We start from the raw sequence: 52049 nt of genomic DNA, 5'->3' as shown, positions 1-52049 counted from the left end.
CTACTTCACCGCCGATTTTAACCATCGCTTTGCTAAGCCCGCTCAATACCCAAAAGACATGCATCGTCCGGTTCGAGAGTCCAAGCAAGAACTCGACGATATTTTCAGTTGGCAAGAAACCCGCAAGAGTCAACTAGAACACTTCCCAGGCTCTAAGCCATTTAGTCCAAACAAAAAGGTTACGTTGTATCTTATTTTCAACTAACCTACTTTAGTTCGCTATTGCTTAACTGCAAAATAAACCACTTAAACCGGTCACTATTTCGTGTTTAAATTTTGATCTATCAAACAGTTGTGCCAATAAATTTGGTGATTGAGCAATCAAATGCTATGCATTCGGGTATGAGTTATGAATTAAAGTGTTAACATCAAGCAATGTTGTAAACTAGGTGTTTGATATGTTGCCTAAACTTTATAAGTTCAGATCTCTCCACGACAGAAACATACAATCTATTGCCGAATGTTCGTTATGGTTTGATTACGCTAAGACCTTTAATAACCCATTTGAGTCTAACCATCTGCTCGACAAAGAACTTCAGAACGATTTCAAGGTTGTGTGTTTTTCTCAGTCGAGTGACCACCCAATACTATGGTCTCAGTATGGCGACAACTTTAAAGGCATGTGCATCGAGTATGATCTCAATTGTTATAATGGTGAGGCCAAGCTCAATTGCTTTGAAGTCCAGTATAAAGACGACCCAAACATGTTCCACTTAGAATCGTTGAATGAATTCCAAACATCTGAATTGGAAGCAGAAATATTTAAGATCAAGCATTCTAATTGGCGTTACGAAAAGGAATATCGCTGGGTGTTGCCTAATCAGGAGATGCTCGGCAATAAGCTGTACCTTAATAGAGAATGCCTAAGTTCTGTGATCCTCTCTGAACACGCTCCTGCCGACAGGAAGCTTAAAGTTCTGATGACTTGCCAACGCCTTGGTATTCCCGTTAAACACGCAACAGCCAAACAAGAGTCGTTTACATTCGAAGTGGTCAGTTAAAATAACACACCAACTGATCCAGTAACCGCCCAAAGGTTACTGCGTAACAAAAAGGGAGCCACATTTAATGTAGCTCCCTTTTTATTTACATATTCGTCGTCAGTTGTCCAGGCACTCTACCCTGCATTTGTTCAATTGTCGTTATAGACATTTGAACTGTGGAAAACCAATAAGGACGATGCTTAACGTTAAACAATTCGCTGTTATCCAACGCTTCGAAAATAGAAAACTTTCGACCTTGGGCGAGAGCCGCGCCATAAACTGTTCGCTCAAGCACGGGGATATCATTCACTTCCTCTAGAAGCGCCCTCTTGATGAATAGATTACTTGGGCTCCAATCTACAAATTCAACGAGATTTTTTAGTAGCTTAAGCTCCAATTTCTCTACCATTACTTCGAGAAACTGTGTGTTTGGTATCACCTCTGTACAAGCATAATATTCATCATGCTTGTCACTTGCCTCACGATAGCCAAGCATCGTTTTTACCAATGCATCTTCAAAAACTGAAGAAAAGTGGTTACAAATCAAGAACAAAGGTAGAACTCTCAAAACACCAAGTAGAATACCGACGTTAGGATCTTTTACCGACGTTTCTTGAAGTCGAATTCGAGTCGCATTTGAAGTCACTACCAGATGCTGCCAAACCTTAGGCGAGATGTGCTTGATGTTGCCATCACTCCATTTAATAAGCTGCTGGCTCATCAGTAATGGAAACAACAAACGACAGTTCTCGATACCGATTTGGCGCGCTGCAACTTTAGGATCGAGAATTACCTTGGACTTTTTACCGTACTTTTCAGTGAACTCACGATTGGAAACAAACTCGATTAAGCTTGAACTCAATGCACTACTTTTGGCTGATATTTCATGAAGCTTAGAAAAGTTTAAGGATGGCGAATAGCCAACATTAGCGAACTGGTTGTAGTCTGGTAGCTCTGAAAACAATGTGCTTATTAAGGTCCCTTGAAGCTTCTCAAGCATAAGCTCCGAGGCTGCATTACTTACATCATCGACCACGTAACGCAATGTTTGTTGCTTCGCGACGACTTTCTCACGATGAGCGTGAACTCTATCTTGTTCACAACGCAATAAAATACGTTGATTGTGAGATATGCGGTCAGATTCATCAAATATAACGCTATCACAGTATCTATTTTCCAAGCTCAGTAATGTATCGACCGTAGATTGCTCGAGTTTATACTCCGGAGAGATCAGCCACCGATTAAAGCGAGCCTCAACATTTATAGAGACTTTTCTCGATATCTCAATCACTTCAGGGGGGTAATTTTTATGTGCTAACAACAACCGTGACTTTCCTTTGCCCTAAAAGCTCTTTTCCGGCATATCCTGCCTTTATAATAAAACTAATATTAATAGAAATTAGAGATTGGTTCACGTAATTGTTTCAATAAAATTAAGGTTATTTAGTTATAGTGCATTAGATCGGCTTATTATGTGATATGGAGGCGGATGTACTTTTCAGGAAAGCTGTATTTGAACTTTTTCTTCCTCGGTAAGTGCTTTTTAGCTTGTTTGCATGCTTTGCTATCGCCAGATGTCCTAACCTTTTTAATTCTTGCATAACCTTTAGAGTGCTTCATTTCTATCATCAGGTCGCAATAACCATCAAAATCAATATTATTCTTGTTGAGCCCTTTCAGCACTGTGGCTTTGATTTTTTTGGCTACGGGGTTAACCAATGCATCGTCGGCAAAAACAAATGGGGATAAAAAAAACGACAAGAATATTAGATATCTCATACTGCTCTCTCTTTATTGGGGGTGAGAACAGTATGCTTACAGTTAAGGGGGATGAAGAATTAACTAAGTATGACGTTTTACTAGATAACGCGTAATTCTCGACAATTACGCTTTCTTTGAACCTTTGGATTTAAATCCATTATGCGGAAATACGTTACGAATACGTTGTTGAACGCTTTTAGGTACATCTTTAGTAAATTTGAGATTGTAACCAGAGCGCTTCGCATACACTTTCAACTCACCCTTGAAGGAATTATTGTGGCCAATTTCTTGAAGGTTGTGCTTAAAGCTCGGTGGAAGATGACCTTTAACTTGTTCGATCGCCCCGTCACTAAATTTGATTTTCAATACCGGCCGATCAACTGCGACTAACCAAAAAACCAACGCTGCACCAATTAAGATTACATACATCATAATGTCACCACTACTGTTGACGGTTATTTATCGTCAGAAAGGAGCTTACTCAAATCTTCTTTAAGGCTAGTAACTGTCTTGCTGGCCTGCTCACTTCGAGACGCTTCGCTAACCAAATACTCTATCGCATCAGATAACGTACAACCGAGTTCGTTTGCTCGTTGAGATAACTTCTCCCAGACTCGATAATCAAGATCAATAGACTTCTTTTTAGTATGAACTTGCTCAGCGTTGAAATGGCGCTTACGTTTGGCTCTGATCGCTTGCTTGAGTTTGTTATCGAGCTCAGGCGACATGTTATTTGAGATCCACTCAAGAACCCCTGTAGGTTGGTGTTCTAGCTCCAACAAAGCTTTCACAGCAACATCAGCTTCACTTGAATCAATGTGGCAAGTGATCGAATCACCTTCTTTCCATTTTTTTACCAAGTAGTTCCATTTCCAACCACATTCTAAATTTTCAAGCTGCTGATATTTCATGTCTAATCTCGAGAGTTAATCTAGTGACAGCGTAACCCAAAATAGGTCACTTAACAATTATTGTCTTGAAAGAATAGACCAAGATCATACTTATATTAGCTTAGTGTTTAGTAACTACAACATAGACCTATATGAGTCCTCGGTTTTTCTATATACTCCCTACCTTATTATCATAATCAGACATTTAAATGACTCAAGTAGATTGGCGACATGTAACGCCTCAGTACGATGAATATAGCGCTCAACTAGAGCAATTCCCTGACATCTCTCCTTTCACATTCTCAGATATTCAACATCGATTTAGAGATGCGCTAACCCGTTTTGTACGCCTATCCAATCTTTCACGAGTTCTACTTGTTAATGCGCCTGACAACTCAATCTATCGTCAACTTATCGTTGAATCTTTGACGACAGAGTTAAAAGACGATGCTCAGCCTGTTATAAAAACCGAATCTTTAAATGCTGCCACTTTATTTGACCAAGTTCAGTCTAAAAATGGTGAAATTGTTGCAACAAAGCCAGGTCTACTTTCTAGAGCGAACAATGGCTACCTCGTTGTCTCAGCGAATCTGATCCTTGCAAATCCAGGAAGTTGGTTGTTATTGAAATCCGCACTTCTCGGTGAAGCAGTCGAACCAATTAGCAGTTTTCCAGAGCATCTAAATCAAACGCCTATCGCTGCACTGACATACAACATTAAGTTGATTGTTGTCGGAGACCGCGCTCAACTTGGTGATCTGGATTATCTAGATGGCGATATTCAAACAGGGTTTTGTCTATTCAGTGAAATAGAACAAGATATTAAGCTTTCACACGATACTTTGACCCAATATCTTGGGTATCTAAGATGGCTTCAGCAACGTTATAACCTCCCATACATTACGCAACAGGCACTAATTGGGATTCTTACCGCTGGCGCGCGTGAGACTGAAGATCAGAGCTATATCCCTTTATGCCCTATTTGGCACAATGCGCTATTGAGCGAAGCTTTAGTTGAAGCGGACAATGGTGACATTGACATTCAGCATATCCAACAAGCTCAACTGCACAAGTACAACCGAGAGTCGTACCTGCCAGAGCGCGCCCTTGATGATATTCGAGATGGCCAAGTCATTATCGAAACTGAGGGTGAACAAGTAGGTCAAGTTAATGGTCTGACTGTTATCGATGTACCGGGGCACCCGATATCGTATGGTGAACCTGCACGAATTTCATGTGTTATTCACTTTGGTGATGGTGATATTGCAGATGTTGAGCGAAAAGCCGAACTTGGGGGTAATCTTCATGCGAAAGGCATGATGATCATGCAAGCATTTTTAAGTAGCTCGCTAAACTTAGAAGATCCGTTGCCATATGCTGCTTCTGTTGTGTTTGAGCAATCATACTGCGAAGTTGATGGCGATAGCGCTTCCCTTGCTGAGCTTTGCTCTCTGGTAAGTGCTTTGTCAGAATACCCAATCAATCAACAAATAGCGGTAACAGGTGCAGTTGACCAATTCGGCCGTGTACAAGCCGTTGGTGGGCTAAACGAGAAAATCGAAGGTTTCTACCATGTGTGTAAACACAACGAGCTAACTGGCGAACAAGGTGTGATCCTTCCAAGATCTAACTTAAGACACCTTGCTCTGAAGCCAGACCTAATTGAAAGCATCAAAAACAAAGAGTTCCATATCTGGTCTGTGTCTAATGTAGATGAAGCAATTCCTCTTATTATGAACGCACCATTTAGGGACGAAGAACAAGAAAGCGTTCTGAGTAAAATCGCGGAACGTATTGAAAACTTTGAAAGACATGAGCACTCTATTGGAATCGTTGGACGCATTAAAAACTGGTTTGTCTAGTACTGATCGGACTTGTTTAGCGTACACCTGTTCACTAATATGCACCTATCAAAAATCGGAGTAATTGATAATGCAAAACAAACGTGATTCTTACACTCGCGAAGATCTTCTAGCATCAAGCCAAGGCGAGCTATGGCCAGAAGGTCCTCAACTACCAGCACCGAACATGTTGATGATGGATCGCATCACTAAAATGTCTGAGACTGAAGGTGATTTCGGTAAAGGTTTGATTCTTGCTGAACTGGATATTACTCCTGACCTATGGTTCTTCGACTGTCACTTCCCTGGCGACCCAGTAATGCCTGGTTGTCTAGGCCTTGATGCAATGTGGCAGCTTGTTGGCTTCTACCTTGGTTGGGTTGGCGGCAAAGGCAAAGGCCGTGCTCTAGGTGTTGGTGAAGTTAAGTTCACTGGCCAAATCTTACCTACGGCTAAAAAAGTAACTTACGAAATTCACATGAAGCGTGTTGTTAACCGTCGCCTAGTAATGGGCCTTGCAGACGGTCGCGTTCTTGTTGATGGTAAAGAGATCTATGTTGCTAAAGATTTGAAAGTTGGTCTTTTCCAAGACACATCAGCATTCTAGTCTAATAGTTAGATTTTTAATAAAGCAGCCAATGGTTGCTTTATTTTCATTCCAACGCATTTAGTTATAGTGCACTAAGATGTGACTAAATAACTCTCATCAATTATATGTCCACCAGCAAAACAACCTTAAATCACTTTCTAATCAGCAAGTTCTCGGTTTATAAGGCCTTGTATGGTTCTCAGAAACTAACAAGGCTCCAGCTGTTATACAACATGGAGCCTTGACCTTTGAATATGTTCGCCCTATCTACTTATAGAGACCTGAATGCTTATCATCTTTGGCATCACGCCAACCACCTAACCAATACGATTTAGAATCCATTTGGCTATATGGGCAAGCTTCTTGTGACCTGCCGTTTAAACCAGCTTTGTAACCTTGAGATTGTGCTCGTTCTAGGCGATCACGCTTTTGTCTCTTCATAGTGCAGTCCTCATACGGGTGTTCGTTTACTAACATACAATGATTACAACTTCGTGGAGTTTTGTTGACTCCAACTTTAAGAATCGACCACTTTTGCACTTTTCTCAAGACGAAAAAAAGCCCGAGTTCAGAATTGTGAACTCGGGCTCAAGAGATAAAATTATTTGAATTTTCTACGGAACCCTAACAGGCCAAGCACAGTCAAACCTAACCAACCTAGGCTACCGCCTTGACGATCAACTTTCTCCGTATCAGCGCTACGAGTTTGAATATCAGCTTTAGTAGCTCCGGCAATTGGAATCAGCTTAACAGCTACTACTTCTTCTACCGCGTTAGATGCAGCGCCGCCACAATACGAGTTATGTGACGTTGTATCATATGCTTGTGTTGCTCCACCAACGGTACACTTGATAGCGGTGGCTGAGATCACACCCGCATCATTGATATCTGAAGCATCAATAATTCGGAACTTGTTGTTTTCTCCAGAAGCGTTACCATCATTTGTTAGATCATCTAACCACCAAGCTTTGCTCTCAAACAGCGCAATTCTTGATGCGTCAGTACCGGTCGCTTGATACGGGTAAATAAAACCTCTGTGTCTACGCTCACTACCATCTACTTCACGAGTCGTCTCAGCGTCAATTTGGCCGACAAACTCATTGAAGTTGTTGACGGCTTTAGCTTCGCCGCTCGAACCACCAAAGAAGATGCCACCAGACAAGTATGTCGCAGTCGGAGTTGACGCAGATGCATCAGATACAACGAAAATCTTGTTACCTGCACTACCACTTTCTGGCACATAACCGTTACGCTTAGAATAACCGACAGCGAACAAGTTATCGTTAATATCGGTCGCTACAGAGTTACTGTAAATCGCATCGTCATTAGATGATCCAGATTTAACCTCTGCACCACTAATTACTTTAGTAGTCCAAGTCGCCCCAGAAATATCCAGTGAATTACTCACAAAGACACTTGCATTCATGTCTTGTAAATCACCATTACCATCTACAGTATTATAGCCTACGCCATAAAAAATTGAATTTGACTCATCGATTGCAATTGATCGCATGCTACCTTGAGCAAAATAATCACCTTGTTGGGCGTTGCCACCTCTGACCCAGTCAATTTCTTTTGTTGTAGTACCATCCCAGATAGCCGCTTTTGAACTAAATGCCTTATCAGGTTCAGAAGTATCTGTCGGAACTTGCTCTACAGATACACTACCTACATTATAAACAGTACCGTTTGCAGTTATCGCTTTCCATGCTCGAGTTTCTGAAGTACCAGTAGGCGCAGCTGTCGTCGTAAACAACGCATTATTACGGATACCACCTTCAGATTTAACGCCAACAGGTTTAGCATCGTCATCTAGAGAATTGATTACCGTATTACGGCTTTCAAATGTCTCCCCACCTTCAACGAATGCTCTCGCATTGACGTACGTAAGGTCATTCCTTTCCTTACTCCATGTATCGTTCCAACGATTTTGCGCCCAGCTTTCACAAGTAGAATATCTTAGCTCACGGTAACAATAATTTTCGAAATCATCGAATTCTTGAATATATTGAAACGGAGCATCCATTGCGAACGGTACTTCTTCACGATAACTTACAGCTTCCAGAGTATCGCGAGTTTCACCAGCCAATTTAAAGCTATCACATGCAATTCCACCAACCGTACCGGTCGTAAAACAACTTTCAGTTCCCGAAACCGTTGCAGGCTGAATCGCAACACCAAAGATTTCAGACGCACCAGTAATCGAAGTTTTGACTTCAACCACGTCATAAAGTGCTGCATTCGCATTAGTTGCAGCCAAAACTAGGGCTGCAACTGTTGTTAATTTAAATTTAGTACAAGTCATTATTACTTCTTAACTTTCCTGTTGTAGTGCCTCGAGCTCTTCCCAGCGCTCAAAAGCAACTTCAAGCTCCTGCTCTGCTGCAGATAGCTTATCTAATACTGGTTGTGTCTGCTCTACAGATTTTGAAAAGAAGCTTGGATCGTTGACTTCTTCCTGAAGAGTTTCAATTTGAGTTTCCAATTCTTCTAAACGCATTGGTAGCGCTTCAAGTTCTCGTTGTAGCTTATACGATAACTTCTTAGGTTTAGCTTTAACTGGCGCAGTTTTGGGAGTTTCCTCAACAACTTTTTCAGTCTTTGCTGGCTTTTCAACCTGACGATACTCAAGTGCTTGTGCTCTTTGCTTCTGAGCATCATGGTAACCACCAACAAACTCTTCAACTACACCGTTACCTTCAAATATCCAACTCGTCATTACCGTATTATCAACGAACTGACGATCGTGGCTCACGAGAAGCAACGTACCCTCATAGTTGGCAAGCAAATCTTCTAAAAGTTCCAATGTTTCGATATCTAAATCATTGGTAGGTTCATCGAGAATCAACAAGTTATTCGATTTAAGGAAAATACGAGCTAATAACAATCGGTTTTTCTCGCCACCAGACAGTGCTTTAACAGGGGTACGAGCACGTTTAGGAGAGAACAAGAAATCTTGTAAGTAGCTCAGTGCATGACGCTCACGTCCGCCTACGGTTACTTCTTGCTTACCATCAGCCAGGTTATCAATCACCGACTTCTCAGGGTCTAGAATTTCACGGTATTGGTCGAAGTAAGCCACTTCCAGCTTAGTACCACAATGCAAGCGACCCGAATCAGGTTTAAGTTGATCAAGAAGCAGTTTAAGAACCGTACTCTTACCACAACCATTTGGCCCGATAAGTGCGATACGATCGCCGCGCATGATGTTGAAGCTAAAGTCTGTAACGATCTCTTTGCCTTCAAATGCAAAGTTAAGGTTCTCTGCTTCAAATACGATTTTACCTGAACGTGCAGACGTATCGATTTGGATATTCGCTTTACCTTGTACTTCACGACGATCTTGACGCTCTTCACGAAGCTTTTTAAGAGCACGAACACGGCCTTCATTACGCGTACGACGCGCTTTGATGCCTTGACGAATCCAAACTTCTTCTTGCGCTAGCTTTTTGTCAAATTCAGCGTTTTGCATCTCTTCAACACGTAGTGCTTCTTCTTTCTCTAACAAGTAGTTGTCATAGTCACCAGGGAAAGAACTTAGCTTACCACGGTCAAGATCAACAATGCGTGTTGCCATTGATTTGATGAAAGCACGGTCATGCGAGATAAAGATGATTGAACCACGGAAGTCTTTTAGGAAAGCTTCTAACCATTCGATCGTTGCTACATCTAAGTGGTTGGTAGGCTCATCAAGCAGTAATACGTCAGGGTCACATACAAGCGCACGTGCAAGTGCGGCTTTACGTTGCCAACCACCTGACAGTTCCGTCAGTTTAGTATTTGCTGTTAGTTTAAGTGCAGCAAGAACATTACTTACGCGATCTTCAAAACGCCAAGCATTTGCATGATCCAATTTTTCTTGAACGCGAGTAAGACGGTTTAAATTCTTTTCGCTAGGATCTTCTGCAATCACATCAAGTAAGTTGTGGTATTCCTTAAGCAACTCACCTACCTCAGCCAAACCGCCAGATACGTATTCGTAAACAGATCCCTGTTCATTACGCGGAGGATCTTGCTCTAGACGAGATACAACCACATCTTGTGTGATCTGCATCTTTCCATCGTCCATGATGATGTTGCCAGACAAAATCTTCATCAACGTTGATTTACCTGCACCATTACGGCCAACCAAACACACACGTTCGTTTTCTTGCAGTGCGAAATCCGCACCATCTAATAATGGGTGATCGCCAAACGCTAATTGCCCATTATGAATTGTAAGTAATGCCATTCTTCTTTAACCAATCGTTAAGTTCTAACAAGCCAAAAGGCCAGTTAAGCTCTGAGTGTTTAGACAAGTCAGAGCTTTCAAATTTGAGCACAGGAATAGTGACCCCGTAACGGGAAAAGAGCTCATCATCCAATGCGATATCCACCACATTGATCTGATGACTTATATTCAGCTGTTCCGCGAGTTTGAATGCCATCTCACATAGATGGCATCCTTCTGTACTGTAGAGAGTCAGCACTATATATCCTTATACAGTCTCTTAATTACTTATGAGTAATCAACCAGCAGTTATGAATGTGCTTGTTGCGAGAGAAATCCAGAGGTAATGTCTTAGACGAGATATTCTGAGCTTTAAGACCCAGCTCTTCCAGACCTTCCATATCCATCTTGAAATGACGCTTATTGTTAGAGAACACAATCGTGCCTTCTTCTCTTAGAAGACGCTTTAAGTCTTCCATTAACTGGATGTGGTCACGTTGAACGTCAAAAGATTGATCCATACGCTTAGAGTTCGAGAACGTTGGCGGATCAATAAAGATCAAGTCGTAAGATCCTTGCTCTTTCGCCAACCATTGCAAGCAGTCAGCTTGAACGAATTGGTGTTGACGGCCAACACGGCCGTTCAGTTCCATGTTCTCTTTTGCCCACTCAAGATACGTGTTCGACATATCCACAGTCGTTGTAGAGCGAGCGCCACCTACTGCAGCATGAACAGAAGCACTGCCAGTGTAAGCAAACAGGTTCAGGAAGTCTTTACCACCAGCCATCTCACCGATACGACGACGAGTGATCTTATGATCTAAGAACAAACCCGTATCTAGGTAGTCATGAAGGTTAACAATCAGCTTAACGCCGTATTCGTTTACTTCTAGGTTCGAAGAGTCTTGAGCCATCTTCTGGTATTGAGAACGGCCCTTCTGCTTCTGACGAACCTTAAGCACTACGTTGTTCGCTTCAACGCCAGTCACTTGAATAGAAGCACGGATGATATCGGTTAAGCGACGCTTAGCTTTGTCTTCCGGTACATCTTTAGGTGCGGCGTATTCTTGAATCACAAGGTGACCCGGATATACGTCAATCGCTACATTGTATTCTGGTAAGTCAGCATCGTAGATACGGTAGCAATCTAGTTGCTCTTTCTTCGCCCACTTACCGATTTTGCCGATGTTCTTTTTAAGACGGTTCGCGAAATCAGGAGCAATCAACTGTTCTTGCTCGCCAGTTGGACGCTCAGACATAGGACGGTCTGAAATTGAGTAGTTCTTCTGGTGACACGGTAACGCACCGTTATTCAGTTTGAACTGTTTGTCTGCACGCATACGCAAGCAGCTAAGTAATTCATCAGAACTTGAGAAGATAGAAGCGTTGCAACCGCCAAACTCAGCCTTCAGTTGAGCACCAAATGCTGTGTAGAGTGCAATCAAGCCAGGCTCTGTACCTAGACGCTCACCATAAGGCGGGTTTGACACAATCACACCATCATTGAACTCTGCAGGGCGTTTAAGCTTTGCTGCGTCACCTACTTCGAATTCAATCAACTCTTCAACGCCAGCACGACGTGCATTATCACGCGCCGTTTTGATCATGCGTTCGTCGTTGTCATAACCGAAGAACTTACATTCTACTTTCTTAACGCCACGACGGCCTTGAACGTTCGCTTCTGCTTTCACTTCAGCCCAAAGCTCTGGTTCGAAATCTTCTAGTGATTCAAAACACCATTTCTGACGTTTCACACCTGGAGCCATGTTTGCAGCCATCATCGCCGCTTCAATCACTAACGTACCTGAACCACACATAGGGTCTAAGAAAGGTTTCGTTGCATCCCAACCACTACGAAGAAGAATCGCTGCAGCAAGAGTTTCACGCAGGGGTGCGCGACCTGATTCTGGACGGTAGCCACGTTGATGAAGGCCACTACCTACCATATCCACACCAAGAATCGCTTTGTCGCGATGTAGACGAACGTGAATACGAATATCTGGATTTTCTTTGCTAATAGATGGGCGCGGTAAAGACTTCTTCTCGAAGCAATCTACAACGGCATCTTTTACTTTCATCGCACCGTATTGGCTATTACGGATTTCGTTGTTCGTACCATTGAAGTCAACAACGAAACGCTTGGTGCTATGGAATTGATTTACCCAGTTAACCGCAGTGGTCGATAGGTAAAGATCCATGTCATCCATACAAGTGAATTCTGAAAGGACACGTACAAATCGAGAAGCCAAACGGCTCCACAAACAACAACGATAAATTTGCTCATTGGTGGCTTTGAATTTAACACCTGCTTGAACAGGTTTTGCGTTTGTAATCCCTAGTTGGGTTAGTTCTTCAACTAATAAATTCTCAAGGCCATTTGAGGTAACCGCTAGATATTGATTCATAGTGTTCTTTTATTGATAAAAATGAGCTCGATTATACCTGAATTTGCTATTAGAGCATCACACTAAACTCGTCTTTTCATTGAATCTTTCTACTAACTGCTTAGCAAATGGTCAGTCATGAAGCGATCGCTTACTCGCATCCCCTTACAACACAACAACTCTCAATCTCACAGAAATAACACTCATCGATAGGCTTAAATCATTAAGTGCATTTATATTCACCCTAAAACTGGTATATACCAAATGTAAATTTAAGTTGAAATTTAGCAACAAAAGACCCCAAACAGGGAATAAACAGAGGCAACCCACCATCGATAATAAGAGAATCGGTCGAAATTGAGGTTAAAAAAGATACGTTTTTTACAAATTAAATAAGTGAACAACGTCATTCAAATGAATGAACTACGTCGTATTTATTGAGATAGGCTTTTTTAGGCACAAAAAAATCGGCTATTAAGCCGATTATGGGGAAGGTATTACAGGTTTATTCGTAGCGATGGTTGGGTGAAATAATGCTCTAGGTTAGAGATTAGAGATTAGAGATTAGAGATTAGAGATTAGAGATTAGAGATTAGAGATTAACCCACCATCGCAATATGCGTTTGATGAAGGATGGCATTTGCGTCAGTCATTCTATCGTGCATGACTTTAATCGAGTCTCCAAAGCGTAACCCTTTTGAAGGCGTTAACAGGAACTCTTCTAAGTCTACAAATGCACATAAGCTCGCACACTCTCCTACTTCTAATACAATGAAGTAACCAAGACTATGCTCGTTATTCATTTGTACAATATCCCCTTCTTGAGGATATTCATGGCCAGCGCCTTGTGAGTCGAAGAACCAGCTTTTAGGCTGCACAGGCTTATGGAAACGCTTTGCAGCCACACAATAAAGTGCAAGCTCAGCTTGTCGTGGCTCAGACAGTTCTAAGCCAGAAATTTGTTCTTTGAAGGTTTGGTAGGAAGATGCATCATCAACAGTGAATTCATTATCTTTAAAAGCGCAGTCCACCAGCTTATTGCGGACCAGATTCGTTTTAAAAATCATATCCTCTCCGAGGTTTAGCATCAATGAACATTGCTGCTCATCGTAATACCAACTCCATGTATCGCTAGGTTTAAGCATCATTTCGTCTCACACTGTTGAACCATTCCATTAGGTAAAACGCAAAATTACCTTCAATTACAGTAATTTTACTGTGCGATAGGCAAAAAAAAAGAGGAAATGAATTCCTCTTTCTTATTGCTTTTCTCTACAACTCAGTGAGTTACAGTGTCTCTTTTATTAAGACGATGCCGGATTGTAGTCTTTGGACTAAGATCGTTTTTACGAACTATAGATTTTTGACGATGTCGCCTACAAGGCCTGGACCTTTGTAGATGAAACCAGAGTAAACTTGTACAAGCTTCGCGCCCGCCATCATTTTCTCTTTTGCAGCAACGTAAGAGTCAACGCCACCTACCCCGATGATCGGTAATTGGTCACCCAGCTCTTCGTGAAGTTTACGAACAACTTCAGTACTGCGAGATTGAACCGGACGTCCACTAAGGCCACCCGCTTCATCGCAATGCTTCATGCCTTCAACAATGCTGCGATCTAATGTTGTGTTTGTTGCGATCACACCGTCGATCTTATTTTTGATCAATGATTCGCAAATCTGACTGATTTCGTCATCACTTAGATCTGGCGCGATCTTAAGAGCAAGCGGGACATATTTGCCATGCTTCGCTTCTAATTCAGATTGCTTGGTTTTGAGTTCAGACAACAGATCATCAAGTGCTTCGCCATATTGTAGCGAACGAAGTCCTGGAGTATTTGGTGAAGAGATATTTACCGCAATGTAACCCGCGTATTGGTAAACCTTCTCCATACAGATAATGTAATCTTCTGCGCCCTTTTCAATTGGCGTGTCTTTGTTCTTACCAATATTGATACCTAAGATGCCGTCATAGTTCGACTTCTTAACATTCTCAATTAGGTTATCTACGCCTAGGTTGTTAAAACCCATACGATTGATAATACCTTCGGCTTCAACAAGACGGAACAAACGTGGTTTATCATTACCTGCTTGTGGACGAGGAGTAACAGTCCCTACTTCTACAAAACCAAAACCCATTGCGCCAAATGCATCAATACATTCGCCGTTTTTGTCTAGGCCGGCAGCAAGGCCAACTGGGTTTTTAAAAGTAAGACCCATGCACTCTACAGGTCGGTGAGGTAATTGTTGGCGATACAAAAGATCAATAGGTGTGCCAGTGAAGCGTTTGAAATTTTGAATTGCAAGATCATGAGCCTTTTCGGCATCAAGTTGGAAAAAGCCAGTTCTGGCTAGACGGTAAAGCATTGTGCCTCCGATAGAAAAAAGCGCCGTGTAAACGGGGCGATATTATTTACTTATTTACCCAACTATTCAATCTATTACTGTCTGTAAGGGTAAGATAATCGAGTTTGCTAACGAATGAGGTTTATTATTAAGCAAACGTTACCGTATCCTCCGGCGAATAGTCCATTTGACTATCATTCGTGTAACGAGCATAGATTAACTCGACCTGGGATAAGCTAACTTGACCAAGCATAAGTGACTCAATGAAATAATCGGACACGTCATTCACTATTCAGCCAAATAGCACTGTTCTGTCAAATAACATTGTTCGGCCAAACGAAAAAGGCAGACCTAATGGCCTGCCCTTGTTTATTTTCGTTTTTATCTAATCGCTAGTCTGTCGACATGCAGTTTAGATTCAATAGCATCAATTCACGTAGTGCTACTGAGAACTTAGCAAACTCATGAACCGAACCTACTTTGAATTCGTTCAAGATGCTTTCCCAACGATGTAGAGAAACCGAATTGCTTTCCATCCAATCATCAAGCGCTTTAATCACATCAATATCGGAAGCACAACCGCAGTTAAGTACTTGGCCAGTTAGCTGACGTTGCTGCCAATCCAGATCTTCTCTGAATGCTGCACGTGCCAGCGCTTGCCAGTTGTTGTCTACTGCTTGACCATTGATTTGCTTCAAGAACCAGTGCAAAGACAAGCGATCACCAAGATTGAAGTAAAGCTTAGACGCTTGTTGTACTGTTTTACCTGTTTCACGAGCTACTGTGGATATATCCAGTGCTGAGTACAAGCTAGACAAACGCGCGACTGAATTAGCCAACTCAGCGTTTACACCTTGGTCAATCCATAGCTGTGCCATTGCGTTATGCTCTTCTACTTCAGAAGCCACTAGGTTTTCATCCAGTTTCTCTGTGATAGTAAGAACATCGCCTTGGTAAAGTTCAATCAATGCTTTCACTGACTGTTTACCAGTACGGTTTCTTAGCAACCAACGAGCCAAACGACGAAGTGTACGACGAACATGGTAAATCAATTCATACTGAGCTTCAGAACTTGAAACATTGTCCAGTTCACGGATGCTCTTCAGAACATGACCAAGACCGTAGATTTCACGTGATGCCGCGTAAGCATTGGCAATATCAACTATATTTGCGCCCGTCTCTTCTTGCAGACGAGTAACGAAGTTACAACCCATTTCGTTAACCATTTGGTTAGCCAGTGCCGTCGCAATGATTTCAGAACGTAGTGGATGGTTATCCATATGCTGAGAATAGTTACGACGTAACGCAGTTGGGAAGTATTGCATAAGCTGTTGAGCATGGAATTCATCATTAGCGATATCATCACTAACAAGATCTTCTTTAAGTACCATTTTACCGTAAGCGACAAGTACAGAAAGCTCTGGTCTTGTTAGACCTTGGCCCTGCTTTTCACGCTCAAGCAGTGTTTCGTCATCTGGGATGTATTCCAAACCACGATCCAAGTACCCTGCTTTTTCCATAGTATGGATGAAGCGGATTTGCTCTTTGACTAAGCCAACACCTTGATGCTCAGTAACCGAAATAGACTCAGCTTGGCAATATGCGTCGTCTAGTACGATTTCGCCAACTTCATCTTCCATCGATTCAAGCACTTGGTTACGTTGCTTAACGGTTAGATCACCATTAGATACCAAGCCATTCAAGAAGATCTTAATGTTTACTTCATTATCTGAACAGTCAACACCGCCAACGTTATCAACAAAGTCGGTATTAACTCGGCCACCCGTAAGCGCGTATTCAATACGACCCAATTGAGTCATACCCAAGTTACCGCCTTCACCAACAACCTTAGCTTTCAGGTCACGGCCATCGATACGAAGCACGTCATTTGCACGGTCACCAACATCAGTATGAGTCTCGTTTGAAGACTTAACGTATGTACCGATACCGCCATTCCAAAGAAGATCAACCTGCATAGACAAGATCGCTTTGATCAAGTCATTCGGTGCCATTGATGCTTTCTTGGTACCCAGCATTTTCTGAATTTCAGGCGTCAAAGGAATCGACTTCGCTCTACGAGAGAAGATGCCACCACCTTGAGAGATAAGGTCTTTGTTGTAATCTTCCCAGCTTGAGCGAGGTAGATTAAACAAGCGCTCACGCTCTACCCAGCTAGAGGCAGATTCTGGATTCGGATCGATGAAGATATGCATGTGGTTAAACGCAGCTTGCATACGAATATGCTTAGACAACAGCATGCCGTTACCAAACACATCGCCCGCCATATCACCTACACCGATAGCGGTGAAGTCTGTTGTTTGACAGTTGATGCCCATTTCACGGAAGTGACGCTTAACAGATTCCCAACCACCTTTCGCGGTGATACCCATCGCTTTATGGTCGTAACCGTTAGAACCACCAGAGGCAAACGCATCGCCTAACCAGAAGTTGTATTCATCAGATACTGAGTTTGCGAGATCTGAGAACGTTGCTGTTCCTTTATCGGCAGCAACAACCAAGTACGGATCATCTTCATCGTGACGAACAACACTCTTAGGTGGGATAACCTCGCCTTCAATAATGTTGTCTGATACGTCTAGTAGTGCACGGATGAAGCGCTTGTAACAACGTTGACCTTCAGCGAAGATCTCATCACGGCCAGACATCATGTGCTGACGCTTACAAACGAAACCACCTTTTGCACCAACCGGTACAATTACTGTGTTCTTAACTTGTTGTGCTTTAACTAGGCCTAGAATCTCAGTACGGAAATCCTCTTGACGGTCTGACCAACGTAAACCACCACGAGCGACTTTACCGCCACGTAGATGCACACCTTCAATGTCTGGTGCGTAAACGAAGATCTCAAACGCAGGAACCGGCGCTGGGATATCTGGAATCTCGCTTGGTCTCATTTTTAGAGCCAACCAAGGTTTAGACTGTTTGTTGTCGTCTAACTGGTAGTAGTTAGTGCGAAGCGTTGCTGTGATCATTTCCATGTAGCGACGAATGATACGATCATCATCCAAGCTTTCTACATGATCCAACTGTTCAGTGATCTTCTTGATAAGATCTTGTTGGCCTTTCGCGCTGCCCTTTAATTTAGGATCAAAACGCTTGCCGAATAAGCTCACCAACCCTTTCGCTAGATCTGGGTAATGAGACAATGTGTCTTCAATGTATTGTTGACTGAATGGGAAACCAACTTGGCGCATGTAACGCGCATACGCACGTAAGATTGAGATTTCACGGCCAGAAAGACCAGCACCCAATACCAGACGGTTGAAACCATCGCTGTCTAACTCACCCGCCCAAATTGCCGCAAAGGCTTGTTGGAAAAGATCGCGAGCTTCACGAAGATCAATCGTCTTATCACTCTTATGCAGCATAGAGAAGTCAAGGATCCAATAAGTCACCCCGTTGGTCTTACGCACTTCATAAGGTGATTCACCAATAACGCGCAGGCCAAAGTTTTCAAGCATTGGCATAACATCAGACAGGTGAATCGGCTCATCACTGTGGTAGAACAGTTTCAAACGAACGGCTTTAGAGTCTGCCGCCTCTTCTTGAGGACGGTAGAAAAGCATGCCAAGTTTGTTATCTTCACTCAGTGCTTCTAGACGCTCGATGTCTGCAACAGCAGAACCAGGCATCATGTCTTCTTTGTACGAACGTGGGAATGCACGCATGTATTCTTTCGATAATGGAAGACCTTTGCTCTCACCGAAGTTAGCAACGATTGATTCAGACAGGCGGTCATCCCACGTAGACGATACTTCCATTAAATTTTGCTCAATTGTTTTCACGTCCACATCCATGTTGTTGTTATCAACACGAACAATATAGTGCGTTCTTGCCAGTGGGCTTTCAGAGAAGTATGTCGTGAATTCGACTTCTTCTTCGCAACCGAAGTATTGCTTTAAAATGCGTTGGGTTTGACGACGAAGTTCGGTGTTGTAACGATCTTTTGTTACGTAAACCATACAGCTGAAGAAACGGCCAAACGGGTCTTTACGAACAAACAAACGTAGAAGATCGCGGTCTTGCATTTGTACAACGCCCGTACCCACTTCAAGTAGCTCTTCTTCTCGAGCTTGAAGCAGTTCATCACGCGGGTAGTTTTCTAGAATATTGTGCAGTGCTTTGAAAGAGTATGAACCCTGACGGTAACCACTTGCATCTAAGATACGCTCAACTTTCTCGCGAACTAGAGGAATGCTTTCAACAGTTTGGTTATAAACAGCAGAAGTGTAAAGACCCGTAAAGCGGTGCTCACCAATAACCTTGCCGTTTTTATCAAACTTCTTGATACCGATGTAATCATTGTAAGCTGGGCGGTGAATGCGTGAAGCCGTGTTGCCCTTGGTTACGATCAATACATACGGTTTTTTTGCTTCTAAGCGTGCCGAGTCAGAAAACTCAGACAGCTTAACGTTGCGTACACGATCTGAATTTGCGAACAAACCAAGGCCTTGCTCCTTGGTAGGTTGTAGTTCCGTGTCGCCATTTACAGAAACAAGGTCATATTCCTTGTAGCCCATAAACGTAAAGTTGTGCTCGCCTAACCAACGAAGGAACGCCAGAGTTTCATCAAAACGCTGGCTATCAACTGGGATCGTCTCTTTTTGCTGTTCAACTTGATTGGTTACTTCTTCAAGTCTTTCTACCATTTGTAGCCAGTCATTAACAACAAGGCCAGTATCGGTAAAGATATCCAGCAGCTCGGTTTTAAGCGCTGTCATTTCAGCTTTGCTACTAAGACGGTCAACCTCAATATGGAAAAGCGATTGGAATGCACCTTCATTGTTACTGACACCAACAACACTTCCCTTATCAGAACGGGAGATTTGTGTTGGGTTGTGAAGCATAAGGTGAGAAGAGAGGTCGAGGCGAGTTAATGCCATTTTTACAGAATCAACGAGGAATGGGCTATCTGGTACCACTATCTCGACGATAGTGTGAGTAGATTGCCAGCCTTGGCGACTTACTGTCGGGTTAAAAACACGGACAGAGATTTCGTCGGCTTTCTTTTCATTGATGTGATGCCATAAACTAACTACAGCACCGTATAAATCGGATTCGTTTCTCTGAGTCAGGTCGTCGTGAGAAACGTTACTAAACAAGTGTTGAGCAAGTTGAGTTACGAGAGGTCGATGAGCAAGGTCAAGTTTGTCTTGAATCAGTTTGTACACTTTTTCAAGTAAAACTGGAACCACAGTTTCACGTGCGGTCATAGTCACACTCCACAATTAGAATTATATTTTATTATTAGGGGGCTTACTTAAGCTAGTGTTTGAATTGAGCCGTTGAGCTCTTTCCTACTAACGAGTTAAGCAAAGGTAATGCATTCATTTATTGTAAAAGCATTATTGATAAATAGTTAATTGTTTTGGAGGTGGTAAGAGGTGAAATGTTTGATTATGTGATTAAGATTCCTTTTAACTCACTAGGCACGCCAAGGTTTACAGAGCTTCCAACTTAATAAACTTATTTTTTTGGTCAGTTGTCAGTCTAAACTGCCCTCTAACCCCTATTTGTGTAAGAAAAGGTCTGAACCGAGTTGCAGGTAACTGTAGACGTAATCCAGTGGTTGTTATCACTTGAACTTTACTTGCGGCACCAGAATAGCTGGCCAAAAACTGCTGATATGAGATGTTAAGTTGGAAAATATAGCGATTCATACAATACCTGTGTAAATATACAGTGCTGGTGTTTTTTGGCACTTAACGATGCCTGACGGTACAACTGAGCTTGAAAACTTCTCTAGCTTATCGAAAATTCAATGAACCAGAAACAAAAAATCAGCGGCAGAGATTCTCTACCACTGATGACTTTTCGTTATTAATAAACAGGTTCTAGCAAACTGCTTATTAACAAACAGTTACGTGAATGAGCGCGAGCTTAAGCCTCTAGTGCTTTCGTCACTTTCTCAAATAAGTCTTTTGCTAGGTTGTCCATGTTCTTTAACGTCTCAAGTTCTTTTTTGATCAGAGCTTGACGGGCATCGTCGTACTTACGGAACTTAAGCAAAGGATCAATCAAACGTGATGCTACCTGTGGGTTGCTGCTGTTAAGCTCACGCAAGATTTCACCTGCAAACTCGTAGCCCTGACCTGACTTGTCATGGAACTGAACTGGGTTCATGTTTAAGAATGAACCGACCAAGTTACGAGTACGGTTCGGGTTTTTTAAACTAAACGCTTGGTGTGACATAGACGCCTTGATCACTTCAAGTGCGTTTGAACTTGGGTTCGTCCCTTGAAGAGCAAACCACTTGTCCATGACAAGACCATCGTGTTTCCACTTGTCGCTGTAATCCGCCATTAAAGTTTCACGACATGGGAGTTGTGCACTGTTCGCCGCGCCCATTGCTGCCATTGTGTCTGTCATGTTGTTTGCTTGCTGGTACATATCAACAACCAAGTCATTACCCTTTTCAGTATGCGCTAAGTAACTTAGGCACACTTTACGCAACGTACGCTTGCCAATCGAATCATGGTCAATCGTGTACTCTGCTAATGCATTGCTGTGGTAAACCGCAGCAAGTTCATCTTCAAGCTCTTTTGCTAAGGTCACTTTCATTGAATGAAGTACTGACGCAACCGCATCGATGTCGACACGCTCGTACCAACCCGACACTTCGTTATGGCTTGGTAGTGAAAGCATTTCAGCAATAAATGCAGGCTCCAATGAATCGCTAAGCAATACACCACGGAATGCATCAACGACTTCAGAAGAAAGTGCAAACTTTTGACCTTGCTGAACGTTATCTACGTTGCTACGGATGTATTTCGCTAGCAGCATTTGCCCTGCATCCCAACGAGAGAATTCGTTACGAGCATTCACCATCAAGAAGATCAGCTCTTCGTCTGAATAATTGTATTCAAGTTTCACTGGCGCAGAAAACTCACGCAGCAGAGATGGAACTGGTTGCTCTGAAACGTTTTCAAACACGAACGTTTGTTCCGCTTCTTTCACGTCTAATACATTGTGAACTGGCTGACCGTTACATTGTAACTCAATCACTTCACCTGACGCTGTGTATAGCTCGATATCTAGAGGAATATGCAGAGCCTGCTTTTCAGTTTGCTCATGAGTTGGCGCTGTTACTTGGCGAGTCGTTAACGTGTACTCTTCTTTCTCTGCATCGTAATGGCTTTCAACAGAAAGCGTCGGCGTACCAGATTGGCTGTACCATAAACGGAACTGAGACAGGTCAACGCCTGATGCATCTTCCATTGCCGCTACGAAGTCTTCACATGTTGCAGCCGTGCCATCGTGACGTTCAAAGTACAGCTTCATGCCTTTTTGGAAACCTTCCTCACCCAACAGTGTGTGGATCATTCTGATCACTTCACTGCCCTTTTCGTATACTGTCAACGTGTAGAAGTTGTTCATTTCTATCACTTTTTCAGGGCGAATTGGGTGAGACATTGGGCTCGCATCTTCAGCGAATTGTGGCCCGCGGATAATGCGAACATTGTTGATACGGTTAACTGCGCGAGAGCCAAGATCAGAAGAGAACTCTTGGTCACGGAATACCGTTAAACCTTCTTTCAAGCTTAACTGGAACCAATCGCGACACGTCACTCGGTTACCGGTCCAGTTATGGAAGTATTCGTGACCAATAACCGCTTCGATACCTAGGTAGTCAGTATCTGTTGCTGTTTGGTCGTTCGCTAAAACGAACTTAGAGTTGAATACGTTCAGGCCTTTGTTTTCCATCGCACCCATGTTGAAGAAATCAACGGCTACGATCATGTAGATGTCTAAGTCATACTCAAGATTGAAACGCTCTTCGTCCCACTTCATTGAGTTAATCAAAGAAACCATCGCGTGGTTTGCGCGGTCGAGGTTGCCTTTGTCGACAAAGATTTCTAGATCAACATTGCGACCAGATTGTGTGGTGTATACGTCACGAAGTACATCGAAGTCACCCGCAACTAAAGCAAACAGGTACGCTGGTTTTGGATGTGGGTCTTGCCATTTCACCCAGTGACGACCGTTTTCAGCTTCGCCTTCATCTACACGGTTACCATTACTTAATAAGAATGGGTTTTCAGCTTTGTCTGCGATGACTGTTGTCGTGAATTTCGCCAACACATCTGGGCGATCCATGTAGTAAGTAATTCGGCGGAAACCTTCAGCTTCACATTGAGTACAGAACGCACCACCCGATTTGTACAGACCTTCAAGTGCGCTGTTCCCTTCAGGGTCAACTTCCGTAACGATCGTTAATGTAAAATCTTTCGGAAGATCATTCAAAGTAAGTAGAGTTTCAGACTGTTCGAACTGCGCCCACTCCTTACCTTCAACCAAAACAGACACCAACTTCAAGCCTTCACCATCAAGTACTAATGTCGAGCTTTCTTTCTCCTGCTTAACACTAGAAACAGCGGTAATGATGGATGCTGAATCGTACAAATCGAAAGTAAGATCGATTTCAGAAATAGTGTGAGATGGTGATTGATAATCTTTACGATACTTGGCTTGAGGTGTATGTGCCATGACGGGTTCCTTTTGATCGTTATACGTAATTATTTTTTAACTGTATATATCTAAAGGTTGAGCGCCAATAAAACAAGGGGAATATTAAAAAAAGGAGGCATTGTAGGAAAATGCCTCCATGTTTTGCTATTTTATCAATCAAATCAGACAGGAACGGCTAAGAAATGAACTGTGAACCATATTATCAACGAGCCCGACTTTACAGCGAGATATAGTGCTTAACGAATGCGATTGAGCACCGCAAACATGTCTCCTTCTTCACCTTGAAGCGTCAACACATCACTGTTCAGTGTGTAACGAGTACCGTGTTCGCCATTTTCATACAGCAGTACTAACTGGTCGCCTTCGGTGTAATACACTCCGCGACGAATGACTTCCCCCCCTTCTTCATCGGACACTCGGAACATGAAGATAAAGTCAGGCTGAAGCACTAAATCCATTTTTTGAATGTTACTGGCACGCAAATCGCTCCCGGACAGTTCGGCACTTGACCATATTCCTGCCAGGGCGTTGGGCAAGGCTTTGGTGAACATAACACCGTTAAGATTCAACATATTGTGATTACTGCTGTAAGCGTAAACCTGAGGCTCAGAAGTATTTAATCCCAAAATAATCGTGTCTTCATTGGCGTTATACAAACCTTCCCAATGGTCGACACTGTAGTCTTTCTTCTGAATATCAATAGAGAAAGAGTAGTTTGAATCGAGAGTCAGTTTGATTGCTCTAAAATTTTCAGTGCCTTGTTCAGGATCTGGGTTCATCAAATACCAATCACCAAGCAACAGAGGAAGGTCAAAATGAGATAGATTGCTATCACTTTTTGATTGTTGATCGCTCGAAGCAGCTACCTCACTCCCAAAAGCAACAAAACTTAAACAAGATAAAAATAGTAGAATCCATTTCATACGCGCCCCCTCGTTTTCTTTAAGCTTAGGCACGTAATGAATAGAAAGCGAAAAAATATGATCCAAGTCACTAAATTTTAAGTGCAAAGTAACTTAAATGTCATTATTCGATGCAAAATAGAGCTAAATGACCCTGAGTATTGAGTGTTCTTTGCGACAATCTCAACGGTTACAATCAGGTATTCCTGTCAAATCATAGACACAAAAAAAGCGAGCCTAGGCTCGCTTTTTAAATTGTGCATCTTTAAACAATCACCTTTAACAGGTATTTGCTCTATTTCTTGATCATATCCAGCATGATAGCAACAGACTCATCAAGATAAGCATCCGGGGCTTCATAGTCTTTAGGAATATCATCTAACGTTTTAAATGCCTCTAATTTAGCGGCCTTTTGACGTTGGTTAATACGATCTAGACGAAGCGTATCCGCATCATCGCTCTCTTGCTGACGTACCTTTTCATTCAAAGAAAGGTCGTTATCGTCTTTATCTGCCTTATATTTTTCAATATCTTGCGCAATAAAGCCGAATTCCATGTCAGTAGCAATGCGAGCTTGATGTTGGGCAGTCAAAGCAATTATTTCTTCATCGTTACGCTGTAACACTGAATAATTTGCTTTATCAATACTGTCCCAAGGCAGAGCATTATCTTCAACACTTTCACCAGTATCAGCAGGATCAATTGGCGTTGGGTAAGCAATATCAGGCACTACACCTTTGTTTTGCGTACTGCCACCATTGATTCGATAGAATTTCTGGATTGTGTATTGAACATAGCCCAACTCTTTATCGAATAAATCATAGATATGATTCAAAGAGCGATGTTGTTGTACCGTTCCTTTACCGAAAGAGTTTTCGCCAAGAATGATTGCACGACCGTAATCTTGCATCGCTGCCGCAAAGATCTCAGAAGCTGAAGCACTGTAGCGATTGACCAATACCGTTAGTGGGCCTTGGTAACTAATTTCGCCATCAGTATCACTGTTCACTTTGACACGACCGTAGCTATCACGCACCTGAACAACGGGTCCCTCTTTGATAAACAAACCAGAGAGTTCAGTTGCTTCAGTGAGTGCACCACCACCGTTGTTTCTCAGATCAACAATAATGCCTTCAACACCTTGCCCTTTAAGCTCAGTGATCAGTTTGTCTGTATCTTTAGAAAGACCAACATAGAAGCTGGGTACTTCTAGTACACCAATCTTCTTGCCATCTTTCTCGATAACTTCTGATTTAACAGCGCGGTCTTCTAAACGAATCTTATCGCGTACAATTGTGACAACGTGACTTTTTGCATCTTTACCATCTGGCAGGATCTGTAGCTTAACTTTGGTCCCTTTCGGTCCTTTGATTAATTGCACTACATCGTCTAAACGCCAGCCGATAACATCAACAATCTCTTCGCCATCTTGACCAACACCAACAATACGATCGCCGTCGCTCAATTGCTTGCTGTTTGACGCAGGGCCACCAGCAACGAGAGATCGAATAACGGTGTAGTCGTCAGTCATCTGAAGTACAGCACCAATACCTTCTAGAGATAGATTCATCTCTGATTGGAATTGCTCTGCATTTCTTGGAGAAAGGTAACTGGTGTGAGGATCAACTTCACGCGCAAATGCGTTCATATAAATTTGGAAAGCATCTTCATTATGCGACTGCGTGATACGCTTCATCGCATTGTTGTAACGCTTTTCCAAAACTTCTTGAATCTCTGGCCATTCTTTACCAGTAAGTTTTAGGTTCAACGCATCGTATTTAACACGCTTCCTCCAAAGCTCATTCACTTCGGCTATATCTTTCGGCCATTCCGCTTCATTGCGATTGAGCTCAATACTTTCATCGGTATCAAACTTAATCTCAGTGTCTAGCAAAGACAGCGCATACTGAAAACGTTCAAAACGCTTCTGCATAGAAAGATTATAAACATCGAAAGCAATCTGGTTATTACCCGCTTTTAGCTGATCATCAATTTGAACAGATGATGAGGAGAAAGAGTCAATATCAGCTTGAGTGAAGATATTACGATTATAATCCAGCATCTCTAAATAACGATTAAAGATAGCTTGAGAGAAATCATCGTTGAGATTGAAGTGTTTATAGTGAGAACGAGTAAATCGAGAAGTAACACGTTTACTAGCAGTTTCGTGTTGGGCCTCAGGAACGAGTAAAGGTAAATCGTCCTGATCTAATTTGGCTTCAAGAGCCTGAGCTGAAGCTGCTAGACAAAAGCTAGCAGCAATCAGTGTCAATTTTGAACGGCATTTCATGCGTAGGAGTATCTCCTTTAAGCGCGCAAGTGCTCCGCTTTAACAACCATTTGTAGGCCGTTTGCTAACTGAACACGCACATCTTCCTTATTGATTTCAACAATGGTCGCAGCCATGTTTCCTGTACCCATGTTCACATTTACTTCTTTGCCAGCGATGAATTCGTCAGCGTTCAAAGCGCGTGTTTCTACAGGCTTTTCTACTTTCGGTGCTTTAGGCGCTTGACGACGAGGCTGTTGAGCTTTCTTCGCCTTAGCTTTCGCTTTGCCTTCTTCACGAGCTTTCTGTGCTTGTTCTTTACGACGAGCCTGAACTTTCGCTTTGCTTTCTGCAAGTGTAGCCTTAGCGTGCTCAACGTGCTCTTCTTCTAATGTGCCACACGCGTTGCCGTCTAGGTCAACACGATCTGCACCAGCTTTTACGCCGTGCAGGTAACGCCATGATGATGTGTACTGTCTTAACGCTGCACGAAGCTGAGTCTTACTTACTTTTTCGTCTTCATTTAGACGTTCAGCAAGATCTTGAAAAATACCAATTTTAAGTGGTTTTGCTTCACCTTCTAGAGTAAAGCATTTAGGGAAACATTCAGCAATATATGCGATAACTTCTTTGCTGTTTTTTAACTTTTCAGTGTTTTCCATGTGGGTTCCTGGTTTTTGCGGTTTTCCGCGAGCATTAAGAAAATATTTTTACGTATTATAGAGAGATGCTTGGGAAAAACCACAGTAAGAGAATAATTTATGCCTTGTTCGCGTGCGAATTAAGCACCTTTTCCACTTCAGCCATAAAAAATGTCAATCCGTCTTCATCAATTTGAGAAAAACGACCAATATTTGGACTATCGATATCAAGAACACCCACAACTTTGCCATCGATAGAGAATGGAATAACGATTTCTGAGTTACTTGCAGCGTCACAAGCGATGTGACCTTCGAACTCATGCACATCATGAATACGCTGAACTGTATTTGTCGCAACCGCAGTTCCACACACACCACGCCCTACCGGAATTCGAACACAAGCAGGTTGACCTTGGAATGGACCCAGAACTAGTTCGTCTTTTTCCTTAGCTAGGTCTTGCTTGATTAAATAGAAACCCGCCCAATTCAGTTCATCCAATTCCATGAATAATAATGAACTAATGTTTGCAAGATTTGCAATTAGATCGGTTTCAGATTCAATTAATGCAACGGCTTGTTTGGTTAAGCGTTGGTAATGTTCTATTTTCATATTAACTTCCAATTAAATTGAGACTTCCATTATCAAGAGAACGCAGTAAAATGCGGCCATCAAACTAAATAGGACTTATTCTCATTACAATGAACAATTCAGAAGACACTATTAGCCGTTCTTGGTTGATAACTCAAGTAAAAAAACACAAGTCCAAATTACTGTTTGCTAACTTTGTTGCCATTATTGCAACCCTAATTAGCGTCCCTATCCCTCTACTTATGCCACTCATGGTCGATGAAGTTTTGCTTGATAAGCCAGCTTCAGGGTTAGAGATGATGAATCAGCTACTTCCAGTCTCATTGCAAACGCCGACTGGTTATATTGCGCTTACTCTCTTGTTGGTTATCTTAATGCGCTCAGCCAGCCAAGCGCTGAATATTCTACAAGGTCGCCAATTTACTTTGGTTTCCAAAACGATCACCTACCAGATGCGTAGCAAGATGATCGATAAACTTGGTCGTATTAGCATCCGACAATATGAGACCAAGGGCAGCGGCGGTATTAATGCCCACCTAATTACAGACATAGAGACCATTGATAAGTTCATTGGCTCGACCCTTTCTAAATTTATCATCAGTTTCTTGACGGTATTCGGAACCGCTATCGTCTTACTATGGTTAGAGTGGCGACTTGGGCTATTCATCTTACTGGTCAATCCTGTTGTTATTTATTTTTCTCGTAAGCTCGGCAGCCGAGTTAAACACCTCAAAAAATATGAGAACCAGTCTTTTGAGCGTTTTCAGAATCGCTTAGTGGAAACCTTGGATGGCATCTATCAACTCCGTGCCGCTAATAAAGAGCGTATCTTTCTTGATGAACTTAAAGTTCAAGCAAACCAAGTGAGAATCGATGCTGATAAATACGCTTGGCAATCGGAAGCTGCCGGCCGTGTTTCGTTTCTACTGTTCTTATTAGGTTTCGAACTGTTCCGAGCCGTAGCCATGCTAATGGTGTTGTTCAGTGACTTGACGATAGGTCAGATTTTTGCGGTATTCGGCTATTTATGGTTCATGCTAGGCCCTGTCCAAGAATTGCTAGGGATTCAATTCTCTTGGTATAGCGCGAAAGCAGCGCTGCAACGCATTAACGACCTACTGCAACTAGAAGAAGAACATCGCCCTGTTAGCAAGGTAAACCCTTTTGATGACCATAAAGAAGTGACAGTCGACATTGAAGACGTTACATTCTCTTACACATTAGAAAACACTGTTTTAAACAGGCTATCGCTACACATTCCAGCAGGGAAAAAAGTCGCCCTAGTGGGTGCTAGCGGTGGTGGTAAATCAACGTTGATCCAGTTGTTAATTGGGGTTTATCAAGCCGACTCTGGTTGTATACGCTTTAATGGTGAAACAACGGACGACATCAGCTTTGACATAATACGTAGTCAAATTGCCGTTGTTTTACAACAACCTATACTCTTTAACGATACATTAAGGCATAATCTGACCCTTGGTGCTGAATACGATGAAATGTCGTTGTGGCGGGCGCTTGAAGTCTCTCAAATGCAAGATGTTATCAAACAGCTGAGTAATGGCTTGGATACGCAAATTGGTAGGAATGGCGTTCGACTGTCTGGCGGTCAACGACAACGCTTAGCGATCGCCCGCATGGTGCTGAGTAATCCTAAGTTTGTTATTCTTGACGAAGCAACATCTGCACTGGATACAGCAACAGAGTCAGCACTGCATAAAGCACTAAGCGAGTTTTTGAAAGATCGCACAACTTTGATAGTGGCTCATCGATTATCAGCGGTGAAACAGGCCGATCTAATCTATGTTTTAGAAGATGGGCAAGTCACACAGACGGGAACGCATGGTGAATTGGTTGAACAACAAGGACTATATCAAACACTCTATGGCAGTGTGCAATCGCACGCCTGATGTTTATTGTTCTAGGGATTTAAGTCCGTGTAGTTCTAGGCATTTAAATCAGGTTTTCAGCTTAATTAGTGTTTCAACTTGGGAGGTCGCGTGACCTCCCCATCCGAAACCAACTCTTTATCGACTCAGCACCAGTTGTCAACTGAGTCTCCGTTAGCAACTAAGTCTCCGTTAAGAACCGAGCACCGGTGCGACAGCAGCTCTGTGCGTCTGTGTCAGGGCTGTGAACTCCCCGTTGATAAAATGGATATCCCTCTGGGGAAATCCGCATATTGTCCAAGGTGTGGCACTCAGCTTTACCGAGGCGGTACACCTAGCCTGTCTGGAAACCTAGCAATCGCGATTACCTGCTTATTGCTATTTATCCCCTCACACTTTTTTGAATTTATCAGTATTCGTCTGATTGGCGTCATGATACCTGCGACGTTACCATCAGGTGTCTTTACTTTAATGGGTGAAGGCTTCCCTCTACTAGGCCTACTCATCCTATTCTGTAGTTCGATCGCCCCGTTACTCGTTTGCACCTCTGTACTCGTCACTCATGCAGCACTGCGCTTTAATATTTTCACGCCATTTAGGTATGCGTTATCCATCATCCAGACATTAAAGCATTGGATGATGTTGGATGTATTTCTGGTAAGTTTGGCTGTCTCATGCTTCAAACTGCAGGATTATTCCGATATTTTTGTCGGCCCGGGTTTAGTTGGATTGATTTTACTGCAGCTTTTCAGTGTATTACTGGTAAGCCGTATCAGTGTGCGTCGCTATTGGGAAGCTTGGGCTCAAGAGTCTGATTACTCTTTTGTAGAAAGTAAGAACGTACACTGCCACAACTGCCACCTTTCTCAACCTGACGGTCATACTTGCGTACGTTGTCACCATGACTTATATCACCGTAAGCCCTACTCTATACAGAAGACATGGGCTCTGTTGTTTGCTGCGTCAGTGGCTATCATACCAGCCAACGTTATTCCTATTTCTATCCTTATTACAAACGGACAAAGGCTAGAAGACACGATAATTTCTGGTGTCGCTTCGCTGATCAATAGCGACATGTATGGCATCGCAGCGATCATTTTTATTGCCAGTATCGTCGTGCCTGTTGCGAAAATACTTGGCCTAACGTACATCTTAATTTGTATCAAGATGAAGCGCGCGGTTTACCACAGGCAGCGCATGACCATCTATTTCATTGTGAAGTGGGTGGGAAAATGGTCGGTGATGGATCTGTTCGTTATTTCGATCATGATGACCTTGGTCGACCGTGGACAGATTTTAAACTTTACACCAGGTTATGGTGCAGTCGCTTTTGGTGTCGTTGTTGTTCTCACGATGCTGGCAGCGGAAAGCTTAGATCCTAGGCTAATTTGGGATAACTACACCTCTAAAGATGAGTCAGTGAATGAACAACGATAACCAATCACAAACGTCATATTCACCAGAAGTAAGAAAAAACAAAGGCATCTCACCTTTGTGGATTCTGCCGATATTAACCGTCGTGTTAGCCGGTTGGTTGGTCATGAAATCGATACACGATGCAGGGCAACGTGTGCAGATATACTTCTCAGATGCCGCAGGTTTAGTCGCAGGTCGAACAACGATTCGTTACCAAGGCTTAGAGGTGGGTATGGTGCGCGACATCACCTTGTCCAAAGATTTATCGAGCATCTATGTCGACGCTGACATCTACCCAGAAGCGAAGAAGCTACTTTCAAAGGGCACACGTTTCTGGCTCGTAAAACCAACAGCGAGTTTGTCTGGTATCTCAGGGTTAGACGCGCTTGTTTCGGGTAACTACATTGCTATTCATCCTAGCGAAACCAAAGAAGAACCAGAAACCGTTTTCCAAGCTCTAGAATCCTCCCCTTCTGATTTACTCGCTTCTGAAGGTTTGAACATTTCACTGACGACCAAAGATCTGGGCGGTGTGTCTGTTGGCTCTCAAATCGTTTATCGTAAAATTCCAATTGGTGAGGTTTACAACTACCAGTTAAACGACAACGCCAAGTCCGTTACGATCCAAGCGTCGATTAAAGATGAATACAGCCATATCATTACCGACCAAAGCCGTTTTTGGAATGTCAGTGGTTTAGGTGCCAGTATTGGATTTTCAGGCGTCGATGTGCGCTTAGAAAGCCTAAGCGCGCTGCTTGGTGGTTCAATTGCGGTTGACTCTCCCGGAGAAGGTCAGCCCGTCGAGATGAACACCAAGTTCAAGCTCTACCCAGATTTGAAAACCGCCGGTCGTGGCATCTCTATCAAGATCGCCGTGCCAGATGACAACAAGATCAGCGCAACAGGCGCTCCGATCATGTATCGAGGCATTGAAATCGGTCAGATCACTGATTTATCTTTAAGCGAAGGTCGCGAAAACGTGGTCGCATCTGCGGCTATCCAACCGGCATTCAGTGACTTTTTGAATAGCGGCAGTAAATTCGTTTTAGAAGAAGCTGAACTGTCACTCACTGGTATGAAAAACATTGCCAACTTAGTGACAGGTAACTTTTTAACCTTGGTACCGGGCGAAGGTGAAAAGGCGCGTCGATTTACTGCGATTCGTAAAAACGAGTTCAGTCAGGAACAAGAAAAGTCAGTCGCGATTCGCTTAACATCGAACAATTCATTCGGATTGGATGTCGGTACACAACTGCTCTACAAAGGCATTGCCGTTGGCTCTATCATTCAAGTTGGCTTAGTTGATGGTGTTGGCACTGGCTCTGACAAGCACGAAGTGTTTATGGATGCGCTTATCGATAACGAATATGCGCACCTAATCAAAAGCCACAACCGTTTCTTTGTGACAGGCAGTGCGACCGCAGAGCTGACCGAATCAGGTCTAAGTGTTACTGTTCCACCGGCAAAACAGCTTCTTACTGGCTCGATCAGCTTTGTGAGTGAAGGTAAACCTGAAGCTAGAACTGACTACCAGCTTTTCCAAAGCAAGTCGTTAGCAGAAATCGCTAAGTTTAATCAGTCAGGCTCAAAGACGCTTTCGTTATTTGCTAGTGAGTTACCTTCAATTTCTAAAGGCAGCCCACTACTCTACCGTAACCTACAAGTGGGTAGTATTTCGGATTTTCAGCTTGCTGATGGTGGTGTAAGAATCAAAGTCACGATCGAAAATCGTTACACGCACTTACTCAATAAACATACCGTTTTTTGGAACCGCTCAGGCGTTGAGATTGATGCTTCGCTATCGGGTATTAGTATTAAAGCGGCACCCGTTAAAACGCTAATTCAGGGTGGTATTGCTTTTGATTCGCTTCCCGGTATAGACAATAAGCTTGGCGATGTGTGGAAGCTGTACAAAGATTCTAAATCCGCTCGAAAATTTGGCCGCGCGATTACGATTACCTCTTCTGGCGATCAAGAAGTCAGCAAGGGTATGGCGATCAAATACCAAGGTGTCACTGTAGGTGAGGTCACTTTGGTGATCCCTAACTTCAATAAAGGCGGCATTGAAATTACCGCGCGAATCTTACCTGAGTACGTTGACAAGATTGCCGTGGCGAACAGTCACTTCTGGTTGGCAGAACCTGAGATCGGCCTTAATGGCATCAAAAACGTCTCTGCGCTTCTCTCTAAGCACATCAACGTAGATCCGGGCAATGGTGACAGAAGTACGAAGTTTAAGCTTAGCAAAGGACCAGTGCAGCCTGAAGGCAAGATATTCCAGCTACAAAGCGAAACGCGAGGCTCGGTGTCTGAAGGCACACCTATCCTATTCCGTGAGCTAGAAATCGGTAGTGTTATCGATGTTCAACTAGGCGAGTTTGCTGATCGCATCATCTCTACGATTCAAATAGAACCTGACTACGCGTATCTGATCCGCGCAAACACTGTGTTCTGGAACGTGTCGGGTGTCGATGTCTCTATCGGTCTCTCTGGTGCAAACATCAAAGCCGGAACGGTAGACAGTTTATTAAGAGGCGGAATTACCTTCTCAACGCCTCCGACGAGTGAACTTCAGCCTGTGGCAAGCGAAGATCAGTCTTTCTACCTATATCCACAAGCAGAAGATGAGTGGAAGTCATGGAGAACAGCGATTCCTCGCCCATAGAGTGAATCCTCAGAAGCCCCATGCAAATTAATACAGCTTAACGAAGATTAATTCTTCATCAAAATGCAGCCATTCGGCTGCATTTTTGTTGTTTGCCGTAAATATGGTTTAGGACGACCTCATTTTGCTTTAAACTCCCCGCATTAATGCAATAATTCGAGATACTCTTTTGCACGCTAACGTATATATTCCTGAAGAATTCCTAACGCACATCAAAGCGATCATGCCTAGTCACCTAGATATGGCTTCTTTTGTTGCCTCATGCCAAAAACCACTTCGTAAAAGTATTCGAGTCAACACACTGAAAATCAGTGTTGAAGACTTCCTAGTACGAGCAAAAGAGAAAGGCTGGGAACTGGAACCTGTACCTTGGTGTGAAACAGGTTTTTGGATTACAGCCGATGAAAGTGAAGCGCCCCTAGGTAATACGGCAGAACACATGTCTGGTCTTTTCTACATCCAAGAAGCCAGTTCTATGATGCCACCTTCTGCACTTTTCCAAGGCGAAGCTGATTACCAAGCCGTGCTAGATACTGCTGCTGCACCCGGTTCTAAAACAACGCAAATCGCTGCGCTAATGAATAATCGCGGCGTGTTGGTTGCCAATGAATACGCTGCAAGCCGCGTGAAAGTACTTCACGCCAACATCGAACGTTGTGGCGTTCGTAATGCCGCACTCAGTAACTTCGATGGTCGAGTTTTCGGTGGTTGGTTGCCAGAACAGTTTGATGCTGTCTTGCTGGATGCACCCTGCTCTGGCGAAGGTACTATTCGTAAAGACGCTGATGCGATGAAGAACTGGACGTATCAATCTGTAGTCGATATTGCCGACACGCAAAAAGACCTGATTGAAAGTGCATTCCATGCTCTTAAACCTAATGGTGTTTTGGTTTACTCAACATGTACGTTAAGCACTGAAGAGAACCAACAAGTGTGCCATCACCTAAAAGAAACCTTTGGTGATGCGGTTGAGTTTGAATCTCTTGAATCACTGTTCGACAACGCAAAAGCAACGACGACTGAAGAAGGCTTTCTTCACATCTTCCCTCAGGTGTATGACTCTGAAGGTTTCTTTGTTGCACGTATCCGTAAACTAGCGTCTGTGACTCCACCAGAAGTTAAAAAACGCATGGGTAAATTCCCATTTGAAAAAGCGTCAAAGAAAGCTCAACAAGAAGTCGCTGAACAACTGGTTAGTGTTCTCGATATCGAACTACCAAGTGATACTCAAGTTTGGGTCCGAGATAAAGACGTTTGGCTATTCCCTGAGGCGCTTGAACCTATGATCGGTGCATTCCGTTTCTCTCGCATGGGCATCAAGATCGCTGAAACCCATAAAAAAGGTTACCGATGGCAACACCAAGTCGCGACAACACTCGCGACAGGTAATGAAGCTAACATTGTCGACCTCAGCATCGAAGATGCTCGAGAATGGTTCATGGGCCGAGACGTTCGCCCAGAAGGCTTGTCAGGCAAAGGCGAAGTGCTAGTAAAATACAACGGCGCAATCATCGGCCTTGGTAAATGGGTAGGTAACCGAGTGAAGAACGGCTTACCAAGAGAGCTAGTACGCGACAAAAACCTGTTCTAGTCGTTCGATTAAAGCTCTCACTGTACTGAGAAAAACAAAAAGCCCAAACAACCTTCATTGTTTGGGCTTTTTCTATTCTTGTCGGCTAGCTCATTTCAAGGGAAGCACTGAAAAATCAACACTTAATTATACAAATATCAATTCAAGTCGCTATTTCCAATAACAAAAATCGCTTATTAGGGAATTTAAACTAGACTTCAGTCTAACAGTCAAAGAATTAAAACGATTAGCGTAGGCTCTTCGGAGCCCTTTCCCCTAAGCCCAAACAGGAAGGTTTGGGCTTTTTTTTGACCGACAAGCTCGCTTATTTAACTAGGCTGATGCCTTCTTTGTCGATAGTGATCTTGCCAGACTTGTACAAACCACCAATTGTCTTCTTGAACGTACCTTTGCTGGTTCTGAAAGCAGAGAAAATAACTTCCGGAGAAGATTTATCATTCAAAGGTAAGTAACCACCTTTCTTCTCAAGCAGATCGAGAACCTTAGTGCTTAGGTCATCCATTTTAGCCACACCAATTTTCTGAAGAGACAAGTCAATCTTACCGTCTTCTTCACGAACGTTTTTAATGTAGCCTTTTAGCGCTTTACCTATGAACAGCTTACCGATGATGTCTGATGGGAAAATCATGCCCCAATGCTCACCGTTCACGATCGCTTTGTAACCTAACTGGCTGCGCTCAGCGATAATGAGATCCACTTGCTCGTTTTGCTTATAAGTCGCAGGCGTGTTGTCTAACCACTTGTTGAACTTTGTTGTACCTACAATGCGGCTAGATGCTTTATCAATATACACATATACTAAGATTGACTGACCTTCGTTTAAACGGCCACGTTGCTCGCTGAAAGGAACAAGAAGGTCTTTACCTTTCACGCCCCAGCTCATGAATGCACCGGTGCTGTTTACGCCTTCAACCGTCATCAAGCCAAACTGCCCCACTTGAGCAATTGGTTTTTCAGTCGTTGCAGCGATCTGGTTGTCAGAATCAATGTATAAGAAAACATCCAGTTTTTGACCAATTTCAACACCTTCAGGAGTAAATCGTTTTGGCAGCAACACGGTTCCATAGTCGCTAGCGTCAAGGAATACACCGAAGTCGGCTTGCTTTACTACTTCTAAGTTGTTTATTTGACCAATATTAATCATCAAGATTTTCTCTACTTTAAATTTGGCGGTGATTATACGTGATCTCTGATATGCTTTCGCTAGTTTCATTCATATTTTTACATTCTAGGAGACATCGTTGATCACCGTTGATAAACAAGATGCGATAACACTCAAAATTAACCATGCAATGGCGAAGACCAAAAAGCTCGACATGGACGTTTATCTATTCATCCCCGGTGAACTCGGACTCACTCCCGAAGTACTTTCTGAAAGTGCCTTTTTCTACAGCTCAATTACTCAAAAGCGCGCCTACTACAGTGACAAGACACTGTTACCTTTGGTACACAGTCGCTTGGCAAAACGTGGACGCTTATCAACGACACAGTATCGTGTGAGCTTGAGTTTGTTCGCATATCAATATGTTATTGCTTTAGATAAAGCCGTGAGCAGTTTAAATAAGACTGATAGTGACGACGTAACAGCGGATGAGGTTGATGAAGTCATTGAGCTCGCGTTAGACATCTTGAAGAAGCTTCGCCGAAGTATTCCTTATGAAGAAAACCTCAAACGCTACTACGCAAACATTGATAACTATCTTTCTTGGTACACAGAGCAAAAGTTCTTATCTCTGGTCTCTCATATGCCACGTGGCAGTGAGTACTCGACGATAAAAGAGCGACTCTTGACGCTGTGTGACAAAGAGACAGCCCATCGTAAACTTAATCGCTATAACTCAGCCAAAGTTCGTGAAGACGTAACACGCCTGAGTAACAAGATGCGACTGCTGCGACGTTTGATAGAGCACCCTATCGTACTCAAGGAGAAGACCACCTCCATGGGTAAAAACGTTAAGCGTGCCGTTAAAGGTATTGCGACAGGCTTAGTCATGGTGGTGGTGACGACAACCGTCATATTGGCTCGTGATTTTCTAGGAGAGATTACCGCTTCTTTCATCGTGTCGATGTCATTTATCTACGCACTGCGTGAAATATTTAAAGATGACTTGAGAGACATCCTTTGGCGTTGGCTTCGTAAAGGCAAACCCAAGTGGAAGCGTCGCTACTTTGACCCAACAACCAATAAATCTGTCGGCCACAAGCTTGAATGGTTGGACTATGCGAACTTTTCCAAGTTAGCTGACCGTATTCAATCAATACGCAAGAAACGAGTCGTTCAGCGTGAAGAGCAAGTCTTGCACTATCGTTCACATACCGAGATGTCGACGTCAACATTCATGAGTGGTTACGAAGAGACTCGTGAAACGTTATCGATCAGCCTGAGAGCGCTGACACGCTTGATGGACAAGGGGTCAAATAACGTATATCGCCTGAATGAAGGGCAAGTAAGCCGCGAGTCTGTCGAAAAGCGTCACCTACTCAACCTGATCATTAAAGAGAACAATCACGATACTGAACCGACCTATTACCGTTGGAAAATCGTAATGAACCGTTCAAAGATCGTTGATATCGAGCAAATCACTCAAGAGTCATAGCGTTGTTACGGTATGTGGATACTAGATTCACATACCGCCCTTCCACTCATTCAACGATTGCCCTCTGTTGAACTATGATCTTCAGATTCAAATTCCGACCAACCTTATATTTCCGAGCTAGTTTCTAGAAGGAACTTTCTTAATCGAAAGCGTTAGCGTGAACTCCGCCATTGGTTCGTCGCCATGCAAAGACGGGCAAGTCGCGATTATGGTCACGGGTTGATTCACACGCTCGCCAGTAGACATAGTTTCAGCCAGCATAGTGTTGATCAGCTCACCATCGTTACAAGTGAAGTGTACGTCACCTTCCGGGCGCTTCAAGAAGTTACCTGTCACCTCTTTAAATGCCAACGAGATCTTTTCGCCTTGCTGCTGGGATTTACTCATTGCAAGAAAGCCCCCCGCCACATCAGCACCTACTGCTAACACACCAAAGTACATGCTATTGAGGTGGTTCTTAGTTCGTCTTTTGAGAGGAATTTTCACTTCAACATGTTGATTATCCAGCGCGAGCAGTTTTGGTCGGCATAGCCAGATCAGAGGCACTTTGAAAAAACCAAACATGCTCAAGTAGAAATTTGCTTTTTGTAGAGGGGTCAACATTCGAGTTACCTAGTCAAATAAGTCATCAGACCAGTTAATCGATTAGCGCTAGAGATGTCAAAAAAATGTTACAAAAAAGAGATATCATCGCATAATGATATCTCTTTCATTCTCAAAGCTTTATTGCTTTAAATAAACTCATACAGCAAGTTGATTTATTTAGACAATAAGCTGGTCTATGCAGTCACGACTGTCTCTACACCGTCAAGATCAGCGATGAAGCCTTGTAGACGCGGGTAGTCCACCAAGCCTTGAGTCACAAGCAGGACGGGCTTCTTCGCGTTCAGCGTTGCTTTAACAATCATACTCAACAAGGTAATAACTGCCTCGTTTTGTGGATCAAAAGCGTGTTGCTGAGCTTCATTGTGCTTGTCCACGCCTAAAGTGAAAGACGCTAAGCTATCAACGTTCACTACAACACCATCAAAGTAATGCAGCAATCTTTCGCTCAGTAGCACTGCAGACGGCACATCGCACGAGAACAGTACTTTCAAACCATTAAGGCCTCGCGGTAAGCCTTGCTCTGCAAGCAAATCAATAATCTTAGCGGCATCGCTTAATGCTCGTACATACGGTACAACCACTTCAACGTTAATACCCTGCTCTCGCAACGCTTTAATTACCTGACACTCTAAAGCGAATGCTTTGCTGTACTCTGATGTTGCATAACGAGCAACCCCACGAACACCTAGTGCCGGGTTTATCTCTTCGGCTTCACAGCTACCACCAAGTAGCGAACGGAAGCCATAGCTGTCAGCACTACTTAACGCGATACGAACAGAAGTATGATTTGGCTGAACGGCAGCTTGGATGGCAATCACTAAGGTCGAAACAAAATGCTCATCGACTGTTTTATCGCCAAGGATCGCATCTAAAGAGGTTTTTTCGATATCAGTCAGTGTATCTAAGTGACTTTCAATACTTGGGTGATAGAAGATACGATCCATAACCAATTCAGATAATGAAACGTATAAGTGGTTAGAATTATTATTATCGTTGTAAGAAGGCAGCACATCACCTAAGACTAGTTCTGGGTGCAAAGTGCTTTGATTTTCTTGAGTCATTGCTGCTCCAGCATTTTTATGTTGTGTTCAAACGAAAATACCGATAGCTGCCTGTTAATACAAGTGAAAATCCCTTATTTGACGCTGGCCTGCTGATAAAAATAAGAATATTAGCAATAACAGAGATAACTTTGACTTAAGAGAGTTTATTCCTCTGTTCAATTCCGTTATCTTAACCACTTCGCAATAGAATAAAAAAGCCATCACATGCCATTAAAAACTGATGAGTTGAGAACCCAAGCTCTGGGTCCTATGCCAACTCCTGCCGAACTAGGCAATGCACATCCTATTACTGACGACGTTGCTGAGCGCATTAAAAATTCTCGCCGCCAAATCGAAGATATTCTAACGGGTCGTGATAACCGCCTATTAGTTATCGTAGGCCCTTGCTCTGTTCACGATACAGAAGCGGCACTTGATTACGCTGAGCGTCTAAGTCAGATTCAAGACCAGTACAAAGATGAACTGTTCGTTGTAATGAGAACCTACTTCGAGAAACCTCGTACTGTTGTAGGTTGGAAGGGTTTGATTACCGATCCTAACCTTGATGGGTCATACGCACTTGAAACAGGCTTGAACAAAGCTCGTAAACTTCTACTAGATATCAACAAGCTTGGCCTAGCTACCGCGACTGAATTCCTTGATATGATCACCGGTCAGTACATTGCAGACCTTATCACTTGGGGCGCAATTGGCGCTCGTACGACTGAATCTCAGATTCACCGTGAAATGGCTTCTGCACTGTCTTGCCCAGTTGGTTTCAAGAACGCAACTAACGGCAACATCAAAATTGCTATTGATGCGATTCGTGCTGCGCATGCATCACACTACTTCTACTCTCCAGATAAGAACGGCCGTATGACGGTTTACCGTACTTCTGGCAACCCATACGGTCACGTAATTCTACGTGGTGGTGATAAAGGCCCGAATTTCGATGCTGAATCTGTAGATAACGCATGTAAGCAACTGGCTGAATTCGATCTACCTCAACGTTTGGTTGTAGACTTTAGCCACGCTAACTGTCAGAAACAACACCGTAAACAGTTAGAAGTTGCACAAGACATTTGTGAGCAAATCAAATCTAACAAGAATCAAATTGCAGGCATCATGGCAGAAAGCTTCATTGTTGAAGGTAACCAGCCAATGACAGATATCAATAACCTAGAATACGGCAAGTCTATTACTGACCCATGCCTAAGCTGGGAAGATACTGCAACAATGCTAGATATGCTTGCAACAGCAATTAAAGATAGAAACTTAGCTTAAGGAAATAACACAATGCCATCATTTGACATTATCTCTGAAGTAGAAGCAGTAGAACTGCGTAACGCGGTAGACAACGCAAACCGTGAACTGTCGACTCGTTTCGATTTTCGCGGCGTTGAAGCAAGCTTTGATTACAAAGATGAATCAGTAAAATTGACTGCTCAAGACGATTTTCAACTGAAGCAAATGCGCGATATCCTTCGTAGCAACCTAACAAAGCGTAATGTTGATCCTAACGCGATGGAAGCGAAAGCGGCAGACCAAACAGGTCGCACTTGGCACCAAACGGTTATCTTTAAGCAAGGCATCGAAACGGATGTCGCTAAGAAAATCGTTAAGCTAATCAAAGACAACAAAGTTAAAGTTCAAGCTTCTATCCAAGGCGACAAAGTTCGTGTAACTGGTAAGAAGCGTGATGACCTACAAGCTGTTATGGCTCTAGTTCGCAGCGGTGAACTTGGTCAACCTTTCCAGTTTGACAACTTCCGCGACTAATTTTTGAGTTTGAGCGATTTCTGATTTAGGTTGCTCATTCATCAGCACAATGTCGTGTTCGAAATAGCAAAAAGCCACTTCTTTGGGAAGTGGCTTTTTATTTATCGGGTCAGTCTTATTCAGCGTCTCTAGCCGATTTCAAACAACTAGAAAGCGCTCACTTCAACTAAAATCTATCAACTCAACTGAGCACTTTGGCAACAGACAGTTTAAGGTCTTTGCCGGCCAGTAAATTGAACTCAACACTCGCTGGTGGAATAAAGACACACACTCGCAATTTCTCGGCTCTCGCTTGCTCAAGCTTGGTCGACAGCTCTCCACTGTCAGCATAACCTTCTCTTTCTGCGTCTCGGCGGCACAGGTCGACAAATTCAAATGGACAATCGCTCGGTGAAAGCACTAACTCTGCTTCTTGCATCAAACGTAGGGCCTTCATAGGCAATAACTCAACGTCTTGCTCAAATTCGATCCAAGTTACCTGACCTTCACTATCAACTTGCTCAGTCAGCGACTGTTGATAATACGATTCAAGTTGCTCCCTATCCGTCACTTGATTGATAAAACTGGATGACAAAAAGCGTTCCCAGAATTTGCGGCGTTCATCAACAGTAGGAAAGGACTCCTTAATCGAATTGCGTTTTGATGCACCAAAGTCCGCAATCAAACCTATGTTTTGTGGCAATACCGTTTCGAGTTTTTCTCTAATATTTCTCACCAAAACAGGTGATGCACCCCCACTTGAGATCGCAATTTGGATTCTTCCGCGATTTATCATTGAAGGAGTGATGAAGTCACAATAGGGTAAGTCATCGACCACATTGACAAGAATACCCATTTTTTTTGCATCATTATGTACTTGATGATTTAGGTTTGGGTTGTCTGTTGTTGCCCACACTTGTAAGTAGTTTTTCGAGATAAGTTGTGAAGAGTAAAAATTTTGAATCCAATGTAATTTATTATCATCGACAAGCTGCTTTAAGTAAGGCTCTACCTTTGGGGACACTAACGTGACATCCGCCCCAGCTCTTAACAAGCTATCGACTTTTCGGCAAGCAACCTCACCCCCACCTACCACTAAGATCGGCTTATTTTCTACATCTAAAAACATTGGGAAATAACGCATGTTCTTCCTTGAGGTGACTTCAATAACTATTCAGCCATGCTACCAAATTTGGAGCATATTAATAACTATCCAAGTGCAATAAAAATATTTATTCACCAAATTTCAATCTTTCTGAAGTTTAATGTTTCATCATTGTGACATTGATTCAGAATATTAACCTAGTCAATTGTCAATATAAAAATCTAAATCTCGTTGCACCAACAGTGTGAAGCGCTGCACTATTTACATTAAGTTAACATTTGGTCATTCTAATTGTGTTCGGATTTGTGATTTCATTCAAAATTCTTTTTAAATTATACATTTGTGAAAGTACAGATCCTTTCCTAACCTTATAAATAGTTGTTTAAATCGCACACAGTTTCATTTGCAAAATGCAACCAGTTTGATTTGAGTAACAAGGTCATAGAAAACGCAACACATATAGAAAAACTCAAATGAGCACGAGTATCAGGTGTCACCTGGTTAACAAGGAAGGATACAAATGACAAATAAACTAACACTTCTTGCTTCAGTAGTAGCTGCATCAACTGCGATGATGGCAACATCAGCATCAGCGGCAGAAAGCACTCTTGACAAAGTCACATCTCAAGGTTTTCTAACTTGTGGTGTAAGTACCGGTCTTCCAGGGTTCTCTAACCCTAACTCAAAAGGTGAATGGGAAGGAATTGATGTTGAGTATTGTCAAGCTCTTGCAGCGGCTGTACTCGGTGACAAAACTAAAGTTAAGTATGTACCTCTTACCGCTAAAGAACGTTTTACCGCGCTTCAATCTGGCGAAATCGACGTACTATCTCGTAACACAACATGGACACTACATCGTGACACTGCTCTAGGTCTGAACTTCGTAGGCGTTAACTACTACGATGGTCAAGGCTTCATGGTTAAGAAAGAACTAGGTCTTACAAGTGCTCAAGAACTTGATGGCGCTTCTGTATGTGTTCAATCAGGTACAACAACTGAACTTAACCTAGCCGATTACTTCCGAAACAGTGGCATGTCTTACAAGCCGGTGGTATTCGATACGGCAGCACAAACATCTAAAGGTTTCGACGCGGGTCGTTGTGATGTGCTAACGACTGACCAATCTGGTCTATACGCACTTCGCCTAAACTTAGCTGATCCTAAATCTGCACAGGTACTTCCTGAAATCATCTCTAAAGAGCCATTAGGCCCTGTTGTTCGTCAAGATGATGACAAGTGGTTCAACGTTGCTAAATGGACACTTTCAGCAATGATTAACGCGGAAGAGTACGGTATCTCGTCTAAGAATGCTGACGAAATGCTTAAGTCAAAAGATCCAAACATCAAACGTATTCTTGGTGTTGACGGTCCTAAAGGCAAAGGCCTTGGTATTCGTGACGATTGGGGTTACCAAGTCATTAAACAAGTTGGTAACTACGGTGAGAGCTTCGAACGTACTGTTGGTACAGGTTCACCACTACAGATCTCTCGTGGCGTAAACGCACTATGGAATGCGGGCGGCTTTATGTACGCTCCACCAATCCGTTAATAAATTTACAAGCATCAATTAGGGGCGGACTTTTCCGCCCTATTTATTAAATGGATTTGAGGTTATAGCAGTATGAAACCTAATGAAACTATTTCTCCAGCTCAGGCAAAGCCACAGCCCAAAAGTGCCAACCTGTTTTACAACCCCACTTTTCGCTCAATTGTTTTCCAAATTATCGCCGTCGGGGCGCTTTGTGCTTTCTTTTACACGATTGTAAATAATGCACTCACTAACTTAGATTCCCGTGGTATCGCCACTGGTTTTGATTTTTTATCCCAAGAAGCTGGTTTTGGTATCGGCTTAACACTGATTGAATACGACGAAACATTCTCATACGGTCGTACCTTCTTTATCGGTCTTCTCAATACCGCTTTAGTTTCTGTACTCGGCATCATGTTAGCCACGGTACTGGGCTTTAGTATGGGTATTGCAAGGCTCTCTTCAAATTGGTTAGTTAGCCGATTTGCAGCTATCTATATTGAGATATTCCGAAACATCCCTCTTCTGTTGCAAATCTTTTTCTGGTATTTCGCCGTTCTACAAGCCTTACCTTCTGCTCGTCAAAGTATGAGCCTTGGTGAAGCCATTTTCTTGAACGTACGTGGTTTGTACTTCCCTGCACCAGTGTTAGAGCAAGGCAGTAGCATCGTGATCGCCTCATTGATTACTGGTGTCATCGCTACTTTTGTTATCAACATATGGGCTAATAACAAGCAAAAGCTAACCGGCCAACAAACACCAATGTTGCGAATTGCTGCGGCGCTGATTGTGGGCTTACCATTGGTAACTTACTTTGTTATGGGCATGCCTATCTCTGCGGAGTACCCTGTTTTGAAAGGGTTTAACTTCAAAGGCGGTATTAGCATCATCCCTGAACTGGCTGCGTTGATGCTTGCTTTAAGTATCTACACAGCAGCGTTCATCGCCGAGATTGTGCGTTCAGGTATTAACGCGGTAAACCATGGGCAAACAGAGGCTGCGATGTCTCTAGGTCTCCCTAGAACACGAACCCTCAAGTTGGTGATTATTCCACAAGCATTAAGAATTATCATTCCACCATTAACCAGTCAGTATTTGAATCTGACCAAAAACTCATCACTTGCGATGGCCATTGGTTATCCTGATCTTGTGTCTGTATTTGCAGGGACAACATTGAACCAAACTGGACAAGCTATCGAAGTAATCGCGATGACAATGGGCGTCTACCTGACTCTAAGCCTATTAACATCCGCTCTAATGAACATATACAACCGCAAAGTAGCGTTGGTGGAGAGATAAGATGAGTACACATCAATTTCAACCTGATCTTCCGCCTCCAGCGAATACTGTTGGACCTGTCGGTTGGTTAAGAAAAAATCTATTTAATGGACCAATTAACAGTGTCGTCACTGTGGTCCTTGGTTATTTTGCTTTCACTTTATTGTGGGCAATAGCAGATTGGGCATTCATTAATGCTGATTGGATAGGAACAACTCGAGATGCCTGTACAAGTGATGGGGCATGTTGGGTTTTCATTAGTGTTCGTTGGGACCAATTCATGTATGGCTTCTATCCAGAAGCTGAACTGTGGCGCCCTCGCCTTTTCTACGCAACGTTAGCTATTTTTGTCGTTTTGTTAGCTTACGAAAAAACACCTAAGCGCACGTGGATTTGGTTGTTCTTCGTAAACATCTACCCGTTTATCATTGCTGGCTTACTATACGGTGGTGTATTTGGACTAGAGGTTGTTGATACCCATAAATGGGGCGGTCTACTGGTTACGCTGATCATCGCACTTGTTGGTATTGTAGTGTCACTTCCTATTGGCGTTGCACTGGCACTTGGGCGTCGTTCAGAGATGCCGATCATCCGCAGTATGTGTACCGTTTACATCGAAATTTGGCGTGGTGTACCGCTGATTACGGTTCTATTTATGGCCTCGGTAATGCTTCCGCTCTTTTTATCAGAAGGGATGGAAACCGATAAACTGATCAGAGCGTTGGTTGGGGTAGTACTATTTAGTGCGGCTTATATGGCAGAGGTAATCCGTGGTGGTTTGCAAGCAATACCAAAAGGTCAATACGAAGCCGCTGATGCTTTAGGGTTGAGCTACTGGAAAAAAACAGGGCTTATCATTCTACCTCAAGCTCTTAAAATCACGATTCCTTCAATTGTGAATACCTTTATTGGTTTGTTCAAAGATACCAGTCTGGTTTTAATTATCGGTATGTTTGATGTATTGGGAATTGGCCAAGCCGCGAATACCGATCCTGAATGGCTTGGGTTTTCAACAGAAAGTTATGTATTTGTCGCGTTAGTGTTCTGGGTGTTTTGTTTTGGCATGTCGAGATACTCGATTTGGCTAGAAAACAGACTTCACACCGGTCACAAACGATAATTAACAAGATCAAGGACGTATTATGACGCAGCAAACAGAAAACAACTCTCAAGGTCTTATGATCGAGTTAAAAGACATGAACAAGTGGTACGGTGAGTTCCACGTTCTTAAAAACATCAATTTGGAAGTTAGAAAAGGCGAGAAAATTGTAATTTGTGGCCCTTCCGGTTCAGGTAAATCCACGATGATTCGCTGTATCAACCGGTTAGAAGAGCACCAAAAAGGTCATATCTTTGTATCCGGTAATGAGCTGACGGAAGACCTGAAAAACATTGAAGCCGTTCGCCGCGATGTGGGTATGTGTTTCCAGCATTTCAACTTGTTCCCTCACCTAACGGTATTGGAAAACTGCACCCTAGCACCAATCTGGGTGAAGAAGATGCCGAAAGAAGAAGCCGAAGCGATCGCGATGAAATTCCTCGAACGTGTAAAAATACCAGAGCAAGCGGATAAGTTCCCAGGCCAACTGTCTGGTGGCCAACAACAACGTGTAGCAATCGCTCGTTCTTTATGTATGAACCCTCAAGTCATGTTGTTTGATGAACCAACCTCGGCACTCGACCCGGAAATGGTTCGTGAAGTACTAGACGTTATGGTTGAGCTTGCCGAAGAAGGCATGACGATGTTGTGTGTAACGCACGAGATGGGTTTTGCTAAAGAAGTTGCCGATCGCGTTATCTTTATGGATGCAGGTGAAATCATAGAAGAGAACAACCCTGTCGACTTCTTTGAAAACCCACAATCGGACAGAACGCAGAACTTCTTGAGCCAAATCTTGCACCATTAATGTGTTATGATGCATAAACTATAGAGGCGGCCTAGGTCGCCTCTTTATTTTTCAAGGTTATAGATAGTTTTTCAAAGGTTATAAATCATTAGCCAGTAACTATAAAAGTTTGAACATCGAGTATTAGCGACACTTTATACGTCATTAGAAACATTTTGTTACACCTTAAGAAACACTTAACCGACTATTTTGATTATTATTTTAGGTATACAAAAGGAATGAAAGACTTGATTTTTCGAACTTTCAGCCCCATAAATGTACTAATAACTATTGAAGTCACCTTACGAGGAAGATTATGAACAGCCCTATGTTTTCACGCACAGCATCTCAAGAAAGTGCTCTGCAAACCAATAAAGTGTTGCGTAACACCTACGCACTACTGTCTATGACACTGCTTTGGTCTGCTGTAGTAGCAGGCGTATCTATGGCGATGAACCTTCCTCGCCCTGGTCTTATCATTATGCTAGTTGGTTTCTACGGCCTACTGTTCCTAACAGAAAAGAACCGTGACAACAGCATGGGTCTAGTCTTCACATTCCTATTTACAGGTTTCTTAGGCTACACCATTGGTCCAATCTTAAACATGTACGTTGGCGCAGGCATGGGTGATGTCATCCTTACTGCACTTGGTGGTACAGCATTAGCATTTATGGGTGCATCAGCTTACGCACTGACGACTAAACGTGACCTTTCATTCCTTAACGGTATGCTAATGGCTGGTTTTGTTGTTCTGCTAGTAGGGATGGTTGCAAACATCTTCCTACAAATGCCTCTACTGTCTTTAGCAATGAGCGGTATGTTCATCCTATTCTCGACTGGTGTTATTTTGCTAACAACGCAAAGCATCATCCGCGGCGGTGAAACAAACTACATCTCAGCAACGATTAGCTTGTATGTTTCTATCTACAACATCTTCATCAGCCTACTGAGCATCTTAGGTATTATGAACAGCAACGACTAATCATAGTTCGTTCAAAATTGAGCCCAAGAGCCTGTCTCTTGGGCTTTTTTGTATCTATAGTTGCAATATTCCCAGAGATAACGACGATATTTCTTGAGAAAGGCAAACGTGGTCATGTACCCTATTTACTGAGTTAAACTGATTCTGGACTAAACATGTTTGAATATAATGGCAAACAAATTGAAACCGACGCTCAAGGCTACCTATTGGACTACACACAATGGGAAGAAGGTATGATTGAGATTCTTGCTCAAGACGAGGCGATTGAACTGACTGATGCGCACTTAGAAGTGGTCCATTTTGTAAGAAGCTTTTACGAAGAGTTCAAAACCTCTCCAGCTGTTCGTATGCTCGTTAAAGCGATGGAAAAAGCGCACGGCCCAGAGAAAGGTAACAGTAAGTACCTATTCAAATTGTTCAAGAAAGGCCCCGCTAAACAAGCAACCAAGCTCGCGGGTTTACCTAAACCAGCAAAATGCTTGTAAAGCTTAAACAACTTTAGGTTACTCTCAAGGCAAATACTGTAGTGCGCTAGCTACAGTATTTTAAACTCCCCTATACGTACACCCTGCCGCTCACTTTCTTTAACTTGATGCATAACTACATGGTTTACTGTCGCACTCGAAGGGCCAATATTGAGCCAAGCGTGTAACTTCTCTATTTCCTCACCCTTTCCGACAGCCAACACTTCAACTCGGCCATCATTTAGGTTCTTTGCATAGCCTGAAATGCCCAGAACTTGTGCTTGCCTACTGGTGTGATAGCGAAAACCAACACACTGAACTACGCCTGATACGACAAAAATATATTGTGAACTTTCCATAACGTTGCCTCATAAATTGTATGAATGATATAGTTGCGACTCTATTCATTCACCGCTTATTGGTGGACTTACTTCGAGTATAACGATTATGAAAGAAATCCCATTTCGTTGGATTGACAAATATCTCATTCACCTAAAAATCCAAGAAAAGTTCTATCTACTCTTCTTATTACCTCTTCTCGCCCTGGTTATATTAACTCTTGTTTTAGATAGCGCCGCAGATTCTTTACTTGCTCATCTTTATCAAGAAGAAATGCTCTTGATGAAAGGACTTATCGAAGCGGGTCAACTGACGAAAGATCAAGTTGCTCAACTTGTCAGTAATTCTGAAACCATCTCTTTAGGCTATGGTGTTGGTTCCGTCTCAGTTATGAACGGTGCATTCAGCTTAGTTGCAAACCATGACCAAAACTTATGGTCAGCTCTATCTACGACTCAGGTTTCAATTATCGCAGTAACCCTAACGCTTATCGCGCTGGGTGTTTACTACATCATGACTTTCATCGGCGGCGCAATGTTCTCTATGAACAAGGCGTTAAGCACGCTAGCGAGCGGTGACCTCACCTGTCGTATGAACTACTTCCTCGTTCGTGATGAGTTCAGTGAAATCGCAATTACTATTGATAAAGTAGCAGAACGTGAACAAAACATGGTTCTATCAATCCAAGAGTCTGTCGCACTCATGCAGCAGATCAGTTCTGACTTAAACCAGTCGACACAACAGAGCTCAGACATCTCGGGTAACCAACAAGAACACCTGAATAGTTTAGCAAGTGCAACGGAACAAATGGCAGCTACGATTCGTGAAGTCGCTACCCTTGCTCATGAGTCTAGCTCTCAAACTATGGACGCTCGCGGTGTTGCACAGAGTGGCCAAGTAAAAGTTTCGAATACATTAAAATCTATCTCAAGCCTATCTCAAGAAATTCAATCAGCTTCGCAAGCGGTAGAAGAGCTTGATGCTAACGCAGCGCAAATTGATGAAGTGGTCGCAACCATCAATGGCATCTCTGAACAAACTAACCTATTAGCCCTGAATGCTGCCATTGAAGCTGCACGTGCTGGCGAGCAAGGTCGTGGATTTGCTGTTGTTGCCGATGAAGTCCGTGCCCTTGCAGGAAGAACACAGCAAGCAACGGTTGAAATCCAGAGCATGATCGAATCATTACAACGTAACAGTCAATCACTGACAAAATTGATGGAAGTGACTGTTAGCAATGCTAACGAAGGTCAAACACTGATGTCGGAAGTGAACGTTGAGATCGGCTCGTTAGCTGAAAAGAACCAATCTATTTCTGATAGCAGTACTCAAATTGCTACTGCAGCTGAAGAGCAAGGTGTTGTTGCAGATAACATTGCGCAAAGTGTCGAAGAGATTCGTCATCAATCAGACAGCATCTGTGAAATGATCAGTAAGAGTAATGTAAATGTTGACCAACTTCGTAAGCAAAGCGATACGATGGAAGGTTTGCTGACAGGTCTCAAAGCTTAATACTGATATCTAACCACTATGTGTTAATTAATCATTACTAGGGCTGCTTCTGCAGCCCTTTCTTATTTGCTTTTCCCTTGTACTTCCCCGACAATACCCCTCCTTCAAATTCAACAAACAGAGTAAATTATGACTCCTTCAATTCATCTAGCTAAAGGCCGAGATAAATCACTACGCCGTAAACACCCTTGGGTATTTTCACGCGGTATCGATAAGGTCGAAGGCGAACCACAACAAGGTGAAACTGTAGACGTATATGCTCAAAATGGTCAGTGGCTCGCAAAAGCAGCTTACTCACCAGAATCTCAAATTCGCGCTCGTGTTTGGACATTTGAAAAAGAAGAAATCAATAAAGCGTTTTTCATCAAAAGATTTAAAGACGCACAATCACTACGTGACGATATCATCGAACGTGACGGCCTAACGGGGTACCGATTAACAGCGGCTGAATCTGACGGCCTGCCAGGTATTACTATCGACAAGTACCAAGACTTCTTAGTTTGCCAACTACTGAGTGCTGGCGCGGAATTCAACAAAAGCGTTATCGTTGAAGCTTTAGTTGAATGCTTCCCTGAGTGTAATATTTACGAACGCTCTGACGTAGCGGTTCGTAAAAAAGAAGGTTTAGAGCAAACCGTCGGCGTACTGTATGGCGAAGAGCCACCTAAGTCAGTAGTCATTGAAGAAAACGGCGTGAAGATCAGCGTGAACATTATGGAAGGCCACAAAACGGGCTTCTACATGGACCAACGTGATAGTCGCAAAGAATCTATGAAGTACGTTAAAGGCAAAGATGTCCTTAACTGTTTCTCATACACCGGTGGCTTTGGCCTTTACGCACTTAAAGGCGACGCGAAGCGTGTGATCAACGCAGACGTATCTCAACTTGCTCTTGATACAGCTAAGTTCAACGCTGAACTTAACGAGTTTGATATCTCGAAAAAGCGTGCTGTATTCCTAAACGCTGACGTATTCAAACTACTTCGCGAATACCGTGACCAGGGCACTAAGTTTGACGTAGTGATCATGGATCCACCAAAGTTTGTTTCAAGCAAAAACAACCTAACTTCAGGCGCTAACGGCTACAAAGACGTTAACATGCTAGCAATGCAAATCCTGAAGCCAGGTGGAACACTACTCACCTACTCTTGCTCAGGTTTGATGGGGGCTGACTTATTCCAAAAGATCATTGCTGATGCCGCTCTAGATGCGGGCAGAACAGTGAAGTTTGTTGAACGCTTCGAGCAAGCTGCCGATCACTTGATCGATACAGCTTACCCAGAAGGTTTCTACCTAAAAGGTTTTGCTTGTAAGGTACTTTAATTTTTGTGCTTTAGAGTCTAGCTTTTATAGCAAAACAGACGTATTAAAAAAGTAATGCCGATCGTTTAAGAAGACTTGAACGATCCTGCAGTTAGAAGATAATCCTCATCAACAATGTTGATGGGGATTTTTTATGCTTGAACAAGAATTAGCAATGGCACACGAGACCATTGAAGAT

General features: G+C 42.9%; 41 protein-coding genes and 1 pseudogene. 19 read left to right on the top strand and 23 right to left on the bottom strand.

The genetic code is table 11. From position 1 onward, the window contains the following. Together L3V35_RS24570 and L3V35_RS24565 are read left to right on the top strand one after the other, a co-directional pair. Positions 1–205: pseudogene (locus L3V35_RS24570) on the top strand (hypothetical protein); the annotation flags it as partial. Between the two features lie 193 nt (positions 206–398). After that, the gene (locus tag L3V35_RS24565) at positions 399–1001 is read left to right on the top strand and encodes a DUF2971 domain-containing protein (RefSeq protein WP_054547722.1); all 603 of its coding nucleotides are present in this window, start codon (positions 399–401) and stop codon (positions 999–1001) included. An 85-nt stretch (positions 1002–1086) separates the two neighbouring features. Here the strand turns inward: L3V35_RS24565 and L3V35_RS24560 are convergent, their stop codons facing one another. From L3V35_RS24560 to matP, 4 genes are all read right to left on the bottom strand, one after another. Beyond that, the gene (locus L3V35_RS24560; RefSeq protein ID WP_054547721.1) at positions 1087–2307 is read right to left on the bottom strand and encodes a hypothetical protein; all 1221 of its coding nucleotides are present in this window, start codon (positions 2305–2307) and stop codon (positions 1087–1089) included. Positions 2308–2453: 146 nt separating this feature from the next. Further along, entirely contained in the window at positions 2454–2762 is a 309-nt protein-coding gene (locus L3V35_RS24555; RefSeq protein ID WP_054547720.1) for a hypothetical protein, read from the bottom strand. A 105-nt stretch (positions 2763–2867) separates the two neighbouring features. Next, positions 2868–3176: a DUF3634 family protein gene (locus L3V35_RS24550; RefSeq protein WP_017082208.1), complete on the bottom strand. Its 309-nt coding sequence runs from the start codon at positions 3174–3176 to the stop codon at positions 2868–2870. A 23-nt stretch (positions 3177–3199) separates the two neighbouring features. Continuing rightward, a complete protein-coding gene (gene matP, locus L3V35_RS24545; RefSeq protein WP_004733655.1) occupies positions 3200–3655 on the bottom strand; it encodes a macrodomain Ter protein MatP in 456 nt (151 codons plus the stop codon). A 188-nt stretch (positions 3656–3843) separates the two neighbouring features. Here matP and L3V35_RS24540 point away from each other — a divergent pair, with 188 nt between their 5' ends. Further along, the gene (locus L3V35_RS24540; protein ID WP_054547719.1) at positions 3844–5496 is read left to right on the top strand and encodes a Lon protease family protein; all 1653 of its coding nucleotides are present in this window, start codon (positions 3844–3846) and stop codon (positions 5494–5496) included. Between the two features lie 70 nt (positions 5497–5566). Next, positions 5567–6082 carry a bifunctional 3-hydroxydecanoyl-ACP dehydratase/trans-2-decenoyl-ACP isomerase gene (gene fabA, locus L3V35_RS24535; protein ID WP_010440782.1) on the top strand — a complete coding sequence of 172 codons (516 nt, stop codon included), beginning with the start codon at positions 5567–5569 and terminating at the stop codon, positions 6080–6082. Between the two features lie 249 nt (positions 6083–6331). On the opposite strand, the gene rmf is transcribed toward fabA, so the two are convergent. The 14 genes from rmf to L3V35_RS24465 form a co-directional block, all read right to left on the bottom strand. Next, the gene (rmf, locus tag L3V35_RS24530; protein ID WP_017074275.1) at positions 6332–6505 is read right to left on the bottom strand and encodes a ribosome modulation factor; all 174 of its coding nucleotides are present in this window, start codon (positions 6503–6505) and stop codon (positions 6332–6334) included. 160 nt (positions 6506–6665) lie between these two features. Then, positions 6666–8369: a DUF3466 family protein gene (locus L3V35_RS24525; RefSeq protein ID WP_237300793.1), complete on the bottom strand. Its 1704-nt coding sequence runs from the start codon at positions 8367–8369 to the stop codon at positions 6666–6668. 9 nt (positions 8370–8378) lie between these two features. Beyond that, a complete protein-coding gene (locus L3V35_RS24520; RefSeq protein WP_017082212.1) occupies positions 8379–10295 on the bottom strand; it encodes an ABC transporter ATP-binding protein in 1917 nt (638 codons plus the stop codon). After that, on the bottom strand, positions 10273–10533 hold the full coding sequence (locus L3V35_RS24515; protein WP_171308295.1) for a glutaredoxin family protein: 261 nt from the start codon (positions 10531–10533) through the stop codon (positions 10273–10275). The genes L3V35_RS24520 and L3V35_RS24515 overlap by 23 nt, the downstream gene beginning before the upstream one ends. Positions 10534–10558: 25 nt before the next feature. After that, positions 10559–12679, bottom strand: coding sequence for a bifunctional 23S rRNA (guanine(2069)-N(7))-methyltransferase RlmK/23S rRNA (guanine(2445)-N(2))-methyltransferase RlmL (gene rlmKL / locus L3V35_RS24510; protein ID WP_017088510.1), 2121 nt, complete (start codon positions 12677–12679; stop codon positions 10559–10561). Positions 12680–13257: 578 nt separating this feature from the next. Beyond that, positions 13258–13806: a cell division protein ZapC gene (locus L3V35_RS24505; protein ID WP_004733648.1), complete on the bottom strand. Its 549-nt coding sequence runs from the start codon at positions 13804–13806 to the stop codon at positions 13258–13260. Positions 13807–14011: 205 nt separating this feature from the next. Continuing rightward, positions 14012–15022 (bottom strand): quinone-dependent dihydroorotate dehydrogenase, encoded by a 1011-nt coding sequence (gene pyrD, locus L3V35_RS24500; protein ID WP_017077215.1) that lies wholly within the window; start codon positions 15020–15022, stop codon positions 14012–14014. Positions 15023–15393: 371 nt separating this feature from the next. Continuing rightward, complete coding sequence (locus L3V35_RS24495) at positions 15394–20235, bottom strand: NAD-glutamate dehydrogenase (RefSeq protein WP_237300792.1); 4842 nt, start codon at positions 20233–20235, stop codon at positions 15394–15396. Between the two features lie 228 nt (positions 20236–20463). Then, positions 20464–20682, bottom strand: coding sequence for a DUF2835 domain-containing protein (locus tag L3V35_RS24490; RefSeq protein ID WP_004733645.1), 219 nt, complete (start codon positions 20680–20682; stop codon positions 20464–20466). Positions 20683–20902: 220 nt separating this feature from the next. Beyond that, positions 20903–23509, bottom strand: coding sequence for an aminopeptidase N (gene pepN / locus L3V35_RS24485; protein WP_237300791.1), 2607 nt, complete (start codon positions 23507–23509; stop codon positions 20903–20905). 218 nt (positions 23510–23727) lie between these two features. Continuing rightward, entirely contained in the window at positions 23728–24414 is a 687-nt protein-coding gene (locus L3V35_RS24480; protein ID WP_054547714.1) for a hypothetical protein, read from the bottom strand. A 274-nt stretch (positions 24415–24688) separates the two neighbouring features. Next, on the bottom strand, positions 24689–26683 hold the full coding sequence (gene prc / locus L3V35_RS24475; protein ID WP_004733642.1) for a carboxy terminal-processing peptidase: 1995 nt from the start codon (positions 26681–26683) through the stop codon (positions 24689–24691). A gap of 17 nt (positions 26684–26700) precedes the next feature. Further along, entirely contained in the window at positions 26701–27324 is a 624-nt protein-coding gene (gene proQ, locus L3V35_RS24470; RefSeq protein ID WP_054547712.1) for an RNA chaperone ProQ, read from the bottom strand. A gap of 97 nt (positions 27325–27421) precedes the next feature. Continuing rightward, positions 27422–27913 carry a GAF domain-containing protein gene (locus L3V35_RS24465; RefSeq protein ID WP_017077212.1) on the bottom strand — a complete coding sequence of 164 codons (492 nt, stop codon included), beginning with the start codon at positions 27911–27913 and terminating at the stop codon, positions 27422–27424. An 89-nt stretch (positions 27914–28002) separates the two neighbouring features. On the opposite strand from L3V35_RS24465, the gene L3V35_RS24460 reads away from it, so the two are divergent. The 4 genes from L3V35_RS24460 to rsmF all read left to right on the top strand — a co-directional run bounded on the left by L3V35_RS24460 (position 28003) and on the right by rsmF (position 35450). After that, the gene (locus L3V35_RS24460) at positions 28003–29799 is read left to right on the top strand and encodes an ABC transporter ATP-binding protein (RefSeq protein WP_114633583.1); all 1797 of its coding nucleotides are present in this window, start codon (positions 28003–28005) and stop codon (positions 29797–29799) included. Positions 29800–29877: 78 nt separating this feature from the next. Then, the gene (locus L3V35_RS24455) at positions 29878–31215 is read left to right on the top strand and encodes a paraquat-inducible protein A (RefSeq protein WP_237300790.1); all 1338 of its coding nucleotides are present in this window, start codon (positions 29878–29880) and stop codon (positions 31213–31215) included. Then, complete coding sequence (locus L3V35_RS24450) at positions 31202–33859, top strand: MlaD family protein (RefSeq protein WP_237300789.1); 2658 nt, start codon at positions 31202–31204, stop codon at positions 33857–33859. Before L3V35_RS24455 ends, L3V35_RS24450 begins: the two co-directional genes overlap by 14 nt. A 169-nt stretch (positions 33860–34028) precedes the next feature. After that, on the top strand, positions 34029–35450 hold the full coding sequence (gene rsmF, locus L3V35_RS24445; RefSeq protein ID WP_237300788.1) for a 16S rRNA (cytosine(1407)-C(5))-methyltransferase RsmF: 1422 nt from the start codon (positions 34029–34031) through the stop codon (positions 35448–35450). Positions 35451–35754: 304 nt separating this feature from the next. Here rsmF and L3V35_RS24440 read toward each other — a convergent pair whose 3' ends face one another. Then, positions 35755–36663 (bottom strand): S1-like domain-containing RNA-binding protein, encoded by a 909-nt coding sequence (locus tag L3V35_RS24440; RefSeq protein ID WP_004733627.1) that lies wholly within the window; start codon positions 36661–36663, stop codon positions 35755–35757. 28 nt (positions 36664–36691) lie between these two features. On the opposite strand from L3V35_RS24440, the gene L3V35_RS24435 reads away from it, so the two are divergent. Next, complete coding sequence (locus tag L3V35_RS24435; protein WP_004733628.1) at positions 36692–38047, top strand: hypothetical protein; 1356 nt, start codon at positions 36692–36694, stop codon at positions 38045–38047. A 117-nt stretch (positions 38048–38164) separates the two neighbouring features. Here L3V35_RS24435 and L3V35_RS24430 read toward each other — a convergent pair whose 3' ends face one another. Both L3V35_RS24430 and L3V35_RS24425 read right to left on the bottom strand, forming a co-directional pair. After that, positions 38165–38650 (bottom strand): DUF4442 domain-containing protein, encoded by a 486-nt coding sequence (locus tag L3V35_RS24430; RefSeq protein ID WP_054547707.1) that lies wholly within the window; start codon positions 38648–38650, stop codon positions 38165–38167. 176 nt (positions 38651–38826) lie between these two features. Next, positions 38827–39714 carry a putative PEP-binding protein gene (locus L3V35_RS24425; protein ID WP_004733630.1) on the bottom strand — a complete coding sequence of 296 codons (888 nt, stop codon included), beginning with the start codon at positions 39712–39714 and terminating at the stop codon, positions 38827–38829. Positions 39715–39921: 207 nt separating this feature from the next. Here L3V35_RS24425 and L3V35_RS24420 point away from each other — a divergent pair, with 207 nt between their 5' ends. After that, entirely contained in the window at positions 39922–40980 is a 1059-nt protein-coding gene (locus L3V35_RS24420; protein ID WP_017077204.1) for a 3-deoxy-7-phosphoheptulonate synthase, read from the top strand. A gap of 12 nt (positions 40981–40992) precedes the next feature. Continuing rightward, positions 40993–41475 carry a YajQ family cyclic di-GMP-binding protein gene (locus tag L3V35_RS24415; RefSeq protein ID WP_004733632.1) on the top strand — a complete coding sequence of 161 codons (483 nt, stop codon included), beginning with the start codon at positions 40993–40995 and terminating at the stop codon, positions 41473–41475. Positions 41476–41656: 181 nt separating this feature from the next. Here the strand turns inward: L3V35_RS24415 and L3V35_RS24410 are convergent, their stop codons facing one another. Beyond that, a complete protein-coding gene (locus tag L3V35_RS24410) occupies positions 41657–42598 on the bottom strand; it encodes a bifunctional precorrin-2 dehydrogenase/sirohydrochlorin ferrochelatase (protein WP_017082223.1) in 942 nt (313 codons plus the stop codon). Positions 42599–43079: 481 nt separating this feature from the next. Here L3V35_RS24410 and L3V35_RS24405 point away from each other — a divergent pair, with 481 nt between their 5' ends. The 6 genes from L3V35_RS24405 to L3V35_RS24380 all read left to right on the top strand — a co-directional run bounded on the left by L3V35_RS24405 (position 43080) and on the right by L3V35_RS24380 (position 48718). After that, a complete protein-coding gene (locus tag L3V35_RS24405) occupies positions 43080–44108 on the top strand; it encodes an amino acid ABC transporter substrate-binding protein (RefSeq protein ID WP_004733634.1) in 1029 nt (342 codons plus the stop codon). Positions 44109–44180: 72 nt separating this feature from the next. Then, a complete protein-coding gene (locus L3V35_RS24400) occupies positions 44181–45386 on the top strand; it encodes an amino acid ABC transporter permease (protein WP_054547706.1) in 1206 nt (401 codons plus the stop codon). A 1-nt stretch (position 45387) separates the two neighbouring features. Next, entirely contained in the window at positions 45388–46485 is a 1098-nt protein-coding gene (locus L3V35_RS24395) for an amino acid ABC transporter permease (protein WP_004733636.1), read from the top strand. Positions 46486–46507: 22 nt separating this feature from the next. Beyond that, positions 46508–47272 carry an amino acid ABC transporter ATP-binding protein gene (locus tag L3V35_RS24390; protein ID WP_004733637.1) on the top strand — a complete coding sequence of 255 codons (765 nt, stop codon included), beginning with the start codon at positions 46508–46510 and terminating at the stop codon, positions 47270–47272. 295 nt (positions 47273–47567) lie between these two features. After that, positions 47568–48233, top strand: coding sequence for a Bax inhibitor-1/YccA family protein (locus L3V35_RS24385; protein ID WP_016767698.1), 666 nt, complete (start codon positions 47568–47570; stop codon positions 48231–48233). Positions 48234–48388: 155 nt separating this feature from the next. Next, a complete protein-coding gene (locus L3V35_RS24380; RefSeq protein WP_004733621.1) occupies positions 48389–48718 on the top strand; it encodes a TusE/DsrC/DsvC family sulfur relay protein in 330 nt (109 codons plus the stop codon). A gap of 50 nt (positions 48719–48768) precedes the next feature. Here the strand turns inward: L3V35_RS24380 and yccX are convergent, their stop codons facing one another. Beyond that, positions 48769–49056 (bottom strand): acylphosphatase, encoded by a 288-nt coding sequence (gene yccX, locus L3V35_RS24375; protein ID WP_065205167.1) that lies wholly within the window; start codon positions 49054–49056, stop codon positions 48769–48771. 88 nt (positions 49057–49144) lie between these two features. Here yccX and L3V35_RS24370 point away from each other — a divergent pair, with 88 nt between their 5' ends. Next, positions 49145–50548 carry a methyl-accepting chemotaxis protein gene (locus tag L3V35_RS24370; RefSeq protein WP_054547704.1) on the top strand — a complete coding sequence of 468 codons (1404 nt, stop codon included), beginning with the start codon at positions 49145–49147 and terminating at the stop codon, positions 50546–50548. A 129-nt stretch (positions 50549–50677) separates the two neighbouring features. Continuing rightward, on the top strand, positions 50678–51871 hold the full coding sequence (locus L3V35_RS24365) for a class I SAM-dependent methyltransferase (protein WP_054547703.1): 1194 nt from the start codon (positions 50678–50680) through the stop codon (positions 51869–51871). Positions 51872–52049: the final 178 nt, after the last annotated feature.

The sequence above is a fragment of the Vibrio sp. L5-1 genome (assembly GCF_021728315.1).
Lineage (GTDB): Bacteria > Pseudomonadota > Gammaproteobacteria > Enterobacterales > Vibrionaceae > Vibrio > Vibrio splendidus_K.
Note: the sequence above shows the minus strand (reverse complement) of the source record. Positions and strands in the feature narration are given on the sequence as shown.

Excerpts from the sequence above, each read along its gene's own strand:
- fabA (WP_010440782.1), top strand. The coding sequence starts at position 5,567 with ATGCAAAACAAACGTGATTCTTACACTCGCGAAGATCTTCTAGCATCA.
- L3V35_RS24385 (WP_016767698.1), top strand. The coding sequence starts at position 47,568 with ATGAACAGCCCTATGTTTTCACGCACAGCATCTCAAGAAAGTGCTCTG.
- L3V35_RS24525 (WP_237300793.1), bottom strand. The coding sequence starts at position 8,369 with ATGACTTGTACTAAATTTAAATTAACAACAGTTGCAGCCCTAGTTTTG.
- rmf (WP_017074275.1), bottom strand. The coding sequence starts at position 6,505 with ATGAAGAGACAAAAGCGTGATCGCCTAGAACGAGCACAATCTCAAGGT.
- L3V35_RS24555 (WP_054547720.1), bottom strand. The coding sequence starts at position 2,762 with ATGAGATATCTAATATTCTTGTCGTTTTTTTTATCCCCATTTGTTTTT.
- L3V35_RS24565 (WP_054547722.1), top strand. The coding sequence starts at position 399 with ATGTTGCCTAAACTTTATAAGTTCAGATCTCTCCACGACAGAAACATA.
- L3V35_RS24495 (WP_237300792.1), bottom strand. The coding sequence starts at position 20,235 with ATGACCGCACGTGAAACTGTGGTTCCAGTTTTACTTGAAAAAGTGTAC.
- rlmKL (WP_017088510.1), bottom strand. The coding sequence starts at position 12,679 with ATGAATCAATATCTAGCGGTTACCTCAAATGGCCTTGAGAATTTATTA.
- L3V35_RS24480 (WP_054547714.1), bottom strand. The coding sequence starts at position 24,414 with ATGAAATGGATTCTACTATTTTTATCTTGTTTAAGTTTTGTTGCTTTT.
- L3V35_RS24390 (WP_004733637.1), top strand. The coding sequence starts at position 46,508 with ATGACGCAGCAAACAGAAAACAACTCTCAAGGTCTTATGATCGAGTTA.
- L3V35_RS24405 (WP_004733634.1), top strand. The coding sequence starts at position 43,080 with ATGACAAATAAACTAACACTTCTTGCTTCAGTAGTAGCTGCATCAACT.
- L3V35_RS24400 (WP_054547706.1), top strand. The coding sequence starts at position 44,181 with ATGAAACCTAATGAAACTATTTCTCCAGCTCAGGCAAAGCCACAGCCC.
- L3V35_RS24395 (WP_004733636.1), top strand. The coding sequence starts at position 45,388 with ATGAGTACACATCAATTTCAACCTGATCTTCCGCCTCCAGCGAATACT.
- pyrD (WP_017077215.1), bottom strand. The coding sequence starts at position 15,022 with ATGCTTTACCGTCTAGCCAGAACTGGCTTTTTCCAACTTGATGCCGAA.
- yccX (WP_065205167.1), bottom strand. The coding sequence starts at position 49,056 with ATGGAAAGTTCACAATATATTTTTGTCGTATCAGGCGTAGTTCAGTGT.
- L3V35_RS24430 (WP_054547707.1), bottom strand. The coding sequence starts at position 38,650 with ATGTTGACCCCTCTACAAAAAGCAAATTTCTACTTGAGCATGTTTGGT.
- L3V35_RS24425 (WP_004733630.1), bottom strand. The coding sequence starts at position 39,714 with ATGACTCAAGAAAATCAAAGCACTTTGCACCCAGAACTAGTCTTAGGT.
- L3V35_RS24460 (WP_114633583.1), top strand. The coding sequence starts at position 28,003 with ATGAACAATTCAGAAGACACTATTAGCCGTTCTTGGTTGATAACTCAA.
- L3V35_RS24420 (WP_017077204.1), top strand. The coding sequence starts at position 39,922 with ATGCCATTAAAAACTGATGAGTTGAGAACCCAAGCTCTGGGTCCTATG.
- L3V35_RS24440 (WP_004733627.1), bottom strand. The coding sequence starts at position 36,663 with ATGAAACTAGCGAAAGCATATCAGAGATCACGTATAATCACCGCCAAA.
- L3V35_RS24465 (WP_017077212.1), bottom strand. The coding sequence starts at position 27,913 with ATGAAAATAGAACATTACCAACGCTTAACCAAACAAGCCGTTGCATTA.
- L3V35_RS24505 (WP_004733648.1), bottom strand. The coding sequence starts at position 13,806 with ATGATGCTTAAACCTAGCGATACATGGAGTTGGTATTACGATGAGCAG.
- L3V35_RS24450 (WP_237300789.1), top strand. The coding sequence starts at position 31,202 with ATGAACAACGATAACCAATCACAAACGTCATATTCACCAGAAGTAAGA.
- L3V35_RS24365 (WP_054547703.1), top strand. The coding sequence starts at position 50,678 with ATGACTCCTTCAATTCATCTAGCTAAAGGCCGAGATAAATCACTACGC.
- L3V35_RS24410 (WP_017082223.1), bottom strand. The coding sequence starts at position 42,598 with ATGCGTTATTTCCCAATGTTTTTAGATGTAGAAAATAAGCCGATCTTA.
- L3V35_RS24380 (WP_004733621.1), top strand. The coding sequence starts at position 48,389 with ATGTTTGAATATAATGGCAAACAAATTGAAACCGACGCTCAAGGCTAC.
- proQ (WP_054547712.1), bottom strand. The coding sequence starts at position 27,324 with ATGGAAAACACTGAAAAGTTAAAAAACAGCAAAGAAGTTATCGCATAT.
- pepN (WP_237300791.1), bottom strand. The coding sequence starts at position 23,509 with ATGGCACATACACCTCAAGCCAAGTATCGTAAAGATTATCAATCACCA.
- L3V35_RS24415 (WP_004733632.1), top strand. The coding sequence starts at position 40,993 with ATGCCATCATTTGACATTATCTCTGAAGTAGAAGCAGTAGAACTGCGT.
- L3V35_RS24490 (WP_004733645.1), bottom strand. The coding sequence starts at position 20,682 with ATGAATCGCTATATTTTCCAACTTAACATCTCATATCAGCAGTTTTTG.
- L3V35_RS24550 (WP_017082208.1), bottom strand. The coding sequence starts at position 3,176 with ATGATGTATGTAATCTTAATTGGTGCAGCGTTGGTTTTTTGGTTAGTC.
- L3V35_RS24370 (WP_054547704.1), top strand. The coding sequence starts at position 49,145 with ATGAAAGAAATCCCATTTCGTTGGATTGACAAATATCTCATTCACCTA.
- prc (WP_004733642.1), bottom strand. The coding sequence starts at position 26,683 with ATGAAATGCCGTTCAAAATTGACACTGATTGCTGCTAGCTTTTGTCTA.
- L3V35_RS24520 (WP_017082212.1), bottom strand. The coding sequence starts at position 10,295 with ATGGCATTACTTACAATTCATAATGGGCAATTAGCGTTTGGCGATCAC.
- matP (WP_004733655.1), bottom strand. The coding sequence starts at position 3,655 with ATGAAATATCAGCAGCTTGAAAATTTAGAATGTGGTTGGAAATGGAAC.
- L3V35_RS24540 (WP_054547719.1), top strand. The coding sequence starts at position 3,844 with ATGACTCAAGTAGATTGGCGACATGTAACGCCTCAGTACGATGAATAT.